The sequence below is a fragment of the Clostridium sp. MCC353 genome, from assembly GCF_018785315.1.
In the GTDB taxonomy this organism is placed as follows: Bacteria; Bacillota; Clostridia; order Lachnospirales; family Lachnospiraceae; genus CHH4-2.
Window position 1 is genome coordinate 1 of sequence record NZ_WQPN01000072.1, and the last position, 50069, is coordinate 50069.

A 50069-nucleotide genomic window follows, 5' to 3' on the forward strand; every position below is an offset into this window, starting at 1 on the left:
CCATCCGCCTGAACGGTTTCGGGCCTCACATTCCCTGGATCCCCGGCGTTACTTCCGCCAATCAACTAAATAAAGATTTATTTTATTAATAAACTCCTCCAGGTCTTCTCTTTTTGTTCCTGTAAAACTGGCAAGTCCCCGAAGAGGCATATAATAAATCATGGCATTTCCGGCTTGGGCAGTCAGTGCGGAGGACTCTGAGTCAGCATCATTCCCGGAAGCGCCGAACTGTTTCTTTAATTTGGATAAATATGGCTCCAAAAGCTCTTTTAGCGGCTCCTGATCAATCAGATCTCCAAATATAGTGTCAAAAGTCACTTTTTCATAAATCATTCTCGTGGATTCTACAAAGATGCTCTCCTCCAGCACAATTTGCTGAGAAGATTTCCCAATCTGTACGCCGTATTCACCGCTTTCTGCCTGCCAGTCATGTACAGAGGTATTCCAATAGGAAAAATCCCGCTTTTTCAGTTTGAAATACACAGTTTTTTTCTCTCCAGGCTCTAAATATATCTTTTCAAATCCCCGGAGTTCCCTCATAGGTCGAATCACTTCTCCGTTTTCCGGAGGCGCCACATAGAGCTGAACCACTTCTTTTCCCGGTACGGCTCCAATATTGGCCACCTCCACGGAAACCAATAGTTCTTCCGTATCCTTCATAGATATTTTGTCCAGCTTCAGATCCGAATAGGCGAATTCCGTGTAGGAAAGCCCATGTCCAAATGGGAACAGCGCATCCATGCGTTTTTTATTATAATAACGGTAACCTACAAACACCCCTTCCCTGTATTCCACCCGGTTTCCTTCTCCCCGGTAAAAGAGATAAGACGGGTTGTCCTCTAATTTCAATGGGAATGTCTCCGGCAGCCTTCCGCTTGGATTCACCCGGCCAGTGAGCACATCCGCAACAGCGCCTCCGATGGCCTGTCCTCCCAGATATGCTTCCACCACCGCCTTGACCTCTCCAATCCAGGGCATTTCCACAGGCGATCCATTGTGAAGCACCACGACTACGTTATCCTGTACCTTTAATACCGCATTGATCAGTTCATTCTGGCAGTCCGGCAGTCTCATATGGCTTCTGTCATAACCCTCAGATTCAAACGAATCCGGAAGTCCGGCAAATATCACAGCCACATCCGCCTTTCCTGCGTTTTCTACCGCTTCCTCTAAAAGTTTTCTGTCTGTTTGATCTGTTTCATCATGAAATCCCTGGGCATATGTCACATGAGGCAGACTGTTTGACAAAACCTCCCAGGATGAGGTGATTTTACTGCTGTTAATATGGGAGGAACCGCCGCCCTGATACCGCGGTTCTTTTGCATAAATACCAATACAGGCTATTTTTTTCTCTGAATTCAGAGGAAGAATCTGCTGGTTTTTTAATAACACAACGCATTCTTCAGCTATCTTTCTAGCTGCTTCATGATCTATATCCCTATCAAATGACGCGTTTCTGTCCCGGTTTTCTTCAAACCTGTATACAATGTTAAGTATGCGTTCACAGGCCTGATCCACTACAGCTTCATTTAAGCTCCCATTCAAAACAGCTTCTTCAATCAGACGGTCATTGGTTCCATGGGAAGAGGGCATTTCCAGGTCAAGGCCGGCTTCCAGATCCGGCACACGGTCATTGACCGCCCCCCAGTCACTCATCACATAACCGTCAAACCCCCACTCGTCCCGCAGAACATGGGTAAGATATTCTTTGTTTTCAGCCGCATATACGCCGTTAATTTTATTATAGGAACACATCATAGTCCAAGGTTTCTGTTCCTTCACCGCATCTTCAAAAGCTGCCAGATATATTTCCCTCAGGGTTCGTTCATCCACTTCTGAAGATGAAGACATCCGCCGGTGTTCCTGATTATTCGCTAAAAAATGTTTCGGGCTGGTACCTACATGCTTGCTCTGGACGCCTTTTATAAACGCTCCTGCCATCTGAGAAGACAAATACGGATCTTCCGAATAGTATTCAAAATTCCTGCCACACAAAGGAGACCGTTTGATGTTTAAAGCCGGTCCCAAAACAACGCTGACACCTTCTGCCTGACATTCATTTCCTATTACTTCTCCCAGCCGGGTTACTAATTCCCGGTCAAAAGATGCAGCTGTGGCACATCCTGCCGGGAAACATACTGCCTTTATACTTTCATTCAATCCAAGATGGTCCGCCTTATCGGCTTGTTTTCGCAATCCATGAGGACCATCAGACACCATGGATGCCGGTATTCCCAGCCTCGGCACCGCTTCGGTATGCCAAAAATCCGCTCCTGAGCACATAGCCGCCTTTTCTTTAAGAGTCATTTTTGCAACTAATTCTTTTACGTTCATTGCGCACCTTCCTTTTATGTTTTCTGTCTCTATTATACCAAATGCGCAGGATTAAAGAGTAAATTTTCCGGCTGATTTTATCATTTTTCCGTCCTGTGCCCAACAAAGAAGAATGCCGCCCATTTACCGGATAGCAAAAAAACTCATCCGGCCGCCTATTATAAACAGCGGCCTAATGAGTTTAACCTTTTTATATTTCCTTTATTTATATCAAATACGCACATAAAATATAAGCCGCCGAAGAGGTGACAATCACAATCGGGAAGATCAAAAGCCCATAAGACCACACCCATTTAGGATCATCCTTCATACAGTCGGCCCCCAGATAAAGCGGCGCCGAACCGCCCGCCGCCATGGTGAGAAATGCGCACAGGGCAGTCATTACGATGGCAGGAATAATACAGCTCGGGTTAATTCCCAGATTCAGGCCGTATTCGATCAAAAATGGGCCCACAACCGTACCGATAATCACCGCGGTGGCCGTATTGGAGAAAACATTGGTACAGATCAGGGTTGCCGCAACTAAAACCAGCACAAAGACCGGGAACGGCATATTTCCGAACACTACATTCATGATTCCGCTCAGCCACCCGCGGATCCCTAACCCTTCATTGGAAATCATGCCGCCGATAGCGGTAAATGCGCAGACACAGAGCACGATTCCCCAGTTTACCGATTTACCCATGGAACGCTCCACGTCAAACAAAGGTTCTCCGTCTATATGTACAAGTCCTAAAATCACTACCATCAAAACAAACCAGAATCCCTGTCCTACCGCGTTAATGATCTCATATCCGTAAATGCCTTTTGGAAGCCAGATCATGACGATGGAATAAGCAATGCCCAGTATAAATATACCAAATGTAAAGGACTGCTTTTTATTGAATTTCGTTCCTCCGTCCCCGCAGATAGCCGCAATATCCACATGTTTCAGCTTATGGAAATCCACCCGGAACAGCGGTTTTAAACAGAGCGCAAATGAAACGGATATGAACAAACCAGAAAGAGCCGCTGAAGCCATATAGGATACCTGGTTGATTTCCAAGCCCGCCTCCACGATTCCGGCTGCCAGAAGGTTATAGATCATAAGCGCCATCCCTTTAAAAGGAAGAATTCCTCCGCCTACGGAAGACGCAATCAACGCTCCTGTTGTCATGGCTTTTTTCCACTGGCTTTTGTTATCATATCCCACGGAATCTCCTATGGAACCGACCATAGCCACGCTGAACAGGAACGCGCCCAAAGAGCTGGCAAGAGCGCCCAGAACAGTGACCGCAACCATAAACACGCAGGTAAACAGCACCGGCCTGCCGTTTAACGCCTTCCTGGAAATCATCCATCTGGCTAACACGCTGTCCGCTCCGCTTTCCGTCAGAGCGTATAAAAGCACGAAGATAACAATTAACTGCCAGACCGTAGGGCTTCCCAGCGTAGTGCTGATAACCGTGGCAGCATCTGTATATCCGGTCAATATCATGGCGAACATGATGAGAAATGACGGGACAATCATGCCAAACCGGTTGGCGATCAGCCAGATTCCGCCGATAAAGATTCCGATGGCCTGCACCCCCTGCCTGGTAATGCCGCCCCAAAGCGGACAGATCAGACCGAATATAAACATAAAGAACAAACTCACTGTGAGATGAAGCAATTGCTTCTGTGTATAAGCCTTTCCCTTCTCCATAAATCCCTTCCCCTTCTATTATTTTCTTTCCGGCAGCGATGGCTGAGGCGGCAGGAACTGATCCAATTCTTTTGCCTGTTTTTCCAGCCCGTCCAGACACATATTTAAAAACATGGCTTCATAATACTTATAATTCTCTTTTCCAAGGACAAATGGATTGGGTATTCCATCCGTAATTTTATTCACCAGTTCCAGCTTCTCCGTCCCTTTATCCAGAAACGGATGGGTGCTGATTTCCACATCACAGCCTGCCTTGGCGGTCACCTCTGCAAATGCAAGGGCAGACTTTAGATAAGTGACTTTATCACTCATCTTATACGGAAGGCCCGAGCCGCCCCACATGGCCGCCATATGAGGCCGTCCCTCATCTGTCACCGGAAACACATAGCTTAAACATCCCGGCGTGTGCCCCGGCGTAGATACACACTGAATCGTCGTATCTCCAAGAGTAAATGTATCCCCGCCCTCTAAAAAATCATTGATTTCCCATTTTAAAACCCCGGTCCTGTTTCTGGTATCCGTTTTGGCAAACTCATAATCCACCCTGGACATGTAAATTTTACAGCCGTACTGATCCCTGAACCAGTCTGCCGTCCCGTAGTGGTCCCCATGCCCATGAGTGATCAGAATGGCCTTTAAATCCGCCGGATCCAACCCCAGATCCTCAAATCCTTTTAAAATCATCTGCTTATGTTCTTCATATGGTTCCATACAGTCCAGAAGGATCAATCCTTCTGTGGTCTCCAGAACAAAACACCCCACATTCGGCGTTCCGATAAAGGACAACTGGTCGAAAAACCGGGTTGCCGGATATGGTTCCACCTTCTGTCCAAACAGCGGTTTGTGTGCCGCCGGTCTGCGCCAGCTTTGAATTGTTTTCTGCAAATCACTACACCCCTTCTCTTTCATTTAATGACTATAATTTAACAGGGTGTGGAAACAGGTACAATAGCCGCAGCATAACAGGTCATTTTTACAGCATAAATGGATCAAATTGACGAATGATGTAAAATCAGATATGATAATTTTAATAGCGGGAAGGGGATGAAATACTTGTGGAAGATAATCATTTGTGATGACGAACCGGATATGTGTGCCCAGCTCCGGGGACTGCTGGACCGTTTTTCTGAAGAATGCGGCATCAGGTTTCAGACAGAAGAATGCCATTCGGGAAAGGAACTTTTAAATTCCATAACATTTGATACCGATATCGTCCTTTTGGATATCAAAATGGAGCCCATGTCCGGCATGCAGGCCGCCAGGTCCATCCGGGAAAAGAACCATGAAGTCTGCATCATTTTCATAACCACCATGACCCAGTACGCCATGGAAGGCTATTCGGTACACGCTTTTGGATTCATAAAAAAACCGGTGCGCTACGCCCAGTTCCGGCTGCAGATGCTGGATACCGTCCGGCTTTTAAAAAGCAGGGCCGGGGAGACGGTCATGCTCAAGACAGGAGGCAGGACCTATAATCCCGATATCCGTACAATCCGTTATTTCGAGATATTCGGCCATGAAATCCACGTGATACTGGAGGACGGCGGCTTTACCTGCTATGGAACATTGGCGGACATCGAGCAGGAACTGTCCGAAAAACATTTTTACCGGTGTCACAAGAGTTATCTGATCAACCTGCGATTTGTTGGCCAGATTCTCACAAATGAAGTCATTTTAAGGGATGGGAAACGGATTCCCGTCAGCAAATACCGCAGAAAAGGGCTTTTAGACAGTTTTGCCAAGTATATGGGAGGTCATTTATAATGGACAGCACTCAGGTCTTCCGTTTTTTCTTTGACGCCGCCATGGTGGCCTGGTTTGCCCTGCCGGTTCAGCAGGAGACGGACCAGCCAGTCACAAAAAAGCTTACAGGCTGGTGTTTTCTTTTGTTCCTGCTTCCCATTTACCTCTATACCGGTTCGGGAAATGTGCTTGATATCGTGTTCCGCTTTTTAATGCGGGCTTTGGCCTATTCCCTGTGGATCCGGTTCAACAAGGGGCTCTCTCCTGCCAAAAGCCTGTATTTCGGCGTTCTCTGCTGGATCACGTTTACCTGTGAAAACAACATATTTTTAACGCCCCAGCTGTCCGCTATCCGGTGGAACCAGATTTCTTACGGCCTTCCATTTATCAGCGATACGGTAATCAACCGGAGTTTTGAATTCATACTGGAATTATTTTTAATCACGTTAGTCAGCCGCCTGATCCCCTTGGACAACATACGGCGGATCAGCAGGAACAGGGTCTGGCTGGGAGCTGCGCTGATCGGCTGCGAACTTTATGTCAAATACACCCTGAAACTGATGTCCATGCTGCCTTCCGGCCAGTATCCGCCGGAGCTGACCATTTATCCGATCCTCATGCAGCTTCTGACCCTGATGGCCTTGATTATGTTTGAACGATACCTCTATCACCGGGACCTGCGGGAAGCCGCCCGGCTGGGGGAGGCCATCAACAGATACCGCTATGAAAATGCCCTGACCCGTCTGGTGGCGGACGACGATCTGCGCCGCCTTCACCACGACTTAAAAAATCATCTGATCGTGCTTCATAACATGATTGACGACAACCAAAACGCGGGAGAATACATTTTAAAGCTGATGCAGGGAATCGCCGGTTATGAAAGGCTTGTGGAGACAGGAAATAAGATTCTAAACGGGCTTTTGTCTGAAAAAATCCAGGCTGCGGAGAAAGAACAGATTGACGTGAATGCCTGTTTTGATTTCCGGACAGGGGCATTTATCGATGATCTGGATGTCTGTGCAATCTTCGGAAATGCCATGGACAACGCCATAGAAGCCAGCCGCCGGGTAAAAGACCCGGAAAAGCGCTGCATCTTAGTGAAATGCAGCGCTGAATCGGAAAACCTCGTTATCTCATTTATGAATTATTTTGAGGGGGATTTAAACAGTGATGGAAAACGGCTTTTAACCACCAAAACCGGTCATATGCACGGAATCGGGTTGAGCAGCATCCAGCGGTCTGTGGAAAAATACGGCGGAACCATGGTGGCCGATACGGATGATTTTCATAATTTTATACTCACGGTGTTGATTCCCATTCCAACAAAAACCTGATGGCGGCCGCAGGCTGTGTTTGTATATTGGCCGTCCGGATATTATGGTTTTTACTTTTTAATAAGCCCGTGTTTATTACAGCAGACATAAAATTGGCCCTTATGCATTTTGGGGAAACGGATCTCTGGGGACTGTTCTGGATAAAGCTTTACTAAAAGAATCCTGTCCCAGGTAACATATGCCGCAAAAGTGATGTAATGATCTTTGCTCATATCGTGCCGCATCATAATATAGTAATCATTTTCTATTTCTTCAATCTGAATTTCATGCTGCGGATCTTCCTTTTGGGGAACCATGGGGGACAGTTTCCTGCCGCAGCATGAAATCTCACTTTCGCCTGTGCCAAACAGGATGTTCCCGCAGTCCGGGCAGACATAAAACTTTATTTTTTTCATATTTCCTCCATCTTTATCATTGGGTTCCAAATCGCCTGATAATATTTTCTCAATATTGATTTCCAAAATGGCGGATAAATCCCTGAGCAGGGATACATCGGGGCAGCCTATGCCTCGTTCCCACTTGGAAATCGTCCTGTCGCTGATGTTCATCGCATCGGCAAGGTCTTTCTGCGTCATACCCTTTTCCTTGCGCATGGCGAGTATCAGCCTGCCAACTTTACTACAGTCCATATCTTCACCTCCTCCCTAATCATATCCGCGTTTTGTAATATTTGCAACAAACGCTCCGTAGAGTTTTTTGCCGGAAATGCGGCACGGCCAAAAGCTGAGGCGTTCCGCTCAACAAGAAAGAATCCCGCTCGCTGGATTCTCCGCCTGCGGCGGGTCGCTTCAGCGACATAATTCCCCGCCGCCGTAGTGCGATCCCATAGCCAGCCAAGCTGGCATAGGAGGGCTTTTTTATTTCATAGGATGAACTTTCCTATGAAATAAAAAAGACCCGGAAAGCGGTGAAAAGCATACTTTTCATCCCTTCCGGGTCTTCTTTATATAAAATTATATCAAGTTTACTTATTTTCCTCTATGTAAGCTTCTGCCAAAGCTGTTCAAATACATGCTGTATTCTGAATAAGGAACCAGAACTTCGATCTGTCCCGCAGCATAGCTGGCGATGCTGTACTGGTTGTATAAAAGCTTCATACCGCCGTCCACAACAACCCACTGTTCAATTCCCGCCTCTTTCACAGTTTCTTCCGTTGTATCATCAGGATGCTCTGCCGCGATCTGTTTTGCCGCATAATTGAGGATCTTTTCACGGAGGGATTCCGGAGCGATTGCCATGCTGTCTAAGGTTACCGGTTCACCGGTAGCGGTGTCAAATGTCACCAGTGTCGTATTTGTCATGCCATGGGCGCCGCCTGTATATTCATAGCCGGTCAGTTGGAAAGAGAGATATTGCTTCTCTACTGCTAAAGATTCATAGTTAAATGACATCTCATAAGAAACGCCGTTCTGACGTCCCGCCATATTATAATATTCCAGCGCAGACGCTTCGTAACCAGCTCTCGTCTCTTCCAGTTTATTCTTAATGTCGTTAAAATAACCGTTGATCTTGTTGGTCACATCAGGATTGCCCGCAATCGTAACAAGAGGAAGGGTCACATCATAATTCAGCGCAACCGCGCCGTCGGCCGCTTTTGTTTCCTTCTTATCCGTCTTGGACTTAACGTAAATGCCGAGCTGGTTTCGTTCATCAATTCTGCTTCCGTCAGCCGCCAACTGGAATCCTTCAACCACCTGGTTCGTACTCATGGATCCGTCGGCACCTGTGAAATACCAGGTTCCATTGTCATTGATCCAGCCATACCTTATGTATCCGCTGGCGTCAAAATAATACCATTTCCCACCGATTTCCTTCCAGGAATTGGACGGGTAAGACTGGTCATCTTCCTGATACCACCAGCCATTGCTGTCTTTCTGCCACTGGCCTGCCAGCGCGGCTGTAGATGATGATAATGTCAAAGCTGCTGCGAGCACTGCTGTTACCGCCCGTTTCGATATTCTTTTTTTATTTCCTCTCATGCTTATTCCTCCATTCGGTTCCAAATGTCTTGCCGCTATATTCCCTATTTTATCCCCTAATGGTGAATATTTCAACTTAATATTTCTTTACGGGCAGCGGGGCCGGGCTCATGCCTTTTCCGCGGTTAATCTCCTTTCAAATTCACCGATTGTACCGGATTTGGCCGCCAGCTTAATCCAACGTTTTAAAACACTCATATCCGTCTCATCGGCAATCCGTGACGCCAGTTCTTCCGGCACTTCCCCAAGATCCTGGAGAAAATCAATAATACATGATTTTATTGTTTCTAAGCTGCCTTCTTCCCGGCTCACCCGTCTCGTCTCCTGCACATCATATGCCTCAAAACTATCAAATAACATACTGATCCGCCTTTCTTTAATCAGATCCGTAAACTCGGCCACTTCGTCCTTTGGCACATTCAGTCTGTGCAGAAATGCCGCCACAATCGTGCTGATCAGCTTCAACAGATAATCTGGTGTATGGGATTCCAAGTGCTCGAAATACTCCGGAGGTATCCCCTCCAGTTCCTTAAAATCTTCCGAATTGCGCAGCTTGTTAATCAGCATGATCAAGGACAATTCATCGCCGAAATCAATGATCTCTTTATTAGTGTAATCATGTAACCGTACCACTTCATATACAAAATCAGGAATATAATCTTTAAATACATCCGCCAGATAGATCCGCTCGGAAAACCGTTTTGCTGCCGTCCACATGCCGGTTCCTTCGTAATATACAATAGGCAGGACTGGAGGATATTTAAAATCTCTGGTTTTCGTTATCCCCTCGGAAAACTTCTCCATCTCTTTTTCATAATCATTCCAGATCATCACCATATAACGAAGAAGCTTCATGCACATCTCAAATGACACCACTGACTGGTGTTCGATCAGCGCGATAAAATAAAGCAAACTCCCATCCGCAAGCTCAATCTTATTCACCGTATCCGAATTGCGTTCTTCATCCCACAGGGACACGAAACGTTCGGAAATATTTGTAATCTGTTCCGGGGTAATGTTCTTTAATATGTCCAATTTTACATAATCGCGCAGAAATTCGGCGCATAGGATGGGATCTTCGAACACCGCCTTGGCTCCCTGGTCATGGATTTCCCTGATTGTACTGTTTTTCATTTCTTTCATATCTTTCTCCTCTCAATTCGAACGGATGATAAGGTATAAAAGAAATATTTCTGATACCTTCATTATACCAGAGTCAGACAGGAGAATACAATCGTATTTCTTTCATACCTTACCAAATTAGCAATCGTTCATTTAAAATGGGATCTTATGGCAGAAGCTGCCTTTGAATCCGGGTAAAAGTAGAATAACCACCCGGGAAAATGTAAAATAAGTATAGCAGTTAATTGAGGAGAAAACAACTGCTCGTATCATTTAATTTACCTTTTATTCAGAAGAAAAGGCTGTTTTTTATATTGAACGTGTTACATAGAATGTGTTACATAGAGCGTGAAGGCATTTTCAAAAATCCCTTGAGGTTTTACTGTAAATGACCTGGCCCTTTAAAGTAAAGCGTGAAGGCATTTTCGAAAATGCCTTCATGCTTTACTTTTCACGCTTTACTTTTACATCAAATCCCCTTTCCTCAACGCCTGCAGCGTACTGTCATGCAATGATTCCTTCACAAACTTATCCTGAGCCAGATAATAAGAATAACAGATATCCATCATCACCAAAACCGGAAACTGGGGCGATATCACATTCCCATGGTTCAAATGGACCAGGGAAGGAAGCAGCACCACTTCATCGCAGATTTCCTCAAACTCCATTTTATTTTTCGCGGTAAAAATCACCGTCTTGGCCCCTCTTTTATGGGCTTCCCTCAGAAGGAACAGGATCTCTTCTTTATCGCCGCTGAGGCTGATTCCGATTACCAGGCAGCTTTGATCCTGAAATACGGCCCTCATTTTCATCACATCGCTGTGATCCATGGAGTTGATGTCCACGCCGATTCTCATAAAGCGCAGCTCCGTTTCCCTTGCGGCCAGGCCGGAACTGCCCAGGCCGCAGACGAACACCCGGCTGGCTTTGGCCATGTAGCGGCAAATGCGCTCAATCTGCTTTTCGTCCACCAGATTATACGTTTTATTTAGCAGTTCCTGGTAAGCATTCAGCACGGTTCTCGTGTTTCCCGTCATGGAGTCCCGTTTCTCCACAAAATTTTCTTCGTACTGATAGATGAACTCCCGGTAGCCCCTGTAACCGCATTTTTTGGCGAAACGGGATAAAGAGGCCTCGGAAACGAATAAACGCTTGGATATCTCTTTTGCGGAAAAATCTATCCGCTCCCGGTTATAAATAAAAAAATCCGCTATATTCTTCTCCACTGTGGTGAAATTGTCATAGTTCGATTCTATAATTGGTATTACCGATTTCAGGTATTCCATCATTTCCTCCGTTCCCTGCTCCGCCGGGGAATCTAAATTTCTCTTCTGCTCTTAAAATGATAGTATGCGCCTATCATTCCCGCGTCATTTTGGTACTGCGCAAAGGCCAGCTTCGTCTTCTCGCGGATACTGGATACCAGATAACGGGTCAGGGCGGATTCCAGCCGGTCTTTTAAATATTCCTCCTGGGCCATGATCCCGCCGCCCAGCACAACCACTTGGGGATTTATCACATAGCAGATATTGGCAATCCCTTTCCCCAGAGTGCCGCACATCTCGTCAATGGCCTGGATGCAGATTTCGTCCCCCTGTTTTGCGGCTTCGAAGATGCGGTGGCCGTTCCATTCCCGATCCTGTGCGCCTTTCCTTTCATTTACCTTTTTGGAAAGAACGCTGGCGGCTCCAAGGGTCTGGAAATCGCTTCCGTCCATCTTCATATACCCCACCTCACAGGCGCTGTTGCTCCATCCGTGAAACACCTGTCCGTCAATCAGGATACACCCTCCGATCCCGGTTCCGATGGTCAGGCACAGAGCCACTTTGGCCCCTTTTGCCGCACCTGATGTGCCTTCCGCCAGCCCGGCGCAGTTCACATCATTTTCCACTTCACAGGGAATATGAAACCGCTGCTCCATCCACTCTTTGATCCGCGTCCCGGCATAGTCCGGGATCAGCGGAGCGGCGTAGAAAATCTCGCCTTTTTCCACATCCACCATTCCAGCCGTGGAAACGCAGATTCCGGCCAATTCCCGGCCGTTTTGGTAAGACTCCACCAGCTTTATGATCGTATCCAGAATATGAGGCCCTCCCTTCCAGGCTTCCGTCGGGGTCTTCCCCTTGATCTGGAATTCCTCATTTTCCCCTATAATTCCGTGTTTTATCTCCGTTCCTCCGATATCAATGCATACATATTGTTTCATCCGGCCGCCGCCCTCCTGTCATTCCGCCGCAAAAGGCAAACCTTCCCCTCGGTTTGCCTTTTGTCATGTTCACCTGTTACTGTTCAATTCTCACTTTAAATATAGCTTTTTTGATCCGCTCCGGTTTCTGTACCTGAACCGCGGTTCTGTGGCCGTCGTCCGGGTAACAGATCAGAAAATCATTTTTTGTCAAAACTACATGGCAGTTGGGCAGGCCGTCCATCGGAAGGAAATCATCTGCATCCACAAACTCTTTCTGATCCATGTTCTGTATAAAGTTTAAATCAATCTGTTCCTGTCCGTCAAGCATATAATGGACATCCAGATAATATTTATGCGCTTCCCAAAAACGGTTTTCCGGCGCAGTCGTTTCATATTCCACAATATTTACAAACAACCGGTCCCCGTCGATGGGGTAGCTGCCTTTTTCATAGGACGCTAGATCGTGGTTCTTTGCATATTCAAAACATTTCTGCAGACACTCCGGCAAAAAATCATAGGTTTCTTTTTGATTACTGTTTCCAAATATCATGCCTGACCTCCTTAATTATGGTAAACCGTGGAATCTGCAGCTGGCTTGGATGTGTCTCCCGTCATTTTTCTGGAAATGATGCTGACCGGAATTCCAACCACCAGCGAAATGGTGATGGAAATGATGGAATAAGACCAGATGGAAACGTCCGCTGCCGGAACCAGGTATTTAATGGCAATCATAACAACTGCCGCCACTGCAAACGCCACATAAGCGCCGATGGAATTTGCGACTTTAGTAAATGTCCCCAAAGCGAAGGTTCCGCCCAGAACTCCGAGAACCAGTCCCATGAATCCGTTAAACCATTCATATGCCGACTTGATCTCTCCATTTGCCAGCACCATGGACACTAAGATAGCGACGATGCCAACGCCTAATGACACATACTGGGCAATCCTGGTCTGGAGCTCAAAACTCATATCCTTTTTGGACAGACGCTCCTGGATATCCAGCGTCCAGCTTGTCGCCACAGAATTCAGTCCTGTGGACAGGGTGGACTGGGACGCCGCGTAAATGGCCGCAAGGAGCAGGCCGGTAATGCCTACAGGCAGTTCATATGCGATATAGGATGCGAAAATCTGATCCTGCTGGGCTGCCGGCGGAAGCGCATTCTGGTTGTAGAATACGAAAAGTCCCGTTCCGATTAAGTAGAATACGGTTGCGATGAAAATGGACAGCGCGCCGTTTGTCAGCATCATTTTATTCAGTTTCTTCATGTCCGTTGTGGTGGTGAAACGCTGTACGATATCCTGGCTGGATACGTAGGAAGAACAGGTATTTAAACCAGCTCCCACGATCAGCAGGAATACGCTGTCTTTCAAAATGTTCGGATTAAAAATTGGCTGGTCCGGAGCCAGGAATTTTCCCTGCCCCATGGTACTGAAAATTTCACCAAAACCGCCGTCGATTCCATGAGCCAGATAAAACAGGGCAAAGGTCACGCCCACCAAAAGCACGCTTCCCTGGATGAAATCCGTCCATAACACGGATTTAAGACCGCCTGTATAGGAATAAATGATGGCAATCACGCCCATGGCGATGATTAAAATGTTCACGTTAATGCCTGTCAGCTTGGAAAGCACCATGGACGGCAGGTACATAATGATGGACATACGGCCGATCTGGTATACGATAAACATGACTGCGCCCAGAACCCGGAGCCCTTTGCTGTTAAATCTGATTTCAAGATAATGGTATGCCGTATCGATATCCAATTTGCTGTAGATCGGCAGAAAGAATCTGATTGTGATTGGAATCGCAACCAGCATTCCAAGCTGCGCAAACCACATGATCCATGTACCGGCATATGAGTTTCCCGCCAGAGACAGGAATGAAATAGGGCTTAAAAGGGTTGCGAAAATAGATACGGATGTAACCCACCACGGTATCGTCCCGTCGCCCTTGAAAAACTCCTTGCCTTTCATCTCTTTTTTTGAGAAATAAAGGCCTGCAAACAACACCGCTCCCAAATATACAACCAGAATGATTAAATCAATTGTTGTAAACCCTTGCATATACGTTCTCCTTCCTAATTAACCGTTTGTGCAATCAGCAGTATGTTTTTACCGCTTCTTTAACCATCTGCGCTGCTTCTTTGGCAATTGCCAAATCGGATTCGATTAACTGGGGCAGCGGCTCACGCACTCCGCCTAAATCCAGATTTTCGTTGATTCTCAGCATTTCCTTAATCACCCCGTACATATTTCCGTGGCAGGAGCACATTTTGTAAATGATATCGTTGGCCGCGTACTGAACCTTCATGGCTTCTTCCATACGCCCTTCTTTCACCAGTTCGTCCATCTTTAAGAACAGTTCCGGCATAACCCCGTATGTTCCGCCGATTCCCGCTTCCGCGCCGATCACGCGGCCGCTGATGAACTGCTCGTCCGGCCCGTTGAAAATGATGTAGTCATCTCCGCCTGACAGTTTAAACATCTGGATATCCTGAACCGGCATGGATGAGTTTTTCACGCCGATCACTCTCGGGTTCTTTCTCATTTCCGCAAATAATCCCTGGGTCAGGGCAACGCCTGCAAGCTGGGGAATGTTGTAGATGATGAAATCCGTGTTGGGAGCCGCGGCGCTCATGGCGTTCCAATATTCCGCGATGGCGTATTCAGGCAGGTGGAAATAGATTGGCGGAATGGCTGCGATAGCGTCAACGCCCAGGCTTTCCGCATGTTTTGCCAGTTCCACGCTGTCTTTTGTGTTGTTGCATGCCACATGGGCGATTACAGTCAGTTTGCCCTTGGCAACAGCCATAACATTTTCCAGTGTCACTTTTCTGTCCTCTACGCTCTGGTAGATGCATTCTCCTGAAGAACCGTTGACATATACGCCTTTCACTCCTTTTCGGATGTGATATTCGGTCAATGCTCTCACTCTCTCAGGGCTTACATTGCCCTCCTCATCGTAACATGCGTAAAATGCCGGAATAACACCCTTATACTTTTCTAAATTTGCCATAATTCTTCCCCTTTCAAAATCTCTCATTTTCTATTGTTTACGTGTGCAGTTCCCCTAATCCAAAACTTCTGCAAATGATTTGGTAATCAGCTGGGGCCTGGTGATGATGGAACCGACCACTACGCTGAACGCGCCAAGTTCAATTACCCGTTTTGCCTTCTGAGGGGTGTTGATATTGCCTTCTGCGATCACAAGATGCTCCGTTTCTGCCACAATTTTCCGTATGATTTCGAAGTCATTTGCTTCAATCTTCATGCCCCGGCTTTGATCCGTATATCCCACAAGCGTGGTGCCGATAAAGTCGAAGCCTAGCTGGTCTGCGTGAAGCGCTTCCTCTACGGTTGAACAGTCTGCCATTAAAAGCTGGTCCGGATATTTGTTTCTGATCTCTTCATAAAACTGATCCAGAGTTTTGCCGCCCGGCCTCAAATCCTGGGTGGCGTCAAGAGCAATGATCTCCGGCTTTACTTCCATCAGCTCGTCTATTTCTTTCATAGTAGGTGTGATGTATACTTTGCTGTCTTCATAATCCCGTTTGACGATTCCTATAATAGGAAGGTCTACCTGGGTCTGAATCTCAGCGATGTCCTCTTTTGTGTTAGCCCTGATTCCGTAAGCGCCGCCTTCCTTTGCCGCCAGCGCCATGCGGCCCATGATGAAAGATGAATGCAGCGGCTCGTGAGCCAGCGCCTGACAGGATACGATTAGTTTCCCTTTTAGTTTTTCTATCTTTTCGTTCATGTGTTACACCTCCTCTGTGCTTGTGGTCACAGTATAGCAGATGTGATTTTATTTTCAATAGGATGTGAATGGATGGAAAGTAATTTCAAATTTTTCGATGGGATGGGGGCATAATAACGGTTTTTGCGAAATGTTTTTGGGGATTTTGCACAATTAAGTGAAGGAATTTACATTAAATTTATTGGCGGAAGTTACGCCGTGAAGAAGGGGACGCCGGGGGTGCGGGGCTTGGAAGAATGGAACCGGGATCGGTTTTTTGTTAAAAGATTTTATAGAAGGAGAAGATAAAAAATTAGTTAAACAGGTTTGATATATTCTCCGTCAAACAATTTGCGCTCTACCATAGCCATAAAACAGTCGTCTCTAACAGTCTATTCTTTGTTCCAAAAACGGTTGTTGGATACTGAAACCCAAACTCCGGAAAAGAATTCAGCGGGGGCTTTTTCATCACCCCTAACTAGGTGGCTGCGCGTCCTGCCGGGCTCTGTGAGCAAGCCGGTCAAACCTCTCGTTTTCAGTGCCCGAAAGGGCGCGTATCCGCTTCACTTGTGAAGCGTTCGCAAGGCATCGAAAGCGGCCTTTGTCGAGGGATTGGGGGGAGCCCCCAACAAGCGGTTTGAACAGTTTAGCATAGCGGAAATGGGAAAACGCATAACAGTATGTACCGTTGTGCCCTGCTTGCCACGATTGAAAACAACAAAATGGGCAGTACGTCTTTTACCAAGAAGGCGCATGATATAAATGCAATAGCCAATAGCGTTAATGTTTTTGGTCGTGTTTCTTTTTGTAAAAGCAGTAAAGAATGCATACAGTATAATAAAGCAAAATAAAAACGCCAGGCCAAGTTTCTTTGAGAATTTGGCCTGTCTCTTTTGTACCCATATAGATAAAACAAACTCCGGGAATAAAACCAAGTAAGCCGCCCCAAAATATCGTTTTACTTAGAAAAATACCTGCAACCCAAAGCGAAGCCAACCACAACACAACAATAGTGTGAATCGATCCCATCCCCCCAAAAGCCGCCACACCGTAAAATATTGTTATAATGATTGCAGGTATAAAAAACACAATCTTTTTCATTATCGTCACCCCCATAAAAGATCGTCCTCAGTTCACCTTTTCCACCTAATGCGAATATTTTTGATTCTTATACTTTAAATGTTAATGCCGAAACTGTCAAGTTGCTACATCTATTCTTATATTGTGCCCCAAGTCTTTATAAAATCAGGGCGGGAATCGGGCGGAATTTTGGTTAAATCATGACTTGTAAAGATTTTACAGCACAAGCTGGGAAGATCCGTCAAATGCCCTAATTATCAGCCTTTCCAGCCTCGTTATCTTAACATGAACCCGATCGTACATACTAAATCAGGCGCTATTTTTTATTGATTGAATAGATGAAAAATATCTTGTATCTTCTTATAAACAGTTATAAGTTTCGCCTCTAAGAGGCTTAAACACTGGCTTTTTCATGTATCGTCTTTAATCTGTTTATATCTCTTTATATGTTCTCTTTGTAATCGCGGGCGTCAAAAAAGCGTCAAGAGAAAATGTATTGTTACGCAGTCAAACCAATTTTTAAGGGTAGTCAATACAAATCACCCCCTTTGCCATTTCTGCGCTACGAGACTGTATAACACAAGGCATTACAAGTGCCTGCTCCGTAACTTTCATTGTGTCAAGTGGGGGAGAGCAGCTTACTGAGTTCACCCACTTGACTACCGCACGAGCAGGGGCAGACGTTCTTGTTAACAGCGGGCGCAGCCCGCTCATTTACCATCGACAAGTACTGCTGACACTGCTATAAATGATGCTACTTTATCCAATTTGCGCTGGCTTTTTCGTAACTAGAAGAAATCTGTGTGTTGAGGCTTCTATAACACCTTTCTCGTCTAGTAACTTCTGCACTTTGCACAAACGATGAAAACATTTATTAACAGAAAAATTTGGGAATTCCCACTCAATAATTCGAGCGAACCAAACTAGTGCGCCTACGTCATAAAACTTGATTTTTGGAAATGCCTCCTGCGATTCTAATATTTCAAATCCGGCGTTTGTAAATTTTTTGATTGCCTTTTCAAGATATTGTTCTGGATATGGTATTCTTGTGTTGGGAAGCAATAACTCGACCAACTCACGGTCATTTTTGGCACCCACTTGCTGTGTAATGAATAAACCGTTTGGTTTCAAAACACGAAATATCTCTTCAGCGCTAAAATCGCCATGCCTGTTGATTACCATGTCAAATATGCTGTCGGAAAATGGAAGTTGCCTAACGTCTGTCGTTTCACGAAAGTCTATTCCCAGAGGCAGCAAAATTGTTTTGCATAATGCAACATTAGGTGGGTATCCTTCCGTAGCACTTGTGTTTTTGTAAGGATGATTTAAACCTAGTAGAAATTCTCCGCCGCCTGTATCTATATCCAACAATTTCGAGCTATTCAATAAGAACCTGCGTACAATTGCCTCATAGTTCCACGGTATATCTCGACCTACTTCATATCGACCATGTATATGCGAGAAATCCCATCCTTGAATATGTGCAACGTGTTCTTCTTGCAACCATTGCTCTTTTAATATTTCAAAATCCATAATGACTACTCCTTTTCATAATTAAATTTACCCTTTATGAAATCGGTGCAGCCAACTGATAGCAGGATCTAAAACCCCTCGATGCAATCTGCTATCAGATATACTGCACCGAGTAATTACCTCGAATAAGCCTCATATGAATTCACCGCCTTTCAGAAATACGATTATGCTTTTTAGGCCATTTTCCCACTTTGTTTGTAATGTCTTTCCTAATTCACCGTGTGTGTTTGGGATACTTCCCAAAAACAAGTTTATGGAAATGGGTACCCGCTTCCTATGCTTGCTACGGAACTTTTTACATCCCCCAAAAACGGAAGGAAAGGAACAGAATTGAATTAAATTCGCTCGTCACGCTGATGAAAGACAAAAGGAACAAATCGCAAACCAACTGAAAATTATACTTATATCTTCTTATAGCCTTTTATAAGTCCTGATTGAGCTTGAGCGCCAAAAAAGCGTCAAGCAACTTTTTAACCCACTATTACAATAACCCACAAAGGCCCAAATGTACAGTGTTTGTGTGGGTTTACATCGTTTCCCATCCTACTGTTTGTTAAAACAATTCTACTATTTTTTATTGAGTTTCCGATATCTTCCACTCAGTAAAGTTTCCGCTTACATGGCCTTTCACATATACCCCGGCCATAGCGCCGGTAAACCTCTTTCCTTTTACCAGGCCCTCGCTGCTCAGGTATTTGGTGTCTTCCGCGGTATCGGTTTGGATCCAGCCTTCTCCTGAATCAAAGTAAAACCGGCGTTTCATGCCCTCTGTCTTCATCTTACACAAGACATACCCGCCGCATTTTAAATTCCCTTTAAAAACATCATGGAACCTGTCGTTTATGTATCCGTCCCCTGCATATTCCTGAAATACAATCCCATACTTCCCGTTCTTGTATCCAACACCGTATTTGAGGTAACTGTTTTCATCGTAGTATCCTGTCAGACCCAGGCTTTCTCCCTCCGACAGTTCCGGCACTTTAAACTGGCAGACGGCTTCAAAGTCAAAATATTTTTGACGCTCGACCAGAATGCTTCTGCACTGGAGGGAATTTAAGTCCTCTCCTTGTCCCGCCAAAAACAGGGTGTTTTCTTTTACAGAGATTTGATCCCGGGAAAGGGGTCTTGGGGTCATCCATTCTTTTTTCATCCAGCATGGATATCCGCCCAGGGGGGCAGACGTATATTCTGATTCTATTTCATTTGGGGACGCATTGCGTCCGGTTATATCGTGGCCGACGGAAATGACCGGGAATTTTTGCTGTGAACTGGGGCCCCGGCCGCGGTTGATCACAGGCCATCCGTCGGAAGTCCACTCAAGGGGATCCATGGAGGTTTCACGTCCCAGGATTCCATACTGCCCGTTCAGTTTCCGAAGGCACAGATATACAATCCACCAGCTTCCGTCCGGAAGCTGAACCGGCTTTCCGTGGCCGCAGCACTGGATTGGGGCATTGTCGTCCCATTGGTAGAGGATGGGATTATAGGGACATGGTTCATAGGTTCCCATCAATTCTTTGGATCGGGATACGGTGATCCGGTGGCCCCGGCCTGTGCCGCCTTCCGCCAGGAACAGATAATAATAACCATTGTGCCGCAGCATGTGGGGGCCTTCCGGTTTCCGTTTAAAGTCCCCAAACCACAGCAGTTTAGCCGGAGAAATCTGTTTCCGGCAGTCCCGGCTCAGTTCCAGAATCCGCGCGCCCCGGTTTAACAGCATGTATTTGCGTCCGTCCGCATCGTGGAAAATCGACGGGTCAATTCCATCTTCATGAATCCATGCCGGTTCCTCATACGGGCCTTCCGGCCTTTCAGAAGAAGTGACCATCTGAACCCGTTTCTCTTCCATGCCTTCATTGAGGCGGAGGGTTGCCGTAATATAAAAACATCCGTCACTGTAGGAAATATCCGGCGCCCAATAGCCCCGTCCCCCGTCCAGCAAATCCAGCCGGGCATACTCCGGCTCTGTGACGGCGTATCCGATGATCCGCCAGTTCACCAAATCTTTTGAGTGGGAAATGGGAATGCAGGGAAAGAAACAAAATGTGGAATTGACCATAAAATAATCTTCCCCAACCCTCACAACAGAAGGATCCGGGAAAAATCCCCGGCGGATGGGATTGTGAAAACTGTTTTCATAGGTAAAACCACATTTTTCCGCAAAATAATTCAAAATATCCTGAAATCCCAGCCGGAAAGCCAGGTCATAAGGGGTTTCCCCGTATCGATTTCCCGCCGCCGGATCAAGGCCGACCCGGTTCGCCAGGTAACTGACCACCTGGAGATTTCCGGATTTTACGCCATAATATAAGGCGTTATTTTGATCCCGGTCCGTATCCTTTACATTGACAGCCGTATATTCCACCAGCCGCATGACTTCCTCTAAATCACCTTGTTCCGCCGCTTTAAACACTTCTTCCATGCTCTGTTTAATCCCTTTCCATATATTCGTTTTCCCGGTATTTCTTCCACACCACCTCGAAAACCTCCGGCTCCCTGATCTGTTCCAGCTTTCTGACCGGCCTCCAGACAGCCTTACAAATCCTATTTTCCCGGTCAAATCTTATCTCCTGTATCTCATCCTCATGGGCCATCCCGTCCGGCCCGTCCAATGTAAATGCCGCCAGTTCCGGCACAACCACCTGGTCTTGCCTTCCCTCCGGTGTTTCCGGGTAAAGAGCAGAACCCCGGCTCCGCCCGCCGTGCTTCTGATAATCCAGCATCGCTTCCAGATACACCTTCTGACAGATTCTCATATCGTAATACCTGTAAAACCTGGATAAAAATGCAGTATCAACACATTTTTCCTCTTGAGCTCCGTTTTCTGCCTCCGCTCCGGCCAATTTCTTTAATTCCCGGCCGATTTCCAGGCACATCTTTTCCATGCCCTCTGTTTGGCGCATCATCGCCCCGTACCGGCTCATATCCTGCACCGCATGTTTCCATAGATTTGAAAAACTGTCCGCTCCCGGCGCATGTTCCAAACCATTTGTATTCGGAACTTCCCGGCAGGCAGAGGCCCGTACCCCCATGGAAATGCAGTCTTTCACCTGGTCTTTTAAAATGTCTTCCACATCGTTTGTCCACGGGCGCTGCTGCTCCCTGTGGGCGGCGATATATTCCGCTGCCCGGGCTGATCCCACCTGGCCGGAATTCAGCGCACTGCCCCCCGGACGGCAGATTCCATGGGTGCCCGCCGCTTCTCCAACGGCAAAAAAGCCTTCCACTTCAGTCTGCCACCAGCAATCCACGGCCAGACCGCCGTTATTGTGCTGGGCGCAGACTGCCACCTCCAGCATTTCCTTCTCTAAATCCACCTGATGTTCTTTATAAAATGACACTGCCGGTGCATTTAAAATGCACAGCCTCTCATAGGGCGTCTGCCGGCAGGCCCCGGACCGCTTCAGATATCCCCCCGCCTCATCTGAAAGGGCGTCAAAGTCAACCAAAAGCCCGCCCGGATTGCTGCGGTAATCAAGCCATACCCGGCGGCCGCGGACACAGGTTTCCCGGTAAACCAGAAGATCGATCATAGAAGAGCCCTCCGCCGCCTTCCTGGCATCGAAAGGCCATTGATACCCCTTCAAAAAGACCATATTCATCATTTCTTCCCTGTTGTCATAAAATTCCATTAAAAATTCCCGCTCATCTTTGCCCTCCTGGTCTGTGGAAACAAATCGGGGCAACACCTGCATGTAGCTGCCGCTTACATTCCATCTGGGTTTTTTAGATGCCAGGCCGTACTGCCATTCGGTCAGATTTTTCCCCGGCACGCCTGCTTCAAATGCGATTCCCGATGCTCCCATCTGGCTGGCCGGATAAACGCTGTCCCAGTAGATCCCGGCAGGCCCTCCGGTGGCATAGACCACGTTAACGCAGCGGATCAGCACGAATCCCCCTCCGCTGGTATCCAGACAAAGAATCCCATAAAGCTTTTTCTGATGCGTCAACACCCGGATCACCTGGAAATTGTCGTAAATGGGAATCTTCTTATCCCTCACATTCCGCTCCAGAGCCTCCGTCATATAGCGGGATGTATAAGGCCCGGCGCTGGTTCCCCTGTCGTTGGGATCATGGTCCGTCTTATAGCCCACATACTCCCCATACCGGTCATGGGGAAACGGAACCCCCAATTCCACCAGTTTAAAAAATCCCTGGCAGGAAAGCGCGGCCTCGCAGAGGGCGTGATCCCCATCCACACAGCCTCCGCCATAGAGTACCTGGGCCAGTTTCCGGACACTGTCCGTCCCGCTGCCCGACAATGACAGCTTGTAATACGTCTGTTTGTCCGACCCTGTATTCCTGGACGTGCCGGAATTCATGCGCTCCGTCACAAGAGCCATGTCCCGCACCCCAAATTTCCAAAGGCAGTCGGCTGAATTTAAGCCGGCTGCCCCTGATCCAACCACTATGGTATGAATGTCTAAAATGCGCAGCCCATTTTTGTCTGCCCATTCTTTTCCCATATTTTGATTTATACTGTCTATCTTCATCTTTTCCTTAACCCTGCCCTTCCACTCCATTCCCAGCAGACAATTTTACGTCTCCTATACTGCCCGCCTCCACCGTCTTATGCCGGGCTAAGCCTCTGCCTGATTTCACCCGTCTGCCATTAACTGCTTGTCTGGCTCACACCGCACACAACTTCATCCGTCTGCCTGGCTCATTTATCGTCCAACTTCAACTGTTTGTATCCCTCTTACTGCAGTCCACGTATATCTTCAACTGCATCCCCCACATCACACTCACCAAGCAATCCTCTCGCTCCCGCCTGTCTACAGCCTCTTAATATGAAATCCCCCGTCAATATCCACATAATTTCCCGTAGTATACAGAAACTTATCCGAACAAAACGCGCTGACCGCGTCCGCCACATCCTGAGGCAGCCCCCAGCGTTTTACCGGAAATGCCCCTGCCTGGATTAACGCGTCATATTTTTCCTGTACTTTGCTGGTCATGTCCGTTTTAATCACGCCCGGACGCACTTCATGAACCAGTATTCCATCTCCCGCCAGACGGTCCGCAAACAATACGGTAATCATGGACAGGGCCGCCTTAGAAACACAGTATTCTCCGCGGTTTACAGAAGAAACCTCTGCCGAACAGGAACCCACATTGACAATGGTGCCCCGTTTTTTTCCAATCACTTCCTGTTTCAGCATCTGGTTAGCCACCATCTGGGTCAGGAATAAAGTGCCTTTGGCGTTGATTCCCATAACCCGGTCAAAGCTTTCCTCCGTCATTTCCAAAAGATCCGCCCGCACCGACGGAGCCACGCCCGCATTATTGACCAGCACATCAATCCTTCCATAACGGGCCACGGTTTCCTCCACCAGCCGCTTCCGGTCTTCCCTGTTGTCTAAGCTTCCCTGTACATAGAACCAGTCAATTCCGTGTTCATCCAGCACGTTCAGCCGTTCTGTGCAGTCTTCTTCCGGCCTTGTGGCAAACACCACCACCTGATATCCGTCCAAGCCCAACTGACGGGCAATGGCCAGCCCGATTCCCCGGCTGGCCCCTGTTACGATCGCTGTTTTTTGTACTGCCACAGGTTTATACCCCTCTCTTAATTCCTCTGTCTTCAAATGCAGAAGCCAGGATTTTTTCTTTTTCCACATGAAGGGCATCCGTCGGGCATACCTGGAAACAGTAGCCGCAGCCAATGCATTTATCGGTTTTCACCGCTCTTCTTCCCTTCATCTCTATGCCTTCATGCCAGCACACGTCCACACAGCGGCCGCAGCCGATACATGCGTCAGACACCTGTGCCTGCTGGTAAGCGTCTCCCAGCCGGTTCTGGCGGTCGGAAGTCAGATCCTTATCCATCTGGAATAATTTTAACGCGTCCCCGCAGAGACTGTCCATATCTTTATAACCATTTTCATCCATAAAACGGTTCAGGTCAGAAATCACCTTCTTACATGCGTTAGTCCCGCCTGAGCAGGCCAGAGCGCCAAACTGTACGGCTTCACTTCCTGACATGATAATTCTGGCCGCCTGGTCATAGCTGAACACACCGCCGCCGCCGTACATCGGAATCTTCATACCATTGGTTCTGGCCTCGGAAATGGCGTAGCATACCAGCGGCGTGGCCTGAGTTCCGCCGTATCCTGCCCCCGGACGGGCCTGGGTGGTTCTCCAGTCCAGATCGAAATAAAAGCCTTTCCATCTGGCGGTTGGGCCTGCCGCAGCCGCTCCTGCCGCTTCCGCAATCCTGATGGAAGTCAGCACATCACAGGATTCAATTGCCAGTTTTGCCATGATCGGCACATCCGGCACCGTTTTTTTCATCAGCTCAATGCTGTGGCGGAGAAGCTGGTGATAGTCGAAAATGCGGTCCTTTGCCACCGCAACCCCGGGAGTGTTAAAGTGGAGCTCAATGGCGTCCGCACCAGCCAGTTTCAGTTCCTTGGCCTGGTTGGCCCATTCCTTTTCCCAGTTTCCGCCTGCCACAATATCGCTGTAATGGCCCACCGACACCCACAATTTGATGTCGCTGTCCATTTCTTTCTTGATTTTATGTACTTCCTCGCAGTACTCTTCCAGCGTATTGATGCTGTCCTTAATCTGCCTGCCCACCGCATGGCTGTGAATGCTCATCTGTCCCGAGAACATGGCCTTGCTGTCAGGCCCTATGTAACTTCCGCCTCCGGCTCCGTGTCCGAAATTCCTTAAAACGATTGCGCCCGGCCTCATCGCCGCGCTTTTCAGCACATTTTTTGCCCCCTGTGTAGCCGGACTGGACGCTACAACAAATGGGTTTATCATATCAAATGATTTTACATATAAATCAGCCATCTCTATCCCCTCTCTCCTATCTGCCAAGCAGTTGATGCAGCGCTTCTGCATCCTGTAAAAATTGTTCTTCCGTGTTATCCATCACAAATTCCAGCAGCCCGTAACGGTCCGCGCTCAAATCCACATGTTCCAGGTACTGTTTCCATTCCCCGGCCCCTTCAGAAAACGGACGCCGCACCCCGTTCAGCCAATAATAGATGTGAAGGTTCAAAAGCCGGTCTCCCAGCAGCTCCAGACCTTCCATCCGCTCTTTCATGGAAAGGGCCACCGTCGGCTGCCATAAACAATACAGATTTTTGTGATCCGCCTCTTTCAGAAATTCCATCGCAGATTCATTGGTGTCGGTCAGCGTGTTTTTATGCCATTCCATGGCGATTTTAATGCCGTATTCCTCAGCCATCGTGCAGATGCAGGCCGCTTCCTCAGCCAGTTTCAACCGTTTCCCGGCGTCCACCTCCAAAGAAGGTTCCGCTCCCGCCCATATGCGGATGATGGGAGCGCGCAGCGCCGCCGCAGAAACCAGGGATTTGCGGAATACGGCCTGCGGGTCTTCCTGCTGCCCTAAACGGTAATAAGAACCGTAAGCGGCCACTTGGAGACCGGCCTCCTTCGTCATCTCATACAGAGCTTGGGCCCCTTTTGGGTCGTCCGGCATCACATGGGCATTTTCCGACCATTCCACCGCTTCCAGTTTCGCTTCCCTGCAAAGCCGGAGAATGTCTGCCGCCGGCTTATTCCGAAATGTGGCGGATACCATTCCAGGTACTATCATGTTCTCCTCCATTCCAACGCGTTTCCACCATTCCAAAGGGTTTCCACGCATCTTCAATCCTACATATCGAGAACACTCTGCCAGATTCCTTCATCCACCGAAATTCCCAGCTCCATGTTCTCCTTTCTGGTTTTCATCATATTTTCACCCGGATAGTAAACCGGACGTCCTTCATTTACCGGAGCGGAGGTCTTTAAATCCTCCAGCGTATCGTCGATATTTTTAAGCAGCGTTTCTTTATCCCCGAAGGAATCCAGGCTGATGGCCATAAATATCTGGGAAAGCTCTGTTTCCACCGGAAGTTCCCCAACCATTCTGGAAGTCCTTCCTCCGGCCAATGTGGCGGCGATCAGATCCAGGGCTAAAGACAGGCCGGAACCTTTCCAATAGCCGATGGGGACGCACTGGTGGGTTTCCAGAATCTCTGCGGCGTTCCTGGTGATCTGCTGCTCCTTATTGTAACCGCCATCCACAGGCAATTCCCTGCCGGAGCGGGCATAGCTTTCCAGCTTTCCATAGGAGAACATGGACATGGCCACGTCTACCAGCACAGGGGAATCCCCGTGAGGGATGGCGAACACCACCGGGTTGTTGCCAAGCCTGGCGTCCCGGCCTCCCCACGGCGGCATGTTGGGCACCGTATTGGTCCACAAAATGCCGATGCAGTTCTCTTCCACCGCCATCAGGCCGTAATTGCCCGGGCGCATCCAGTGGTTGGTATTGGACAATGCCACGCATCCCATGGTGTGCTGTTTTGCCAGTTCGATGGTCCGTTTCATGCAGGCATAGGCATTTAAATTGCCCGGCCCCTTTTGTCCGTCATACCGTTCAAAAAATCCGAAGGATTCTTTCAGCACAGGAACCGCGTGAATATCCACACATCCTTTGTCTATGCTGTTTATAAATTTAGGAAAACGGTTCAGCCCGTGGGTATAAACCCCGTCCCGGCTGGCGTCCGCATAGAGTTTGGCCGACAGAGCGGACTGTTCCGGGGTAAATCCCCGTTTTTTTAACACCCTCACAAACTCATTGTACATGGTTTCATAACTTACTCTCATCATTTCCCTCCTTAGCCTTTCACAGCGCCGATCATTACGCCCTTAACAAAATACTTCTGGATAAATGGATATATGGTCAATATGGGCAGAGTCGCCACCACAATCGTTGCAAACTGAATGGTTTCACTGATCAGATAATCATCCGCCCCTGCCGTCATTGCGGAAGTGTCGTTCTGAAGCAGGATTTCACGCAGTACAAGCTGCAGCGGATATCCCGATTTGTTGCGGATAAACAGCATGGCGTTAAACCAGGAGTTCCAATGGGTTACCGCATAATACAGGCAGATAACCGCGATGGTAGGCTTAACTAACGGAACCATGATCTTCCACAGGATCGTCCACTGGTTGGCGCCGTCCAGCTTGGCCGATTCCTCCAGGCTGTCGGGAACAGAAACCATAGCGGTTCTCATGATGATCAGGTTATAGGTGCTGATTGCCGTGGGGATGATCAGGGACCAGATGGAGTTGTTCAGGCCAACGCCCTTTACAACCAGGTAAAATGGGATCATGCCGCCGCTGAAATACATGCTGAATACGATTCCCATCATCATGATGCCGCTCCACATCACATTTTTTCTGGACAGGCAGTAGGCCGCAATCAGGGTAATCAAAACATTCAATGTGGTTCCAACCACCACGATGAAGATGGTGTTCATATAACCGGTAATAATATTCTTATTCTTAGCCACCGCTTTATAAGCGTCCATGCAGAAATCCAACGGATAAAACAGCAGGCCTTCGTGGCGCACATAAGACGACGGGCTGCTGAAGGATGCGCAGACCACGTGAATCAACGGAATCATGATTATGACAATCAGGGAAGCCATAAATATCACGTTGCACACATCGAACAGCTTGCTCCCAAAACTGGCTTTCATTTTTGTTTTCTTAACTACAGCTTCTTTTGCTTTCATGAATGTTGCCCCCTTTACCACAAACCGTTGCCGCTGGCCTTTTTGCTCAGTTTATTGGTAATCGTAACCAATGCGAAGCTGACCACACAGTTGAACAACCCAACCGCAGCACTGTAACTGAACTGGGCATCGATAAGACCTTTTCTGTAAACATACGTGTTGATAACATCCGCCGTATCATAGATCGCCGGGTTGTACAAAAGCATGATCTTCTCATAACCTACGTCGAATATTTTTCCCATCTTGAGAATCAGCATGATGATGATCGTCGGCATCAGACATGGGATGGTGATATAGATCACCTGTTTAAACCTGCCTGCGCCGTCCACCTTGGCCGCGTCATAGAGTTCCTGGTCGATGCCAGCCAGGGCCGACAGATAGATGATGGAGTTCCAGCCCACCGTCTGCCACAAATCCGACAGGATATAGATAGGAAGGAAGTTTTCACTGTGGTTCAGCAGGGTTTCTTTTTCAATGCCGAACAGAGTATGTAAAATGGAGGTAATGCCGCCGGTACTGCTGGTCAGTTTTACGATAATACCGCAGATAACAACCGTTGAAATAAAATGCGGGATATAAGTGATGGTCTGCGCCCATTTGGCAAACCTCTTTGATTTCAACTCATTTAACAGCAGGGCCAGAATAATTGGCGCCGGGAATGTTAAAAGAGAAAATACGCTGATTCGGATCGTATTGCGCAGCAGACGTCCGAAATAATAGTTGCCAAAGAAGTTCTTAAAATGCTTCAGCCCCACCCAGCTGCTGCCTAAAAACCCTTTCGCCGGTTTATAATCCATAAATGCGATGGACAAGCCGAACATGGGGCCGAATTTGAATATCAGATAATAGATGATGATGGGCAGCATCATCAAATATATCATCCAGTTATGGTGAAAATCCCGGACTACACGCTCTTTAAATGTAAGCTTTCTCCCGTTGATGACCACTCCCTGGCTCTGGCCTTTCATTTTTTTCATATACTACCACCTTTTCCTAAAGATTTTAACTTTATATGCTGATTACAGTTCCTTCTTTCGCCGAACGGTATACGGCCTCTAACAGCCGGACGCTGACAACCGCCTCTTCGCCGCCGACAGGAAAGGCTTTTCCGGTCTGAATGCACTGGTAAAAGTCATCAATCAGAAATCCATGTCCGCTTCCCCAATAATCTTTTCCTAAAACGGTTCCCGAAGAATAATCCTTCTTGGTAATTTCACCGTTCTTCTCCGTTATCACCTCGTTGCCGATCATCTTAATGCTGCCGTTTTCGCAGATGATCTCCAGCTCCACCGGAGCATTTTTCACATAACAGTTGGACGCGTAGAACAGCAGACGCTGCCCATTTTCGCCGGTCATCAGAATGTCCACCGTATCCTCCACTTCAATGACCCCTTTCAGCCTCTTTGTGGAAATGCTGGCCTCCACCGTTTTCACCGGACAGGTCAGCCACTGAAGCAGGTCAAAGGTATGGATTGCCTGGTTGATTAACACTCCGCCGCCTTCCGTCGCCCATTTCCCTCTCCAGTCGGACTGGGTATAATATTCCGGTTTCCGGTTCCAGGTCACCTGGCCTCTGGCCCCGGTTATTTCACCTAATTCTTTGCTGTCCAGCAGTTCTTTCATATAAACCGACGCTTCATTATAGCGGTTCTGGAAACAGATGCCCAGATTCCGGCCAGACTGATCCCTGGCTTCCATGATCCGTTTCGCATCCTCTTCCGTCAGAGCCATGGGCTTTTCGCAGAGCACATGTTTTCCGGCCAGCAAAGCGTCCACGGCCATCTGCGCGTGCAGATGATGGGGGGTGCAGATATGTACCACATCGATGTCCGGGTTTTTAAGCATCTCCCGGTAATCCGTATAAACTTCGGCGATTCCATACTGTTCTGCCGCCGCTTCTGCCTTTTCCCGGATGATGTCGCAGACCGCCGCGCACACGGCATGTTCCACATTGTTCAGCGCTTTTAAATGATTCTTTGATATCAGACCGCAGCCGATTACGGCTGCCCGCAATTCCTTCATGAATCCTGTTCCTCTTTTCCTTTTTTCTCCTCCAGTTCTTTAAACTGGGTCGGTGTAACGCCTTCATATTGTTTAAAAATCCTGAGGAAGGTCCGGTGGCTGCCAAATCCACAGTTGAGGGCAATGTCCTCTAAGCGCTCGTCCTCTAAAAGCTGTTCCTTTACATGGGCCAGACGGACCTTATGAATGTACTGGGACAGTTTTTCTCCTTCTATTTCCTTAAATATCTTGGACAGATACGCCGGCTGGACATTGAACATTTCCGCCATAGAGTTGATGCTCAATTCCGAATCAGAGTAATTTTCTTCCACATAGTTTTTAATTCCCTGATAAATCCTTCCTTTTTGGTTTTCTCTTTCCCGATTGTTCACTTCCGTAATTTTTTGGCAGGTAGTGATTACCAGATTCTCCAGTTCCTCCTGCATTTTTTCCGCGTTGCCCAGGCGGCAGGCCTCCATCAATGTCTTTTGGGATACCGAAAGGACAATGTCGTCGGATACCTTGCCGGCCGCCCGGATAATGCTGGATGCGATATTGCTGACCAGAAACTGCATCGCCTCCGGAGCCAGGCAGTTCACCTGGTTTTCCTCTAAAAGCTGCCCTATTTCTGCGCATGCCGCCTTCGCTTCTCCGCTGCTGACGCTGTGAACCAGACGGTTTTCCACATCGATGGGGTATTTCAAAAGCGTATCCCCGGGGAGCAGGTTGATCTCTCCATAGCCGACGATATCCTTACTCTCCTCTTTTTTCTGGTATTCAAAAACCGTTGCCGTTTCCCTGTACGCCTTGTGACATTCTTCCAGCCCATGATGCAGTTCGCTCAATGCGATATAATAGGACAATTTAAAATGATTCCGTATAAATTCCCTGGATACCTGCCATACCCGTTTCACCGCTTCCTGCATTTCCTGGTCCTCATCTCCCGACCAGATCAGAAATACCTGTTCATTATGTCCTTCCCGGAAGCACACCCACTCCAAATCTTCTTGATTCAGATTTTCCTCGGTCACATTCTGCAAAATGAACCAGGACATTTCCTGGGTATCCAGCGCCGTATCCTCCGGCAGAAGTTCCGCCTTCTCTTCCATTCTGTAAACCAGAATACAGCATGCCTGGCCGCCCACATGGATTCCGTACTGTTTCAGCAGTTCTTCGTCAATCATGGCCGACGCCTTGCTCTCCGTAAGGAGCCGGTGGAACAGCTCTTTGCTGATGGCGTTCCTCTGGCGGCTGATCACATTGCTGTTCTCCCTGTTTTTATCCACCAGCTTGTGAACGGAACGGCTGATATATTCATAAGCGTCTGTGCTCATCTGCAGCTCCGGGTCCTCCCCCTGCTGTTCCAGAATATCCACCACATTTTTGAGGGGCCAGTAATGACGGATCGCCGCGTAACTGATCACAACCGCGCTGATGATTAAATAGACCAGAATCAGCATAACCACCAGATTCCGCAGTTCGGATATCTGCGTTACAAAAGCCTGTTCCTGGGTGATCACCGCGTAATCCCAATTCTCATATTCAGAAGGGATATAGGAAACCACAGAAGACCCGATTTCAAACCGGTTCTGGAATACCCGCTCCTGATTTTCCAAAGAATGCGCCAGCAGCCGCTGTTTCAGTTCCTCATCCATAGGAGATACCGATACGACCTGCTGGTTAACCCGGTCGATAATGCACATGTTGTCCCGGTCCTGGTTCAGCCATTTTGAAGCTTTCAGTATTTCATTGCCATCCATCACCATGATGGCATTGACAGGCGGAGCCTGGCGGTTGCTGCTGTCCAGCGGCTTGATTAATACGGTCAGCGTGCCGCCCTGTCTCGTTTCAAGAGAAAAAATCTGCGCTGCTTTATAGGTCTTGCAGATCACTTCATACCAGTCTTCATAGCTGAATCCATAGGAGTCAAAAGAAATTTCAAAAAACTCACGGCTGTCGTTATAGTAATTGCCGGACACTAAGAGATCCGTATCCGGAAAATAGAGATAGCAGTCATGGGTGCCTCCGTCCAGAATCATCTCATTGGCCAGTTCCCGGACAAGGCCGTACTTCTCGTAGCTGTTTACCGTCCCCGCCGAACCCGGCTGCCTGAGCCTGCCCACCGTTTTATTGAAATTGGCCTTACTGCAAAATGTCCGCAGTCTACGGACATTGCGGTCCATTTGAAGCTGGGTCATCTCAAGCTGCACCGCGTTGGTATATTCCAGATCGGCTTTTAACGCCTCGGAATACTTCATGGCGCAGAAAGATATGACAATGATCGCCACCGTCGATATGACCGCATAGGACAGGCCCCATTTCGTAAACATCTTATACAGTTTTCTTCTCTTCTTTTCCATCATTCTCATGTCTCCTCTAAGTCAGCGGGCAGGTGGAGATTTTGTCAGGAAATAACCGGTTCTTTGCAGCGCTCCTGGAGTTTTTCAAGGAACAGTTCTCCATCCACCGGCAGATCCACCCATTCTCCCCCCAGCCAGGAGGAAAGATGGATCGCGTTGGATATCTGAAGCCCCTTTATTCCTTCTTTTCCCGGTGCAATGGGTTTTGCACCTTTTAAAATAGCGTCGCAGAAATTATTGATTATTCCAGGATGAGAGGTATAGGTTCCTTTTACCGGAATTTCGCATTCCCAAACTTCCGGTTTTCCCAGACCGCCGCGGTATGCAGCGTTGAATTCCGGTTCCGGAACCCTCAGGCGGTAAAATTTAAGCTTGCCGTCCTCAACCACCAGCTTGCCCTTCTCCCCGTCAATCTCCAGTCTGTTTGTTCCCGGCGCATCCCCGACCGTTGTTATGTAGCAGCCGGTCGCGCCGTTTTCATATTCCACCAATGCTGTCACATCGTCTTCCACGTCTATATTTCTATGTTTTCCATAATAAACATTGGACTTAACCCGTTTCGGCATACCGCACATCCACTGCCATAAATCCAGGTTATGGGGGTTCTGGTTCAGAAGCACTCCGCCGCCTTCCCCGTCCCAGGTAGCCCGCCAGCCGCCCTGGTCATAATAGCTCTGAGAGCGGTACCAGTCCGTAATAATCCAGATAACCCGTTTCATCTCTCCCAGTTCCCCGCTGTCCAGCATATCCTTCACTTTCTGGTAAAGGGGGTTCGTCCTCTGGTTGAAATCCATGCAGTAAACCAGTTCCGGGTGGCGTTCTGCCTCTTCGTTCATACGTTCTACCTGTTTAGTATACACACCGGCAGGTTTCTCCACAAGCACATGCAGTCCCGCCTTCATGGCGTCAATGGCGATGGAAGGATGATAGTAATGGGGCACCGCGATCAAGACCGCGTCACAGCTTCCCGAGCGGATCAGCTCATCGCTGCTGCCAAAAACCTGTAATCCTCCGCCAAATGTATCCTGGGCCAGTTTCAGCCGTTCCGGATTCACATCAGCTACCGCAGTTAATTCCACAGCAGGCGTCTTTCCCGCCTTAATGCTGCGCCCGTGCTGGCTGCCGATACTTCCATATCCAATAATTCCAAGTCTCACCTTATTCATAGGTCCGTTCCTCCAGTTCCTTTAAAAGCGCCAAAGCCCTGGCGCCGTCCGTCTCCATATCATCGGTCTTGCCTTCAATGCTGATTCTTCCGTCATATCCTATGGCCTTTAACGATTTCATAAATGCCCCGTAGTCCTCTCCTTCTTCAGAAACCGGATACCTCCGCCCATTTCCAGAAGCGATATGGATATGGCCGAAATTCTTAATGGTTTCTATATCCTGAATGCGGTCATGATTGGCCGCCACATGGAAATAATCAGAAAGCAGGTCCACATTGGGATGGTTCACATCGGATGCCAGGATCGCCCCCTCAGCCATGGTGCAGATCATGTTTGTCTCCGTTCTGCTCAACGGTTCAATCACCACATAAACGCCGTACATGGCGGCGATTTCACCTGTGATGCGGTAGACCTGAACCAGCTTTTGATAGGCGTCCCCGTAAGACAGATGTTCCGGGCATCGTCTGCATTTTCCGCTGCCGAATACCACAGTGGTTCCGCCCAGGCTTTGGATCAGGGCCATGGCTTTATGAAGATACTCTTTTAACTCTTCTTCCCCCGTATTTCCGTCAATCAGTTCCATGGTTTTCGGAAACAGGATATTAAACGCTTCACATTTAATTCTGGAAGTTTCAAGCTTTTTTTGGTAACGGGCAAGCGTTTCCGGCTCCAGCTTCATCGCCGCTGTCACTGACACTTCTATGTAGTCATATCCAAGCCGGTCCAGCAGTTCCAGATTCTCAAGGCCGGTACAAATTCCATATCTCATGTTAATCCTCCTTGCCGGAGCGTTTGCACGCGCTGAGAATTTCAGATTCTCAGCCGCGGTTCAAATTTGAGGCTCCGGCACAAATTTTGCTTCTATTTTGTTACATTTACATCTTCCTGCCCTATCACCACAGCAGTTCCGTCCTCAAGCGTCACCCGGCTTTCATCCAAGCCGGCCTGTGCCGTAACATTTGTCCCCTCCGGCTTTATGATGGTGAGGAAACGGACAGGCACCGGGCCATTTGTCTTAACAGCCAATTGAGGCGTGGGCTTCTTCCACGCATATCCGTAGGACAGCCAGCCGCCGATCGGGTCGTCGCTTCCTTCCAGAATCTCGTATTCCACTTCTTTGGTCGCTTTGGAAACCAACTGATAATGACGTCCTTTCTGCGAAGTATAGTTGAAAACGCCATCCTCCTGCTGCTCCAGATGCCCGAATGCGAAGTTAAAATACAGCCTTATATCGTGTTCGCTCAATCCCAGCCCGGTCACCTGGTCGTCGATTACATACACATCTCCCGCCAGGTGCAGAACCCTTCTTCTGTGGTAAATCGAATCATCCCGGTAAACGTATCCGTTGTGGGAGACATCGATCATCTGATAGATTTCATTTTCTTCAAATCCGTGGCAGTACATTCTGACGCCCCTCGTCCGGCTCACTCCCGGTACGGTTCCCATCTCGTGGTCATCCACATACAGGGTATTGTGGGCTTTGGCGGATAAGAAATAATGCCTTAAATCCTTCCAGCAGGAGCTGTTATAGATAAACCGCCCGCTGTCCGTCAAAATATCCTCGCCTTTTATATGCAATTCCAAATGTCCGGTATCGTTGTGGGAATGGGTGCTTCTCTCGCCCCGTTCCAACTGAACCCCGTGAATATGGAAATAACTGTCATCTTCATTCCAGCCGGTTCTCATCACATAAATTCCGGCCTCTTTATATGCGTAATTTCTCTGAGCCGGCTCTTTTCCCTCTTTTCTTCCGGTTGCCAGGTAGAGGAAATCCTCTCTTCCGGTAATTTCATACATAGTGCGGAAATAAGCCCTCATTTCGTTTAAATCCACCGGATCAAAGGTCAGGTTCATGCCTTCATAAAGGGATGTGTCACATCTTCTGTCCAGCAGGTCATTCCGGTCCGCGTCCCCGATCATCGGAGTTGAGAAATCCGGTTTCACAAGGCTTAACAGGAATTCTGCGGATTTTTCCAGCGTGGGAAGGGCGTAGGGCGCAACTGGTATGCCGTTGGCCTCACACAGACGCCAGCACTGCAGGTAAATCCCCGCCGCCACCATGTGGTAAATCGGCGTCCTTTCCATGTGGATTCCGTCATTATCAAAGGAATATTTCACCTCATGCATCACTCTTCTGTAACCGGTTGATTTCCATTGGGACTTGATCTCCGGGAACATGATTCCGCACTGGAGCAAAGTTCCCGATTCCATGGTCAGCCAGTTGCTGGAACGGTTGTGATTGCTGTAATGATCCATCAGGAAATCGGCATGATCGCAGACCTCAGTCAAGAACAATACCCATTCGTCCCGTCCCCATGCTAAAGACCTGCGGAACGCCTCCATACAGGGCAGCCAGGAGGTATAAATTCTCATGGCCGTTTCAATGGTACGCCATGCATGGCCCGGGTATTTAAATTTGGTTTCAAATGTGTCATCCTCCATAAACGGCTTTGCAGGCCAATACTCTGCAAATTCCTTCATCTGATGGAGAAATTCCTTCGTATACGTTTCATCTCCTGTCAAAACATAGGCCCGGGCCAATGGCTGCCAGTAAATATGACGGAACAGCGACCAGCTCCATTCATTATCCCTGGACGTATCAGTCGTAGGATTGAAAGACCATTCGATTTCCCCTGGAAACTGATGACCGTAAATCTTATGATCCATGACTTCCTGGGCCTCTGAAAGGATCTGGTCATCCCGGAACCCTTCCATATCTTCTCTCGTAAACAGGTAAACAGGCGCCGTCCTGGTGCGGAAATGCTGAACCACCGCATCCATACATCCATCATAATTCTGCTGTTCATACAGCTTTCCTGCTTCCTCCAGCCCCGGAACGCTGTAATCCAGCCGGTTTAACAGTTCTGTCATTCTTTCCATCTTTTTTCCTCTTCCCTCTGTTCTTGCGATATTTTGATATTTAAAATGCTGTATCCGGGAGTGTCTGACTTATGTGCTCCCGGATGCAGCATTCTCAACTTAGTTTACTAATTTCCCATATACAGATCGTATGCTTTCTGCATCATTGCGGTAGCTTCGTCAATACCGAAATCCTTTAACTGCTGGATGTAATTATCCCATTCGTCTAATGAAACGGTTCCTGAGATAAACTGGGCTTCCATCTCATCTGATAATGTGGTCACATTGTTCATGATTTCCGCATACTGTTCGCTGTCTTCATCCGCCACACTTGTAGGAGGATAGAAATATTCGCCCATATCGGTCTTCATGCTCAGTTCCAAAGCTTCTTTTTGGTTATCCTGCTCATAGTACTGTTCGATATAACGTGGGTCCTGTACGCATACGCCGGATGTGGATGCTCTCGTATATGCTGCCAGGGCGTTTGCCACTGATAAGCCGTCTGCATTCTTCATGATTACGTCTGTATAAACCGGCTGTCCGTCTTTCATTTCAAATGTAAGTCCTTCGATACCGAAGTTACAGCATAAGTTTCCTTCTTCACTGTACATCCAGTCGAGCAGCCATGCTGCCGCTTCCACATTTTTACACTGGGTGGAAATAGCTGCGGAAACACCGGACTTATCATAAATCTGGTTCATCTTGGAGAACTTGGAGTTCTGGCCTTTCACTGCGGTTAACGGCACGGTACAGCGGATATCATCCTGTGTGATCTCCGGGTCTGCTTCGTTCATAATCTGTGTATACTGTCCAAGTCCCTGTCCAAACGGAGCATAAACAACCGCGCTCTTTCCTGTTGTAAAATAGGTCTGGTTAGAGGCTTTATCAGCAACCAGCCAGTCACGGTCAATCAGGCCGTCTTTATACCACTCGTTCATCTTGGTCAGGAAATCTTTTCTGCTGTCTTGGGTCAAACCGTTCTTTACCACGCCGTCTTCTACGTAGAACTCACCCCAGTTATCAAATCCAGGACACCATACCGGCTTCATCCATTCTTTTCTGGTGGTAAACGGCACTTCGAATCCGTAATCTTTGAAAGCTCTCAATACCGTATCCCATTCATCAATGGTTTCCGGCATTTCCAGTCCCAATTCATCCAGCACGTCTTTTCTGATAACCATACCGGAACTGAACTGGGTATAGTTGGGCTGCTCCAAACCTCTTAAAAATGGGAAGCAGTAGTAGCTGCCATCGGATGTTCTGACCATTTTGTCCACATCCGGATGCTCTGCCATCAGCTTTGTGAAGTTCGGCGCATAATTTGCCATTGTATCATTCAGATTGATGATCACACCATCGTTAATCGCTGCCCCCGGGCCGCCTGCGTAAGCTACCCATGTATGCTCAATGATATCCGGGTATTCCCCGCTGGCAACCATGATAGAAAATTCCTCTTTTTCCGATCCAACAGTAGGATGGATGAATTCCAGCTCAATTCCTGTTTTTTCCATAATATACTGGGCCCATGGAGTATCTCCCAGGTTCGGATAGGTTGCTGACACATTGGCATTTAATTTTGTCCACCAGGTCAGTTTAACCCCTTCATATGGCTTGTCGTTATTGGCCGCTTCCGCAGAACTTTCCCCGCCTGCGTTCTCTTTGCCTGCCTCTGCTTTTGTCGTCTCCGCTGCCGTGGTCGCAGACGCCGATGCTGCCGGTTCCTCTTTGGATGATCCGCAGCCCGCTAATGACAATGCCGCCATAGAAGCTGCCATAGCCATTGCTGTCACACGTTTTGCCGTTGTAAACCTTTTCCTCATAATGTTCTCTCTCCTTTTCTTTTTTACCAGTCAGCCCCCACCTTAGATGGCATTTCCTGATTTTCATAACATGTTAAAAATATTTTTTTCAGGTTCCGGATCCGGCAGAACCGGTCTCCATCAACCTCTACATGTTCCAAATGATCCTCCCCGATCTGGCGCACCGGCATCTTAGCCAGTTCATTGACTACTTCCAAATGGGGAATTCCGCATTGAACGGTGCATACGGGATGTCCTCCGTTTTGCACACAGTCCAGGGTGTCATATAATTTCTGAAGGCGTTCGCCTTTTGCCACAGTTCCATAAGAAAATGTGCTTCCGTCATTCATTTCCGCCACATAATCCATCACAGGGCCGCCGCCGTAGTCTTTTCCATAATAAATGACAGCTTTTTCAAATTTATATTCACAGACAGGCCCCAGCTTTTTGTCCTCTAAATCATGGGTCGTATAATAGCAGACCGGAACCTGATCCACAGTCCTGGCACAGACCGCCGCAGTGTCAAAATTTTCCACCTGGCTGTTGGCCCGGTAGAGTTCCGCTTCCACGGATGATATCTCTGCCGCCCTGTCCATTTCTTTTCCTAAAAGGAATGTCATATTCTGGAACTGGTGGGCACAGGCATTGTTAAACGGGCTGTCATTGACCGCGCATCCATGCACTTCGATCTTTCCTGCCCAGTTGTTTCTGTTATAGTAGTTTTCCCCCCGGCTCATGGCGTGGAGAGCTTTCATATAAATGGGCTTTCCATACTTTCCGTCCAGGATATCCCGTTTCATAGCCAGCACATCTTTCGAATAATTGAGCTGATATCCCACTGCGATAAAACGCCCTGTCTCCTTTTCAAGGGCGATCAGTTCTTCGGCCCCTTTCACTGTTGTACAGACCGGTTTTTCCGTCAGCACATGGGAACCATGTTTCATGCAGGTTATGATCTGATTATAATGAAGATGGATCGGTGTCGATATAATCGCCAGATCCGCCTGATGTTCTTTGTAAAATTCCTCCGGTGCTTTATATACAGGTATGTTCTCTTCTTTAATTACCGGATAAATGTTTTCCACATCCGGCATCACTTCGCAGATCCCTTCAATCACTGCCGATGTGACATTTTTTTCTGTTAATTCCTTTATGTAATTGGCTCCATAACCGCCAATTCCAACAAGCAAAACTTTAACCTTTTTCATATTCCGCTCCCAAATCCCTTGTTTTACGTTGTTTTTTCTCAATTCGTCTGTAATTACCTTAACAGTTCAGAAAACGCTTGTAAATTGACAGTATTTTTTCTCAGTGTCAATTTCTGCCGGGTAATTTTTACGGATGTCCATAACTGGGGATGAGGTTTTATTTTTGTGGGGCGGTTAATTTTTGTCACCTGGGATATTTTTTGTCACTTGAAAATGAGAATGGTTTCTGTTACGGAAGCCTTTCAGATATGATAGGAAATCAGGAGGGCCGCACCGAAAAGTCAAATGCTTTTTATCTCATGGAACCGGCTTTCCTGTAGAATAAGAAAAAACCGGAGGCAATATGCCCCCGGCCTAAGAAACTGTCTATTCAGATTTAACGCAGACGCTCAATAATACCGGCTTTCATTATCCGGCTGCAGATAACCGCCGGAATGACTGTCGTCAGCACAATTAAAAACGGGTAAACCATGAGCATCGGCCACAAAATAAACCGGTAGGTGAAAAACCATATCCCCCTTGTCATCCCGCATACAGCAGTCAAGGAAAACAGTGTGCCGAAAACTGCCGATGCAATCATGGTTCCCAACGCATAATACAGACCTTCATATAACAGCATGGTCTTCAGTTGTTTTCCCGTCATGCCGATGCTCTGAAGCACAGCGAACTCCCTTTTCCGGGTGATTATGCTGGTCAGGACAGAGTTTACAAAGTTAGCAATTCCAATAAAACCGATCACCGCAGACAATGCCCCTCCAATCGTAACGAACAATGAGGTCAGATCGGCAAATGACTTCACATAAACCTCCCTGGAATCAAAATCCATGCCCTTGATTTCATAGGTCAAAGTCACGTTTTCACCAATGTGGGCAAGCATCCCGGCAAAAATCAAAACTATTTCCGTCCGGCAGGTTAACGTCGAGAACAATCGGATCCTAGTCCTGTTTTTCGTAAAACTATATGGCCGCGGCTTTTGTCAGAGAAACCTCACAGTGTTTTTTATATTATAATTCCCTGGTATCAGCATTATAACCATATTAGGAATGGCATCTTTCATTTACTGCAAAACGGCAGCAGACCTAAAAAAGGACTATAATAAAGTATCTAAAAAGAACGCTTTCAGGTATATAACCTGGAGGCGTTCTTTTTTATAAAGAAGCACTAAGCAGTCCTATCATACTATCGCTCCAATTTTGGAAACTGTTCATCCGCTAGATATACAGTATTTCTTGCTTTTCCGCTCTTCTTTAAGATTTTCTTTTTTACGAGACTTCCTAAAATCTCTCTTGCCCGTCTGTCTTTCATTGTCAGCAGCTCAGCCACTTGTGAAGTCGTACAACTACCATTGCTTTTAACAAATCTGATTACAATCATTTCCTTATCTGGTATTTCGTAAATTCCGGGTTGTACCGGATTGCCGGATTCCGCCGGATCGCCGGATTCCGCCGGATTGCCGGATTCCGCCGGATTAATACTCTCCGATATTTTTCGGAACATATTCACCCGAAAATCCCCATCAAAATCAAGGAGCTCCGGTTCCGGGAGACCATATTCATTGCACTCTCGTATAATACGAGGAATACCGCTGCCCCATTTCTCAATAATTTTCATATATGAGAACGCATTGGCAATGGCACGATTCCGAATTTTTGAATAACCTTCCTTCATTTTAGCTATGGAAACGCCATTCAACAACATTCCGGGAGAAGTAACTTCCAGACGGTCATCGAACAAGGCAATTTGGATATTTCCTGGTTCCAAGTAACTGCGGTGCGCAACAGAATTAGCGATCAGTTCCCGCACACTATCCAGTGGCAGCTCATACATATCCTGTCGATATAGGCCTTTGATTTTCATACCACGATTGATTTTTTCCAAAACATACTGAAAGGCAGCTTCCATCTGATCTTGAATGGCGCCTTCAAATTCACGACGATCTACGAAATAAGCCCGGTCTATACCTTTGAAAATGCCACACTGTATAACTGGCTGTATCTGCGCCTGACCTGTCAACAGAGCATAAGCATTGGTAGGAACAATTACGAACTGCTATTGCCTTCATATCCACACATAGTCTTGCAATATCTTCCTCCGTAACACTAAGACCTTCCGCAGGTTCACAGTCATAATACCGGTTCTGTCCCTCCAAAATCAGTTCTTGCACCTGATAACGCTCTGCATGGCGGGTGGTCCCGCTTACCCGAATATATGTCCCATCCAGAAGACCTTGACTCTTGATGTAGTAAGGCCGCTGCATACCGGGTAAAATCTCCACCTCTATAATTGATTTGCCTTCTATCTCCAGTATGCCGATACTTGGAATAATTTTCGGCTCACAACAGTCAAAGACGGCGTTGGTTATGGCATCCATCTTCTGAAAAACTTCTTCTTTTGTGAAGCCAGTAACCTTCCAAGTATTGTTCTCCACGCCAAAGATCAATTTTCCTCCTTTACCATTAGCAAAGGCCACGACAGTTTTTATATACCTTTCGCTTTTGGCTGGTATCTCCTCTTTAAATTCCACATTATCGGATTCGCCGGCATAAATCTCCTCTACAGTCATTAGTCTCACCTCCTATCATTGCAATACAAATCCTATTATGAATAATTGTACCACAATTTCTCAGCATTTAAAACAAACCCATACAATATATCAGCAGGTTCTTTCCCTGCACAGAAAAAGCCGCAGAAAAAATCTGCAGCTTTTGTGTCTGTTTTATCTCATCTTATTTATTCTCTTCCATAAATTCCTTATAATACTTCAAATAAATATCCGTATCCCTGACCACACATCCCGTAGGCTTGCCCGCGCGGATCAAATCTCCGCATTTTCCGCAGGCCACACAGGTCTTTTTCGGGTCAATCCTTCCGCTTTCCAGAATCTGCTTTGGAAATTCCGGATCGGCAAATGACATTCTTCCAAACAGCACCTGGTCGCACAGCCCTTCTTCAATGGCTCCCGCAGCGAACAGATCCGAATATTGTCTTAAATAAGACGGGCCGGAAGCGGAAATCACCATCTCAGGAACCGCCTTTTTCACCTGGCCGATGCCGTTAATGATGCGGGCCACTCCAAACAGAGGGTGTTCGTCCGGAACATATTTGCCATGGTCATACGGCCTGGTCACATGAGTGCTGACATATGGATTTCCCATAGTCAAGTTGACCATAGGCATGTGGTAATCTTCATACAGGGAACGAATCAAACGAACCGGCTCTTCTAAATCCGGAACGGCTCCGCCGCCTTCTTTCACGCCGAATCCATAAGGATAGGCAAAACCATCAAAAATGCCGATTCTAGCAGTCACCATAAAGCTGTTATCTTCATATGCTTTTGCCGCTTCGATGCCATTTCTCAAAAGCCTGGTACGGTTTTCAAAGCTGCCGCCGTACTCTCCGGGACGGTTATAAGCGGATGTCAGTTCCGCCAGGAGATAACCATGGCATGATTTGATGTCCACCGCGTCAAAACCGGCCTCTTTGGCAAGCAATGACGCTTCACCGAATTTCTCTTCCAGAGATTTCAAATAATCGTCGGAAACAATACAGCTGTCATCCGCTTTTCTCAGCTGTTCATACTGGGGATGGCGGTAGGCGATCAACGGCGCCGGTTTCCCATCCGGGTTGGAGTAACGGCCACTGTGGTTGGCCTGCATCACCAGATAGGGAGCGAAGCCGTTGGCCTTAATTCCGGCCTCTTTGATAGCAGCGGTAAAATGCTTATAGTTCTCCAGATTTTCCTTTGTCAGCATCAATTGATGGGCGCTGGAACGTCCTTCCGGCACGATGGAAATGGCTTCAAACCAGATCATCCCGCTCCCCCCGATGGCTTCCCGCACATACCGGCGCAGGGTCAGCTCTGATGGAGAACCGTCCGGAAGTCCGTCCGCCCCTTCCATGGGAGCGATGCCCATACGGTTATGTAAGGTCACATTGCCAAATGCCAGCGTTTCCTTTAAAACGGACGTATCCGCCGCAAACGGCAGATGCACTCCTAATTCAGCCGCTTTTGCCTGAATCTCTTCCAGGCTCTTATAATTGAATTTTTCATGCTGCATAATAAATTCCTCCTCATGTTCTTTTGGTATTTGTAATCGTTCAGACAGCTCATATTCTTGTCCGCAGAAGCCGGTCAGGAAGCGCCGGTTACCGATTGCGAAGTAAACAGAAACAAGCATCGGATTTCCATCCGATATAAGCATCTTCTGAGTTTGACGTACCGTCCTTATCTGGGCTATAATAATTCTAATAATGTAACAGTTCAGAAAGAGTTGAACCATTACTTAATAACTTCAATTTTGATAGAAAGGCGGCCCCATGCTCTATACCCATGTACCTGACATCAGTTGTTTTTATTCCGATGTTGTTGATGATGAAATATTCCTCCCCACCGCTCATTTTGAATATGAGATGATTCTGGTCACAGGCGGCAGATCGCAGGCTGTCATCAACCACAAAACTTATACTCTGACGGAAAAATCCCTGATTTTCATCAGCCGTCTGGAGCGCCATAATTTCATAATCGAAGCAGAACCTTACTGCCGCTATGTAGTCACCTTGTCCAGCGAGCTGATCCTTTCGCATACCAAGGATGCGGAACTGATCTCCATTTTCATCCAGCGGCCAAAGGAATTCTGCCATGTGATGGCGTTAAGCGGCCAGGCTTACCAGGCTGTCCTGCCTCTGTTCGCGCAGATGGCGGAGGAATATACCCGGAAACAGGTGTTTTACGAGACCCGCAGCGCCGCCCTCTTCACTTCCATCCTGATTGAACTCTACCGCAGCAAACCGGAATATTTCCCCATGCGGGGCCACAGCACCATGTCGGATGCCGTGCTGAACGCACAGCGTTATGTCAGCGAACATTTTCATCATAAATTGACTTTGACAGAAATCGCAGAACAGAACTTCATCAGCCGCCATGCGTTGTCCCTGGCCTTCAAGGATATCGTGGGTATCACATTCAAGGAATATTTACTGCTCTTTCGCGTCACGGAGGCCAAAAAACTGCTGATCACCACCGATCTTTCCGTATCCCAGATCGCGGAACAGGTGGGTTATATCAATGTCAATAATTTTTTAAAAATATTCAAAGACCGGGAAGGCACGACACCACTTCAGTACCGCAGGCAGTTTGTCAATTCCAGCCTGTAATTATAGTATCACGGCCCGGGTGCGGGAAAAAGAATTGAGTGGAAGGGAAAATATGCTTTTTGTTACCTGATTTTAATCCATACGGCCTTCACCCAGCAGACTTGGATGTTTTACGCCTTGTAATAATTATGTATTCCAGCATGATAATCACATTTCTGGCACTGGGACAGCACATGTTCGCTGTCCTCTTTGTGATAAGCCCCAGACCAGCGGCAAATGCTTTGGAGTATGGGCACAACAGAATTACCTTTTTCCGTCAGACAATACTCCACCCGGGGCGGAATCTCATTATACTGCCTGCGCAGCACAATCCCATCCGCAATCAGCTCTTTCAGAGCAGAAGCCAGAACCGCATCCGTTATATCGGTCATTTCCCTGCGCAGAACGCTGTAACGCAGCACGTTCTTCTCCGCCAGCACACAGATTATCCGCGGTTTCCATTTTCCTCCAAAAATATCCAGCCCATATTCCAGGGGGCACCTGATATCTTTTTTCATTTTCGGTTCATACATGTCCTCAACTCCTTTTTGCAGTATTTCGCTCTGAATCTATTGAAATTATTATATGAAATGCGCTGTGTAATAACAAGTAACTATGAAATTTATTAGTAACTAATAAATTGGCTGATATATTCCTATTCAGAATTGATCAGGCTATAATCATTTCACAGCATAACGTTATACTGCCAAAATGAAGGAGGATATAAAAAATGAAAATTAATGCTTATCTTGAAATCACCATGAAAATTGACCACGTAAACCGTCCCGCTGCCGCCCAAATCTATACCGATTACCGCACGCCCTTTTTGAACACCATCCCCGGCGCTCTTAGTAAAGACCTGCTGATCCGGGAAGATGATGTTCAGGTTCTCCATGGGTTCGTCAGTGCAGAACATGCCCAGGCTTACCTTTCCAGCCAGATGTTCCAAAACGATGTTTTCACAGGCCTGAAACCGTTGTGGAGCGCCGACCCGGATGTGAGAATTTATTCCGTAGCATAGAATGGGGCTTCAGCCTGCTTTCCCGTCTCTTTCGGGTCAGGCTGCCGGAAACAGGCGCTACAATTGAAAAAGAAAAGATACTGGCAGCAGTCAGTATCTTTTTTTAGGTTTCTGCCGATCAGCATGCGCATCAGCCGGCTCAAGCCCCTCTCCCTTCATACAATTTCTTCACAATCTCCTCAATCTCTTCATGGCTGATATCAATGTCTTTTATCTCAAATGTATCGGATAAAACCCTTAAAAACTTATCCGGCGGCATCTTCTCCTTCTCCACCCGGTATGTCTTTTCATGGTCTTTATCCTCCACACAGATCACCCCTTCATGATCCAGACCGTTTCTCTGCCGTTCAAACTGTACCCGCACAAAATACGCCTCATGATGATTTTCTTTAAAACTCTCTAAAGATGTGTCCGAAAGCACAGCTCCGTTATCGATCAGGATTATCCTGTCACATATGGTGTCAATGTCTTTCATGTCGTGAGTGGTAAGGATTACCGTAGTTTTCTTATCTTCCTTCAGTTCTTTAATGAATGTCCGGATATGATCCTTTACCAGCACATCCAGTCCGATTGTAGGTTCATCCAGATACAATATTTTAGGGTCATGGAGCATGGCTATGGCTATTTCCGCCCTCATTTTCTGCCCTAAACTCAATTGTCTCACCGGTTTACGGATAAATTTTTTCATATCCAGAAGTTCCGTAAACATCTCCACATTTCTATGGTAGATATGATCGTCTATCCTGTACATTTTTTTATATAGCTGAAATGTATCTTTCATAGGCAGGTCCCAGTTCAATTGGGACCGCTGGCCGAATACTGTGCCGATATTCATGGCATTTTCCTTCCGGTTCTTATGGGGAACGATGCCATTTACCAATATGCGGCCTGAATCCGGCACCAGAATGCCGGACAGCATTTTAATCGTTGTGGACATTCCCGCGCCATTGGGCCCGATATATCCCACCATTTCCCCTTCTGCTATGGAAAATGATACGTCCCGGACAGCCTCTTTCTTTTCATATTCTCTCACAAATAAAGACTTTACCGCGTTTAGCGCGCCCTTGGGCCTTTGGAAAACCTTAAAACTCTTCTGTAGATTCTCAGCTTCTATCATCATTTTTCCCCCTCAAGAACCTGTGCCCTGATAGGCATCCAGCCCTTTATTCCAAAACCAATATGCGAAAAGAAATACCACACACCCAATGAACGGCGTCATAAACTGTAACACAGGGTGGAAAAGTTCCTGTTTTTTGAGGAACCATTGGCTTGGATAGTAATTAATAAATCCGTAAGGCAAAATAAAAGTTAAAATAAATTGGATTCCTTTGTTGTAAATAGACAGCGGATACGCGATAAACTGTTCCATATTGGTATAAAAAATCTGCCGCAGGCCGTCGCTCTTTAAGATCCAAAAAGCCGGAACTGTGGTCACAATAAATGCGGCCCCATGGATCAGAACGCCTCCAAACAGCACGATTACCAGCCAGCAGATATTCAAAACCCCAGCGGAAACGGCCAGTTTCTTCATACAGATCACAATGATTCCCACCCCGATCACATAATTGGAGGTATATCCCGCGCTCACCTTTGTGCAGACCAGATAAACCAGCGGATTCACCGGACGCACCAGAATCTGATCCAGTTCCCCTCTTTGTATAATCTTTGGAAGTTTACCAAAGGGCCCCATAAAAAATGTGGCCGCAATGGAGTAGGACAGCATATCAAGGGCATATAAAAACAGCACTTCATAGGTCGTCCATGTTCCAATCACCTGAAAGCGGTTTAATAAAACCAGGATCATGAGAAATCCGGAAGACCAGGAAATGATCTTGGAAAACATCCGCATAAAATACTGGCCTCTATACTCTAACTGGGTCAAAAACGTAACTCTGGCAAAGGCAATATAGAGTTCTAAAACATCCTTAATTTTCCTGCCCATTTTTCAGCCTCCCTGCACTTCAATTTGAACCTGAACTTTATGCCAGATACATTTTTCCGCCGCCCAAAAAACAACGATCCATAAAATCTGCATTCCCATAATGAAAAATGTTTCCGTTCTGCCGTACTTTCCAAGCAAAATCGCAATGGGTTCATAAACCATAAACCGGAACGGAAGAACTTTGCATATTTTATACAGAAATAAGGGGTAAAACCAAAGCGGAATGGTCTTGCCTGAAAAGATCTCCATCAGCCCTCCGATCAGCATTCTCCCATAGGTTCCATCCTTAAACCAGAAAACCAACAGCCCGATCACATACTGGAAATAAAAAGACAAAACCACCGCCAAACCGCAGCTCACCGCAAAAAGCAGGCAGTATTCCGGCTGCATTTTCGCAAACGGCCACACAAAACCGGCAATCACCACAATAGGAAGCCCAATAAACAGCAGTGAAAACAGGTTCGAAGATATCTGTTCCCAAAATGTATACCATTTCAGATTAATGGGGCGTATCAGATCAATGGCGATGGAACCGGACCTGACCTTTTCCGAAAGGCTGGATGTGATCTCCGATTGAGTTAACAGCCAGAAGATTAAAGAAGCCGTTGTATAGACCACCATTTCTTCAAATGTCATTTCCTCCTGTCTGAACTGAAGCAGTACTTTCCAGATGCTGATCTGGATATACAGCCTTAAAAGCTGGCCGATAAACTGAAAAAATATGCTTTCCCGATATTGAAAATGCTGGCTGAATACACATTTCGCTAATTGAAAATACATGTTCCCTCCCCCTGGATGACTTTTTAAAATAACAAATTTCTGCTTTCCGGATAGATATCCAGTCATCCTTTTGTAACAGTCCAGACAGCCCGCTGTCTAAACTGTTACATTCTTTAATAGGATAGCACTGGTTATGCGGCTTTGTATATTGACACTTTATTTTTGGTGTGTCAGTTTCTGCCGCCTGAATTCCCACACTTCCAGGAAGACCCAAAAAGCCTTGTAAATCTGTCTCATTCTCTGTTTCTTCTATATTATAATTGTTGTATAATAAAACAATGGGAACCGTTTAGAGGACGGAAAAATTGACACGGAATTAAAAATCAATTAAGTATAAACAAGGAAAGGAAGACAAAACTATGGATTTATTAGAAATCATGCAAAACCGGCGCAGTGTGAGAACTTATACCGATGAACCCATTTCAAATGACAGCCTGCAGAAAATCCTACAGGCCGGGCTGCTCTCAGCGTCCAGCCGAGGCGTCCGCCCCTGGGAATTGATTGTTGTCCGGGATAAGGGTATTTTAAAACAGATGTCGGAATGCAGAATCGGCTCCGCCAAAATGCTTTCAGGTGCAGACGCAGCTATCGTCGTGATCGGGAATATAACTGCTTCAGATGTCTGGGTTGAGGACTGTTCAATCGTAATGTCCAATATGCACCTGATGGCAGACAGCCTTGGCATTGGAAGCTGCTGGATTCAAGGCAGGCTGCGTGAAGCGCCGGACGGCAGGACTACTGAAAACTATTTAAAAGAACTCCTAAAATTCCCAGACGGCTTTGCTTTAGAGGCAGTGCTTTCTCTCGGAATGCCTGATAAACATCCCGCAAAGCGTGAACTCTCAGAGCTTCCGATGAACAAGATCCACTACGAAGTATATTGATTTAACCGTAACAGTTCAGACGGCGGGAAAATTGATAGAGAAAGCAGCGTCAAGCTCGCTTGTAAGCCGCTTTCTCTATCAATTTTTACATCGGATGGACATCCGATGCTTCTTGACCGAATTTTTCGGTCAAGAAGATAAGCCGTCTAAACTGTTACATTTAACCGACGCCTGCCCGGAAAAACTGCTCTATTAATATAGAAGAAAAGGGATCATATAGAAAGGAACTAACAATCATGAACGAACAGATTCTTTTAGAAGTACACTACACCATCAAACATGGAAAACGGGATGAGTTTTGCCAAAAGGTATACGAGGCCGGGATTGCCGATGCCTCAAGGAAAGAAACGGGAAACCTGAAATACGATTATTATCTCCCCCTGGATTCTGATGATGAGGTCTGCCTGATTGAAGTATGGGAAAATCCCCAGGCGCAGCTGGAGCATAAAACTCTGCCTCATTTTCAAAAATTAGGGGAGTTGAAGGCATTGTACGTGGAAAATACCGATATCACTACTTACCATTTAAAGTAAATCTTTATTTAACGAATTGGCGGGAGTAACGCCATGAAGACGGGGAATCTGGGGCAGGCGGCCGTGGATGAGAGGAATTGGGGGGCGGATTCCGACCCTAAGAAATAC

43 protein-coding genes are annotated in these 50069 nt (G+C 47.1%); 6 read left to right on the forward strand and 37 right to left on the reverse strand.

Features of this window, described 5'->3' with window-relative positions; genetic code table 11:
* Positions 1–48: 48 nt before the first annotated feature.
* From GPL15_RS14295 to GPL15_RS14305, 3 genes are all read right to left on the reverse strand, one after another.
* Positions 49–2334: a glycoside hydrolase family 3 C-terminal domain-containing protein gene (locus GPL15_RS14295; protein ID WP_215699358.1), complete on the reverse strand. Its 2286-nt coding sequence runs from the start codon at positions 2332–2334 to the stop codon at positions 49–51.
* 205 nt (positions 2335–2539) lie between these two features.
* On the reverse strand, positions 2540–4018 hold the full coding sequence (locus tag GPL15_RS14300) for an SLC13 family permease (RefSeq protein WP_215699359.1): 1479 nt from the start codon (positions 4016–4018) through the stop codon (positions 2540–2542).
* A gap of 18 nt (positions 4019–4036) precedes the next feature.
* Complete coding sequence (locus tag GPL15_RS14305) at positions 4037–4903, reverse strand: MBL fold metallo-hydrolase (protein ID WP_215699360.1); 867 nt, start codon at positions 4901–4903, stop codon at positions 4037–4039.
* Positions 4904–5071: 168 nt separating this feature from the next.
* Here GPL15_RS14305 and GPL15_RS14310 point away from each other — a divergent pair, with 168 nt between their 5' ends.
* Positions 5072–5782, forward strand: a complete 711-nt coding sequence (locus GPL15_RS14310; RefSeq protein ID WP_215699361.1) for a LytTR family DNA-binding domain-containing protein — start codon at positions 5072–5074, stop codon at positions 5780–5782.
* On the forward strand, positions 5782–7095 hold the full coding sequence (locus GPL15_RS14315) for a sensor histidine kinase (protein ID WP_215699362.1): 1314 nt from the start codon (positions 5782–5784) through the stop codon (positions 7093–7095). The genes GPL15_RS14310 and GPL15_RS14315 overlap by 1 nt, the downstream gene beginning before the upstream one ends.
* Before the next feature lie 50 nt (positions 7096–7145).
* On the opposite strand, the gene GPL15_RS14320 is transcribed toward GPL15_RS14315, so the two are convergent.
* From GPL15_RS14320 to GPL15_RS14460, 30 genes are all read right to left on the reverse strand, one after another.
* Positions 7146–7724 carry a helix-turn-helix domain-containing protein gene (locus GPL15_RS14320; RefSeq protein WP_215699363.1) on the reverse strand — a complete coding sequence of 193 codons (579 nt, stop codon included), beginning with the start codon at positions 7722–7724 and terminating at the stop codon, positions 7146–7148.
* A gap of 339 nt (positions 7725–8063) precedes the next feature.
* Positions 8064–9074 (reverse strand): DUF3298 and DUF4163 domain-containing protein, encoded by a 1011-nt coding sequence (locus GPL15_RS14325; RefSeq protein WP_215699364.1) that lies wholly within the window; start codon positions 9072–9074, stop codon positions 8064–8066.
* Positions 9075–9182: 108 nt separating this feature from the next.
* Positions 9183–10217, reverse strand: a complete 1035-nt coding sequence (locus GPL15_RS14330) for an Rpn family recombination-promoting nuclease/putative transposase (RefSeq protein ID WP_215699365.1) — start codon at positions 10215–10217, stop codon at positions 9183–9185.
* Positions 10218–10660: 443 nt separating this feature from the next.
* Positions 10661–11482: a MurR/RpiR family transcriptional regulator gene (locus tag GPL15_RS14335; protein ID WP_215699366.1), complete on the reverse strand. Its 822-nt coding sequence runs from the start codon at positions 11480–11482 to the stop codon at positions 10661–10663.
* 32 nt (positions 11483–11514) lie between these two features.
* Positions 11515–12402: an ROK family protein gene (locus tag GPL15_RS14340; RefSeq protein ID WP_215699367.1), complete on the reverse strand. Its 888-nt coding sequence runs from the start codon at positions 12400–12402 to the stop codon at positions 11515–11517.
* A 76-nt stretch (positions 12403–12478) separates the two neighbouring features.
* On the reverse strand, positions 12479–12934 hold the full coding sequence (locus tag GPL15_RS14345; protein ID WP_215699368.1) for a YhcH/YjgK/YiaL family protein: 456 nt from the start codon (positions 12932–12934) through the stop codon (positions 12479–12481).
* Between the two features lie 11 nt (positions 12935–12945).
* Positions 12946–14448 carry a sodium:solute symporter gene (locus GPL15_RS14350; protein ID WP_215699369.1) on the reverse strand — a complete coding sequence of 501 codons (1503 nt, stop codon included), beginning with the start codon at positions 14446–14448 and terminating at the stop codon, positions 12946–12948.
* Positions 14449–14482: 34 nt separating this feature from the next.
* Entirely contained in the window at positions 14483–15400 is a 918-nt protein-coding gene (locus tag GPL15_RS14355; RefSeq protein ID WP_215699370.1) for a dihydrodipicolinate synthase family protein, read from the reverse strand.
* 54 nt (positions 15401–15454) lie between these two features.
* A complete protein-coding gene (locus tag GPL15_RS14360) occupies positions 15455–16141 on the reverse strand; it encodes an N-acetylmannosamine-6-phosphate 2-epimerase (RefSeq protein ID WP_215699371.1) in 687 nt (228 codons plus the stop codon).
* A 759-nt stretch (positions 16142–16900) separates the two neighbouring features.
* Positions 16901–17221 carry a hypothetical protein gene (locus GPL15_RS14365; protein ID WP_215699372.1) on the reverse strand — a complete coding sequence of 107 codons (321 nt, stop codon included), beginning with the start codon at positions 17219–17221 and terminating at the stop codon, positions 16901–16903.
* A gap of 738 nt (positions 17222–17959) precedes the next feature.
* On the reverse strand, positions 17960–18733 hold the full coding sequence (locus GPL15_RS14370; RefSeq protein ID WP_215699373.1) for a class I SAM-dependent methyltransferase: 774 nt from the start codon (positions 18731–18733) through the stop codon (positions 17960–17962).
* Positions 18734–19307: 574 nt separating this feature from the next.
* Positions 19308–21155: a family 43 glycosylhydrolase gene (locus tag GPL15_RS14375; RefSeq protein WP_215699374.1), complete on the reverse strand. Its 1848-nt coding sequence runs from the start codon at positions 21153–21155 to the stop codon at positions 19308–19310.
* 7 nt (positions 21156–21162) lie between these two features.
* Positions 21163–23226: an FAD-binding protein gene (locus tag GPL15_RS14380; protein ID WP_252198423.1), complete on the reverse strand. Its 2064-nt coding sequence runs from the start codon at positions 23224–23226 to the stop codon at positions 21163–21165.
* A 282-nt stretch (positions 23227–23508) separates the two neighbouring features.
* Complete coding sequence (locus GPL15_RS14385) at positions 23509–24282, reverse strand: 3-ketoacyl-ACP reductase (RefSeq protein ID WP_346344981.1); 774 nt, start codon at positions 24280–24282, stop codon at positions 23509–23511.
* 4 nt (positions 24283–24286) lie between these two features.
* Positions 24287–25531 (reverse strand): 4Fe-4S binding protein, encoded by a 1245-nt coding sequence (locus GPL15_RS14390; RefSeq protein ID WP_215699376.1) that lies wholly within the window; start codon positions 25529–25531, stop codon positions 24287–24289.
* Between the two features lie 16 nt (positions 25532–25547).
* On the reverse strand, positions 25548–26303 hold the full coding sequence (locus GPL15_RS14395; RefSeq protein WP_215699377.1) for a TIM barrel protein: 756 nt from the start codon (positions 26301–26303) through the stop codon (positions 25548–25550).
* Positions 26304–26362: 59 nt separating this feature from the next.
* Complete coding sequence (yiaK, locus tag GPL15_RS14400; RefSeq protein WP_215699378.1) at positions 26363–27361, reverse strand: 3-dehydro-L-gulonate 2-dehydrogenase; 999 nt, start codon at positions 27359–27361, stop codon at positions 26363–26365.
* A gap of 11 nt (positions 27362–27372) precedes the next feature.
* The gene (locus tag GPL15_RS14405) at positions 27373–28275 is read right to left on the reverse strand and encodes a carbohydrate ABC transporter permease (RefSeq protein WP_215699379.1); all 903 of its coding nucleotides are present in this window, start codon (positions 28273–28275) and stop codon (positions 27373–27375) included.
* 14 nt (positions 28276–28289) lie between these two features.
* Positions 28290–29252, reverse strand: coding sequence for an ABC transporter permease subunit (locus GPL15_RS14410; RefSeq protein ID WP_215699380.1), 963 nt, complete (start codon positions 29250–29252; stop codon positions 28290–28292).
* Between the two features lie 31 nt (positions 29253–29283).
* A complete protein-coding gene (locus GPL15_RS14415; RefSeq protein ID WP_215699381.1) occupies positions 29284–30297 on the reverse strand; it encodes a Gfo/Idh/MocA family oxidoreductase in 1014 nt (337 codons plus the stop codon).
* On the reverse strand, positions 30294–32639 hold the full coding sequence (locus tag GPL15_RS14420) for a helix-turn-helix domain-containing protein (protein ID WP_215699382.1): 2346 nt from the start codon (positions 32637–32639) through the stop codon (positions 30294–30296). Before GPL15_RS14420 ends, GPL15_RS14415 begins: the two co-directional genes overlap by 4 nt.
* Before the next feature lie 41 nt (positions 32640–32680).
* Complete coding sequence (locus GPL15_RS14425) at positions 32681–33802, reverse strand: Gfo/Idh/MocA family oxidoreductase (protein ID WP_215699383.1); 1122 nt, start codon at positions 33800–33802, stop codon at positions 32681–32683.
* The gene (locus GPL15_RS14430) at positions 33795–34571 is read right to left on the reverse strand and encodes a sugar phosphate isomerase/epimerase family protein (protein WP_215699384.1); all 777 of its coding nucleotides are present in this window, start codon (positions 34569–34571) and stop codon (positions 33795–33797) included. The genes GPL15_RS14425 and GPL15_RS14430 overlap by 8 nt, the downstream gene beginning before the upstream one ends.
* Before the next feature lie 92 nt (positions 34572–34663).
* A complete protein-coding gene (locus tag GPL15_RS14435) occupies positions 34664–36682 on the reverse strand; it encodes an alginate lyase family protein (RefSeq protein ID WP_215699385.1) in 2019 nt (672 codons plus the stop codon).
* Positions 36683–36789: 107 nt separating this feature from the next.
* On the reverse strand, positions 36790–38481 hold the full coding sequence (locus tag GPL15_RS14440) for an extracellular solute-binding protein (RefSeq protein WP_215699386.1): 1692 nt from the start codon (positions 38479–38481) through the stop codon (positions 36790–36792).
* A 23-nt stretch (positions 38482–38504) separates the two neighbouring features.
* Positions 38505–39668, reverse strand: coding sequence for a Gfo/Idh/MocA family oxidoreductase (locus GPL15_RS14445; protein WP_215699387.1), 1164 nt, complete (start codon positions 39666–39668; stop codon positions 38505–38507).
* A gap of 376 nt (positions 39669–40044) precedes the next feature.
* Positions 40045–40560: an FtsX-like permease family protein gene (locus tag GPL15_RS14450; RefSeq protein ID WP_215699388.1), complete on the reverse strand. Its 516-nt coding sequence runs from the start codon at positions 40558–40560 to the stop codon at positions 40045–40047.
* A 287-nt stretch (positions 40561–40847) separates the two neighbouring features.
* Entirely contained in the window at positions 40848–41570 is a 723-nt protein-coding gene (locus GPL15_RS27750) for an ATP-binding protein (protein ID WP_275950492.1), read from the reverse strand.
* Positions 41571–41595: 25 nt separating this feature from the next.
* The gene (locus tag GPL15_RS27755; RefSeq protein ID WP_275950493.1) at positions 41596–42231 is read right to left on the reverse strand and encodes an ATP-binding protein; all 636 of its coding nucleotides are present in this window, start codon (positions 42229–42231) and stop codon (positions 41596–41598) included.
* Between the two features lie 163 nt (positions 42232–42394).
* Positions 42395–43726, reverse strand: coding sequence for a flavin oxidoreductase/NADH oxidase (locus tag GPL15_RS14460; RefSeq protein ID WP_215699389.1), 1332 nt, complete (start codon positions 43724–43726; stop codon positions 42395–42397).
* Positions 43727–43985: 259 nt separating this feature from the next.
* On the opposite strand from GPL15_RS14460, the gene GPL15_RS14465 reads away from it, so the two are divergent.
* Positions 43986–44822 carry an AraC family transcriptional regulator gene (locus GPL15_RS14465; protein ID WP_215699390.1) on the forward strand — a complete coding sequence of 279 codons (837 nt, stop codon included), beginning with the start codon at positions 43986–43988 and terminating at the stop codon, positions 44820–44822.
* Positions 44823–44932: 110 nt separating this feature from the next.
* Here the strand turns inward: GPL15_RS14465 and GPL15_RS14470 are convergent, their stop codons facing one another.
* The gene (locus tag GPL15_RS14470; RefSeq protein WP_215699391.1) at positions 44933–45334 is read right to left on the reverse strand and encodes a helix-turn-helix domain-containing protein; all 402 of its coding nucleotides are present in this window, start codon (positions 45332–45334) and stop codon (positions 44933–44935) included.
* Positions 45335–45531: 197 nt separating this feature from the next.
* Between GPL15_RS14470 and GPL15_RS14475 the strand changes: the two genes are divergently transcribed.
* Positions 45532–45822 (forward strand): hypothetical protein, encoded by a 291-nt coding sequence (locus GPL15_RS14475; protein ID WP_215699392.1) that lies wholly within the window; start codon positions 45532–45534, stop codon positions 45820–45822.
* 139 nt (positions 45823–45961) lie between these two features.
* Here GPL15_RS14475 and GPL15_RS14480 read toward each other — a convergent pair whose 3' ends face one another.
* From GPL15_RS14480 to GPL15_RS14490, 3 genes are read right to left on the reverse strand one after another with little or no spacing between them, the layout of a single operon-like run.
* Positions 45962–46942, reverse strand: a complete 981-nt coding sequence (locus tag GPL15_RS14480; protein ID WP_215699393.1) for an ATP-binding cassette domain-containing protein — start codon at positions 46940–46942, stop codon at positions 45962–45964.
* 9 nt (positions 46943–46951) lie between these two features.
* Positions 46952–47764, reverse strand: coding sequence for an ABC-2 family transporter protein (locus GPL15_RS14485; protein ID WP_215699394.1), 813 nt, complete (start codon positions 47762–47764; stop codon positions 46952–46954).
* Between the two features lie 3 nt (positions 47765–47767).
* Positions 47768–48544, reverse strand: a complete 777-nt coding sequence (locus tag GPL15_RS14490) for an ABC-2 family transporter protein (protein WP_215699395.1) — start codon at positions 48542–48544, stop codon at positions 47768–47770.
* Positions 48545–48903: 359 nt separating this feature from the next.
* Here GPL15_RS14490 and GPL15_RS14495 point away from each other — a divergent pair, with 359 nt between their 5' ends.
* Complete coding sequence (locus GPL15_RS14495) at positions 48904–49428, forward strand: nitroreductase family protein (RefSeq protein ID WP_215699396.1); 525 nt, start codon at positions 48904–48906, stop codon at positions 49426–49428.
* A gap of 236 nt (positions 49429–49664) precedes the next feature.
* Entirely contained in the window at positions 49665–49961 is a 297-nt protein-coding gene (locus GPL15_RS14500; protein WP_215699397.1) for a putative quinol monooxygenase, read from the forward strand.
* The last annotated feature ends 108 nt before the right edge of the window (positions 49962–50069 follow it).

Excerpts from the sequence above, each read along its gene's own strand:
- GPL15_RS14295 (WP_215699358.1), bottom strand. The coding sequence starts at position 2,334 with ATGAACGTAAAAGAATTAGTTGCAAAAATGACTCTTAAAGAAAAGGCG.
- GPL15_RS14300 (WP_215699359.1), bottom strand. The coding sequence starts at position 4,018 with ATGGAGAAGGGAAAGGCTTATACACAGAAGCAATTGCTTCATCTCACA.
- GPL15_RS14315 (WP_215699362.1), top strand. The coding sequence starts at position 5,782 with ATGGACAGCACTCAGGTCTTCCGTTTTTTCTTTGACGCCGCCATGGTG.
- GPL15_RS14320 (WP_215699363.1), bottom strand. The coding sequence starts at position 7,724 with ATGGACTGTAGTAAAGTTGGCAGGCTGATACTCGCCATGCGCAAGGAA.
- GPL15_RS14325 (WP_215699364.1), bottom strand. The coding sequence starts at position 9,074 with ATGAGAGGAAATAAAAAAAGAATATCGAAACGGGCGGTAACAGCAGTG.
- GPL15_RS14330 (WP_215699365.1), bottom strand. The coding sequence starts at position 10,217 with ATGAAAGAAATGAAAAACAGTACAATCAGGGAAATCCATGACCAGGGA.
- GPL15_RS14335 (WP_215699366.1), bottom strand. The coding sequence starts at position 11,482 with ATGGAATACCTGAAATCGGTAATACCAATTATAGAATCGAACTATGAC.
- GPL15_RS14340 (WP_215699367.1), bottom strand. The coding sequence starts at position 12,402 with ATGAAACAATATGTATGCATTGATATCGGAGGAACGGAGATAAAACAC.
- GPL15_RS14345 (WP_215699368.1), bottom strand. The coding sequence starts at position 12,934 with ATGATATTTGGAAACAGTAATCAAAAAGAAACCTATGATTTTTTGCCG.
- GPL15_RS14350 (WP_215699369.1), bottom strand. The coding sequence starts at position 14,448 with ATGCAAGGGTTTACAACAATTGATTTAATCATTCTGGTTGTATATTTG.
- GPL15_RS14355 (WP_215699370.1), bottom strand. The coding sequence starts at position 15,400 with ATGGCAAATTTAGAAAAGTATAAGGGTGTTATTCCGGCATTTTACGCA.
- GPL15_RS14360 (WP_215699371.1), bottom strand. The coding sequence starts at position 16,141 with ATGAACGAAAAGATAGAAAAACTAAAAGGGAAACTAATCGTATCCTGT.
- GPL15_RS14365 (WP_215699372.1), bottom strand. The coding sequence starts at position 17,221 with ATGAAAAAGATTGTGTTTTTTATACCTGCAATCATTATAACAATATTT.
- GPL15_RS14370 (WP_215699373.1), bottom strand. The coding sequence starts at position 18,733 with ATGGATTTTGAAATATTAAAAGAGCAATGGTTGCAAGAAGAACACGTT.
- GPL15_RS14375 (WP_215699374.1), bottom strand. The coding sequence starts at position 21,155 with ATGGAAGAAGTGTTTAAAGCGGCGGAACAAGGTGATTTAGAGGAAGTC.
- GPL15_RS14380 (WP_252198423.1), bottom strand. The coding sequence starts at position 23,226 with ATGAAGATAGACAGTATAAATCAAAATATGGGAAAAGAATGGGCAGAC.
- GPL15_RS14390 (WP_215699376.1), bottom strand. The coding sequence starts at position 25,531 with ATGGCTGATTTATATGTAAAATCATTTGATATGATAAACCCATTTGTT.
- GPL15_RS14395 (WP_215699377.1), bottom strand. The coding sequence starts at position 26,303 with ATGATAGTACCTGGAATGGTATCCGCCACATTTCGGAATAAGCCGGCG.
- yiaK (WP_215699378.1), bottom strand. The coding sequence starts at position 27,361 with ATGAGAGTAAGTTATGAAACCATGTACAATGAGTTTGTGAGGGTGTTA.
- GPL15_RS14405 (WP_215699379.1), bottom strand. The coding sequence starts at position 28,275 with ATGAAAGCAAAAGAAGCTGTAGTTAAGAAAACAAAAATGAAAGCCAGT.
- GPL15_RS14410 (WP_215699380.1), bottom strand. The coding sequence starts at position 29,252 with ATGAAAAAAATGAAAGGCCAGAGCCAGGGAGTGGTCATCAACGGGAGA.
- GPL15_RS14415 (WP_215699381.1), bottom strand. The coding sequence starts at position 30,297 with ATGAAGGAATTGCGGGCAGCCGTAATCGGCTGCGGTCTGATATCAAAG.
- GPL15_RS14420 (WP_215699382.1), bottom strand. The coding sequence starts at position 32,639 with ATGATGGAAAAGAAGAGAAGAAAACTGTATAAGATGTTTACGAAATGG.
- GPL15_RS14425 (WP_215699383.1), bottom strand. The coding sequence starts at position 33,802 with ATGAATAAGGTGAGACTTGGAATTATTGGATATGGAAGTATCGGCAGC.
- GPL15_RS14430 (WP_215699384.1), bottom strand. The coding sequence starts at position 34,571 with ATGAGATATGGAATTTGTACCGGCCTTGAGAATCTGGAACTGCTGGAC.
- GPL15_RS14435 (WP_215699385.1), bottom strand. The coding sequence starts at position 36,682 with ATGGAAAGAATGACAGAACTGTTAAACCGGCTGGATTACAGCGTTCCG.
- GPL15_RS14440 (WP_215699386.1), bottom strand. The coding sequence starts at position 38,481 with ATGAGGAAAAGGTTTACAACGGCAAAACGTGTGACAGCAATGGCTATG.
- GPL15_RS14445 (WP_215699387.1), bottom strand. The coding sequence starts at position 39,668 with ATGAAAAAGGTTAAAGTTTTGCTTGTTGGAATTGGCGGTTATGGAGCC.
- GPL15_RS27750 (WP_275950492.1), bottom strand. The coding sequence starts at position 41,570 with ATGGAAGCTGCCTTTCAGTATGTTTTGGAAAAAATCAATCGTGGTATG.
- GPL15_RS27755 (WP_275950493.1), bottom strand. The coding sequence starts at position 42,231 with ATGACTGTAGAGGAGATTTATGCCGGCGAATCCGATAATGTGGAATTT.
- GPL15_RS14460 (WP_215699389.1), bottom strand. The coding sequence starts at position 43,726 with ATGCAGCATGAAAAATTCAATTATAAGAGCCTGGAAGAGATTCAGGCA.
- GPL15_RS14465 (WP_215699390.1), top strand. The coding sequence starts at position 43,986 with ATGCTCTATACCCATGTACCTGACATCAGTTGTTTTTATTCCGATGTT.
- GPL15_RS14470 (WP_215699391.1), bottom strand. The coding sequence starts at position 45,334 with ATGTATGAACCGAAAATGAAAAAAGATATCAGGTGCCCCCTGGAATAT.
- GPL15_RS14475 (WP_215699392.1), top strand. The coding sequence starts at position 45,532 with ATGAAAATTAATGCTTATCTTGAAATCACCATGAAAATTGACCACGTA.
- GPL15_RS14480 (WP_215699393.1), bottom strand. The coding sequence starts at position 46,942 with ATGATGATAGAAGCTGAGAATCTACAGAAGAGTTTTAAGGTTTTCCAA.
- GPL15_RS14485 (WP_215699394.1), bottom strand. The coding sequence starts at position 47,764 with ATGGGCAGGAAAATTAAGGATGTTTTAGAACTCTATATTGCCTTTGCC.
- GPL15_RS14490 (WP_215699395.1), bottom strand. The coding sequence starts at position 48,544 with ATGTATTTTCAATTAGCGAAATGTGTATTCAGCCAGCATTTTCAATAT.
- GPL15_RS14495 (WP_215699396.1), top strand. The coding sequence starts at position 48,904 with ATGGATTTATTAGAAATCATGCAAAACCGGCGCAGTGTGAGAACTTAT.
- GPL15_RS14500 (WP_215699397.1), top strand. The coding sequence starts at position 49,665 with ATGAACGAACAGATTCTTTTAGAAGTACACTACACCATCAAACATGGA.